We start from the raw sequence: 57,671 nt of genomic DNA on the forward strand, positions 1-57,671 counted from the left end.
GGCCGGGCACGGACGCTGCACCGTTTGGCGTCCGGGGCGGTGTCCGGCAGGATGTGATCCATGACGCATGTTTCCATCACGCCCGTCCGGGTTCCGGCCGCACTTGCCGGACCCGATGCCGCGGACTTCCTGGCCGTAGCGGAACTGCTCAATGCCCAGCAGCAGGAGTTTTGGGGAAATGATGACTTCCATGCCCCCGCCCAGGCGCAGTTGGCCGGCAGGGGCAGCACGGCTACCCGGCGGCGTGAGCTGCTGGCAGCCCGGATGGGCGCGGGCCCGGACGCGGCTATTGTGGGCGTTGCCCAGTTGAACCTTCCACTGACAGATAATCTTCATACGGGAACCGTCAATGTTGTGGTGGCCCCCGGAGCCCGCCGGCAGGGCGTGGGAACCGAGTTGTTCCGTGCAGCGGCGAACCTGGCTGCCGATGCCGGCCGGAGCAAGCTGATGGCCGAAACCGACCATCTGGGCAGCGGACCCGCCGGTTCTGAAAACACGGCGTCCTTCATCCCGCATGACGCCGCAGCGGCCTTCGCTGAGGGGCTCGGCTTCCGGCTCGAACTGGTGGACCGCGTCAGCGTCCTGGACCTGACAGGGAACGACGACGGCGGGACGGCGCTGCTGGAAGAGGCGGCGGCGGCGTCGGGGCCCGGCTACGAACTGGTGTTCTGGCGCGGCGCCTGCCCGGATGACCTGGTGGATGCCTATGCGCTTCTACGGCAGAAGATGAGCACGGACGCCCCGCTGGGCGGCTTGGAGCTCGCGGAGGAGGCCTGGGATGCGGCGCGTGTCCGGGAGGCGGAGGGTAAGGCCCGGGGGATGGATGCCGAGGTGCTGGTCACGGCAGTACGGCACGAGGCCACCGGCGAACTTGTTGGCCATACGGTCCTTGAGGTCTTCCGCAACAACCCGGCCGTGGTTTTCCAGGATGACACCCTGGTGCTGGATGCCCACCGGGGCAACCGGCTGGGCATGCTGCTCAAGGCAGCCAATCTGGCGAAGCTGCGGAGCATCATTCCCGAGGCCCGCCGGGTCTACACCTGGAACGCCGAGGAAAACCGTTACATGCTCGCCATCAATGAGCAGCTGGGGTTTGCCGCTGTGGGGTACTCGGGGGAGTGGCAGGCAGATCTTTCCGTCGGATAGGCGGCGGCCTGTGCGGGCGATTTGGCCTTCACATGTTTCTCCCGTACTCTGGAACTACCAAAGACCGTCGGTCGATGTGCATTCAATCCCACCGTAAGGCTGAACCTTCAGCTCTCCGCGCGTGGAACCCGGTTGGAGAAACATCCGAAAGTCCCTTGCCTAAAGGGCGGCCTGCGCAGGTGAACGAACTGCACTCCGGACTAGCGTCCGTTGAGTGAAGCCCCGTGCATCTGCCCGGGGCGTTTTTTATGTTCGGGACCCGATCCACCGGCACTATTTCCCCGGAAGGAGGGTTATGGCAACGCCAACAAAGGTGTCAGCAGTCGAGGAAATCACCAGTGATTTCAAGGAGTCGACCGCTGCTGTCCTAACCGAATACCGCGGGCTCACCGTTGCACAGCTCAAGGAGCTGCGTCGTTCGCTCGGCCAGGACACCAAGTACTCGGTCGTCAAGAACACCCTGACTGGCATTGCAGCCAAGGAAGCCGGCATCGACGCGTTCGATGGCCAGCTTTCCGGACCTACTGCAATTGCCTTCATCAAGGGTGACGCAGTTGCAGCTGCAAAGAGCCTGACGGATTTTGCCAAGACCAACCCGCAGCTCGTCATCAAGACCGGTGTTTTCGAGGGCAACGCCCTGGATGCATCCGGTGTTGCAGCCCTGGCTGCTCTTGAATCCCGTGAGTTCCAGCTTGCACGCGTCGCCGGTGTCCTCAAGGCACCGATGTCCATGCTGGCCCGCACGGCAGATGCACTGCGCATGAAGCTCGAAGAGGAAAGCGGCGCTCCCGCTGCCCCCGCTGCGGAAGAGGCTCCGGCCGCCGCAGAAGAAGCTCCGGCCGCAGAAGCAGCCACCGAAGAGTAGAACCTCTTCTCATCCAATCTCCGGTGCCTGCGTGCACCAACTATAGGAAGGACGCCACACCATGGCGAAGCTCACCAACGAAGAGCTCATTGAAGCTTTCAAGGAACTGTCCATCATCGAGCTCTCCGACTTCGTGAAGCTCTTCGAAGAGACCTTCGACGTCACCGCTGCTGCTGTTGCAGTTGCAGGCCCCGCCGCCGGCGGCGCTGCTGACGCTGCTGAAGAGAAGACCGAATTCGACGTCATCCTCGAAGCTGCCGGCGACAAGAAGATCGCAGTGATCAAGGAAGTCCGTGCCCTGACTTCCCTGGGTCTGAAGGAAGCCAAGGACCTGGTTGACAGCGCTCCGAAGGCCGTCCTCGAAGGCGCCAACAAGGAAGCCGCTGACAAGGCCAAGGAAGCTCTCGAAGCTGCCGGCGCCACCGTCACCGTCAAGTAGTTTTCCTTTTGCAGCTCCGGCTGTAGAACACAAAAAGACCCCGTCCTTTGGGCGGGGTCTTTTTGTGTTCCCGGTCAGGGGCGCAGTGCAGTTGCGGTGACGGCCGCCGTCGTCGGGAACGACGGCGGCCGGGCCCGGCGCGCTAGGACTCTTCGCGGAAGAGCAGCAGGGCTTCACCCTGCCCGCCGCCGCCGCAGAGGGCAACCCCGGCACGCCCCGAGCCCCGCCGGAGCAGCTCGTGCGCAGCGGTCAGGGCGAGCCGGGCACCGGAAGCGCCGATCGGGTGGCCCAGGGCAATGGCCCCGCCATGCAGGTTGCACTGCTCCAGGTCCATTCCCAGTTCGTTCAGGGACTGGACGGCAACGGCTCCGAAGGCCTCGTTGATCTCGATGAAGTCCAGATCCGGGACATTCCAGCCGGCGCGCTCCAGTGCCGCGAACAGGGCGTTGGAAGGCTGGGAATGCAAGGTGTTGTCCGGCCCGGCCACCTGGCCCGGCATACCGACGGACGCGAGGACTTCCAAGCCGTGCTCGGTGGCGTAGGCACGCGTGGTGAGGACCAGGGCCGCGGCTCCGTCCGACAGCGGGGAGGAGTTGCCGGCCGTGATGGTGCCCTCCGGATCGAAGGCCGGCCGCAGCCCGGCCAGGGTCTCCGTGGTGGTCGCGGGCCGCACGCCTTCGTCGCTGGTGAGTACCAGCGGCTCGCCCTTGCGCTGCGGCACGGTCACCGGAACGATCTCGGCGTCGAAGATGCCGGCAGCCATGGCGGCCGCTGCCCGCTGGTGGGAGGCTGCAGCCACTTCGTCCTGTTCCAGCCGCTTGATGGCCAGCTTGGTGTTGCCGCGCTCGGTGGAGATTCCCATCGAATCGTTGTCGAAGGCGTCCGTGAGGCCGTCATGTGCCACTGAGTCCACCGCGGAAATGTTCCCGTAGTTCCAGCCCTGGCGGGAGCCGGGCAGCAGGTGCGGCCCGCGGGTCATGGATTCCTGGCCGCCGGCCACCACCACGGTGGCCTCGCCGCCGCGGATCAGGCGGGCTGCATCAATGACTGCGGCCAGGCCGGAGAGGCAGACCTTGTTGATGGTGACCGTGGGGACATCCCATCCGATGCCCGCCTTAATGGAGGACTGGCGGGCCGGGTTCTGCCCGCACCCGGCCTGGACCACATGGCCCATGATGACGGTGTCGACATCGGCCGCCGGAACCCCGGACTTCTCCAGGGCGCCGCTGATGGCGAACGCTCCGAGGTCAACGGCGGTAAAGGGGGCCAGCTGCCCGTTGAGCCGGCCCTGGGGAGTGCGTGCGCCGCCGACAATTACCACTTCGGTAGGGACTGCTGCCGCGGGGGCTGCGGAGTTGCTCATAGCGGATGAGTTCACTTTCGTTGCTGTGTTCGTCATTGAAGACTGTTTCGTCCTTAAAGGCTGTTTCGTCCTTAAAGACATGGCAGGGATGGATCCAACGCTGGGATAAGGCTACGCCACCTCACAGCCGGCAGGGAGATCGCAGTCACATGCCTGCGCGGTCTCCGACACCCTCCACACCCACATTCCGCCGATCTTGCGGTAAGGTATCTGTATCCGATGCTCCGGAAGGGGTCTCGGGTAAGGGTTACTACCGGGTTAGTACCAGGTCCAGTACCGGGTTACTATCCGGTGTTGCACCAGCCGCTTACCGGCTGTTTATCAGCCGTTGCATGTTGCCTGCTGCTCCCTCGTAAGCCGGATCCTTGTGGGATTCTGAGGGGTTGAGCGACGCAGGGTTATGAAATCGGGTAGACTTGTGTGCCCATAATGCCCTATAGTGGATATTTGCTTCCTCCTGTTAACCTTCAGCCTTCATATAGCGGTGGGCTATGTTCCGTGCCGGGCGGTATCCGTAGTATGCGGGTGCACCTGTTGCCGGACGTCGGGACGCACACGGACTCGGTCCGTGCAGTGCAGGGGAGGAAGCGCGAAACACGCCTGAAGGTCTGTGGAAGGATCCCTCTTGGTCGCCTCGAGCACCTCTAATAACGAAACCGCTACTAATCCGGAGAACGCAGCTTCCCGGATTTCATTCGCAAAGATTCACGAACCGCTTGACGTTCCCAATCTTCTTGCCCTGCAGACGGACAGCTTTGACTGGCTCGTCGGCAACGAGCGCTGGAAGGCCCGGGTCGAAAAGGCGCGGGAAACCGGCGAGCAGGGTATTGCAACCACGTCCGGCCTGGCCGACATCTTCGAGGAAATCTCCCCGATCGAAGACTTCCAGGGCACCATGTCCCTGAGCTTCTCGGAGCCGGAGTTTGCCGACCCGAAGTACACCATGGCTGAGTGCAAGGACCGGGACGCAACGTACTCGGCTCCGCTGTACGTTAAGGCCGAGTTCATGAACAACAACACGGGCGAAATCAAGCAGCAGACCGTGTTCATGGGCGACTTCCCCCTGATGACAGACAAGGGAACGTTCGTCATCAACGGCACCGAGCGTGTTGTTGTTTCCCAGCTGGTCCGTTCCCCGGGCGCCTACTTCGAGCGCACCGCGGACAAGACCAGTGACAAGGACATCTACACCGCGAAGATCATTCCTTCCCGCGGTGCCTGGTTCGAACTGGAAATCGACAAGCGCGATCAGGTCGGCGTCCGCCTTGACCGCAAGCGCAAGCAGTCGGTTACCGTCCTGCTGAAGGCACTGGGCTGGACTGAAGGCCAGATCCTCGAGACCTTCGGCGAATACGACTCCATCCGTGCCACCCTGGAAAAGGACCCCACGGAAACGCAGGAAGATGCCCTGCTGGACATCTACCGCAAGCTGCGACCGGGCGAGCCGCCCACGGTGGAAGCCGCCAAGACCCTGCTGGAGAACCTGTACTTCAACCCGAAGCGCTACGATCTCGCCAAGGTTGGCCGTTACAAGATCAACCGCAAGCTGGGCATCGACAAGCCGCTGACGGATTCCGATGCTTCGGTACTGAACAATGACGACATTGTCGCCATGATCAAGTTCCTGGTGGCACTGCACGCCGGTGAGAAGACGGTTCCGGGCAAGCGCGACGGCGAAGACGTCGAGATCCGCGTTGAGGTCGATGACATCGACCACTTCGGCAACCGCCGTATCCGCGCCGTCGGCGAACTGATCGAAAACCAGATCCGCACGGGCCTGTCCCGCATGGAGCGTGTGGTCCGCGAACGGATGACCACCCAGGACGTCGAGGCCATCACGCCGCAGACCCTGATCAACATCCGTCCCGTTGTGGCTGCCATCAAGGAGTTCTTCGGAACGTCCCAGCTCTCGCAGTTCATGGACCAGAACAACCCGCTGGCCGGCCTGACGCACAAGCGCCGCCTGTCCGCACTGGGCCCGGGCGGTCTGTCCCGTGACCGTGCAGGCATGGAAGTCCGAGACGTTCACCCGTCCCACTACGGCCGCATGTGCCCCATCGAAACCCCTGAAGGCCCGAACATCGGCCTGATCGGTTCGCTGGCTTCCTACGGCCGCATCAACGCCTTCGGCTTCATCGAAACCCCGTACCGCAAGGTTGAAAACGGCGTCGTCACCGACAAGGTCGATTACCTGACCGCCGATGACGAAGTAGAGCGCACCATTGCCCAGGCAAACGCTCCGCTGCGCGCCGACCAGCACTTCGAAGAGGACCTGGTCCTCGTTCGTGCCCGCGGCGGTTCCGGCGAGCCCGTTCTCGTCGAGCCGGACGAGGTCGAGTACATGGACGTCTCCCCGCGCCAGATGGTGTCGGTGGCTACCGCCCTGATTCCGTTCCTCGAGCACGACGACGCCAACCGCGCCCTCATGGGTGCGAACATGCAGCGCCAGGCTGTGCCGCTGCTCCGTTCCGAGCGCCCCGTAGTGGGCACCGGCATGGAGAAGTACACCGCAGTTGACGCCGGCGACTCCGTGACCGCGAAGAAGCCCGGTGTAGTCACCGAGGTTTCCGCTGACCTCGTCACCGTTATGAACGACGACGGCACCGAGACCAGCTACCCGATCATGAAGTTCGAGCGCTCCAACCAGGGCAACGCCTACAACCAGCGCGTGCTGGTCTCCGAAGGTGCCCGCGTTGAGGTCAACAGCATCATCGCCGACGGTCCCGCAACGGACCAGGGTGAACTGGCCCTTGGTAAGAACCTGCTCGTGGCATTCATGTCATGGGAAGGCCACAACTACGAAGATGCCATCATCCTGTCCCAGCGCATGGTCTCCGACGATGTCCTGACCTCGATCCACATCGAGGAGCACGAGGTTGACGCCCGCGACACCAAGCTTGGTGCCGAGGAAATCACCCGCGACATCCCGAACGTCTCCGAGGAAGTGCTGTCGCAGCTCGACGAGCGCGGCATCATCCACATCGGTGCCGAGGTTGAAGCCGGCGACATCCTGGTTGGCCGTGTCACCCCGAAGGGCGAAACGGAACTGACCCCCGAGGAGCGCCTGCTGCGCGCCATCTTCGGCGAGAAGAGCCGCGAAGTCCGCGACACCTCCCTGAAGGTTCCCCACGGCGAGTCCGGAACCGTCATCGGCGTGCGCATCTTCGACCGCGACAATGACGACGAGCTGCCCCCGGGCGTGAACCAGCTGGTCCGCGTGTACGTGGCACACAAGCGCAAGATCACGGACGGCGACAAGCTGGCCGGCCGCCACGGCAACAAGGGCGTCATCTCCAAGATCCTCCCGATCGAAGATATGCCGTTCATGGAAGACGGAACCCCCGTCGACATCATCCTGAACCCGCTGGGTGTTCCGGGCCGTATGAACGTCGGCCAGGTTCTGGAAATCCACCTGGGCTGGGCTGCCAAGCAGGGGTGGAAGATCGAGGGCGAGCCGGACTGGGTCAAGGACCTGCCGAACCTGCCGCGCGAGACCGGCCCCACCACGGTTGCCACCCCGGTGTTCGACGGTGCCAGTGAGGACGAAATCACCGGCCTGCTCGATTCCACCAACGTGACCCGTGACGGCAACCGCCTGATCGGTGCCTCGGGCAAGGCCCGGATGTTCGACGGCCGCTCCGGCCAGCCGTTCCCGGACCCGATCTCCGTGGGCTACATGTACATCCTGAAGCTCCACCACCTGGTGGATGACAAGATCCACGCCCGTTCCACCGGACCGTACTCCATGATCACGCAGCAGCCGCTGGGTGGTAAGGCACAGTTCGGCGGACAGCGCTTCGGTGAAATGGAAGTCTGGGCCCTGGAAGCGTACGGCGCCGCCTACACGCTGCAGGAACTGCTCACGATCAAGTCCGATGACATCCACGGCCGCGTGAAGGTCTACGAAGCCATCGTCAAGGGCGAGAACATCCCGGAGCCCGGTGTTCCGGAATCGTTCAAGGTCCTGATCAAGGAAATGCAGTCGCTCTGCCTGAATGTGGAAGTCCTCTCCACCGAGGGCAACACGATTGAAATGCGTGACTCGGATGAAGAAGTCTTCCGGGCCGCGGAAGAACTGGGTATCGATCTGTCCCGCGCAGAGCCGAGCTCAGTAGAAGAGGTTTAGCAGCAGTTGCACCGTCCCGGCTGGCGCCGGGACGGTCCGGAACGGCGGCAACGAAATTCCGCGGCTCGCAGAGCTCGCAACGGAATATTAAAGCCGCCTAACCAGGACCGCCTGGCGCCAGTGGGATGGTCACCTAGAGCTCTTTCCGTACCCCGAGACATTCAGATTTAGAGAACAAGAGAGAACAGGGACCCATGTCCAACGATTCCACGTTCGGCCTTATGCGAATCGGCCTTGCCACCGCGGATGAAATCCGTGGCTGGTCTTACGGCGAGGTCAAGAAGCCGGAAACCATCAACTACCGAACCCTGAAGCCGGAGAAGGACGGTCTTTTCTGCGAAAAGATCTTCGGTCCTTCCCGTGACTGGGAGTGCTACTGCGGCAAGTACAAGCGCGTGCGCTTCAAGGGCATCATCTGTGAGCGCTGCGGCGTTGAGGTGACCCGTGCCAAGGTTCGCCGCGAACGGATGGGCCACATTGAGCTCGCCGCTCCCGTGACGCATATCTGGTACTTCAAGGGTGTCCCCTCCCGCCTGGGCTACCTGCTGGACCTTGCACCGAAGGACCTTGAGAAGGTCATTTACTTCGCTGCCTACATGATCACCTCGGTTGACGAAGAGAACCGCCACGCCGAGCTGCCGAACCTGCAGGCCGAGCACGACCTGGAGCGCAAGCACCTGGTCGACCAGCGCGACTCCGACATCGCTGCGATCGCCAAGGATCTCGAAGGCGAGCTTGCCCGCCTCGAAGGCGAAGGCGCCAAGGCTGCCGACAAGAAGAAGGCCCGCGACTCCGCCGACCGCCAGATGGCCAAGGTACGCCGCGACGCCGACCACAACATCGAGCGCCTCGAGCAGGTCTGGGACCGGTTCAAGAACCTCAAGGTCGGCGACCTGGAAGGCGACGAAGGCCTCTACCGCGAACTGCGTGACCGCTACGGTCTGTACTTCGAAGGCTCCATGGGTGCCGAAGCCATCAAGAAGCGTCTTGAAGACTTCGACATGCAGGCCGAGTCCGAGTCGCTGCGCGACATCATCCAGAACGGCAAGGGCCAGCGCAAGACGCGTGCCCTGAAGCGCCTGAAGGTTGTCAACGCGTTCCTGACCACCTCGAACAGCCCGCTGGGCATGGTTCTGGACGCCGTCCCGGTCATCCCGCCGGAACTGCGCCCGATGGTCCAGCTCGACGGCGGACGTTTCGCGACGTCCGACCTCAACGACCTGTACCGCCGCGTGATCAACCGAAACAACCGCCTGAAGCGCCTGCTGGATCTCGGTGCCCCCGAGATCATCGTGAACAACGAAAAGCGCATGCTGCAGGAAGCTGTTGACTCCCTGTTCGACAACGGCCGCCGCGGCCGTCCGGTCACCGGACCGGGCAACCGTCCGCTGAAGTCGCTGTCCGACATGCTCAAGGGCAAGCAGGGCCGCTTCCGCCAGAACCTGCTGGGTAAGCGTGTTGACTACTCCGGCCGTTCCGTCATCGTTGTCGGCCCGCAGCTGAAGCTGCACCAGTGCGGTCTGCCCAAGCAGATGGCCCTGGAGCTCTTCAAGCCGTTCGTGATGAAGCGTCTGGTTGACCTCAACCACGCCCAGAACATCAAGAGCGCCAAGCGTATGGTCGAGCGTTTCCGCCCGCAGGTCTGGGACGTGCTGGAAGAGATCATCACCGAACACCCGGTGCTGCTCAACCGTGCACCCACCCTGCACCGCCTCGGCATCCAGGCCTTCGAGCCGCAGCTTGTTGAAGGCAAGGCCCTTCAGCTGCACCCGCTGGTCTGTGGCGCCTTCAACGCAGACTTCGACGGTGACCAGATGGCAGTACACCTGCCGCTGAGCCCCGAAGCGCAGGCTGAAGCACGCATCCTGATGCTGTCCTCGAACAACATCCTGAAGCCGTCCGACGGCCGCCCGGTCACCCTGCCTTCGCAGGATATGATCATCGGCCTGCACCACCTCACCACCAAGCGCCCCGGTGCTGCCGGTGAAGGCCGCGTGTTCGGATCCCTGGCCGAAGCCATCATGGCCTCGGACATGGGCGAGCTGCACCTGAACGCCCTGGTCAAGATCCGCGTTGACGGCTTCGTCCCCAGCGCAGACCAGCCCGCACCGGAAGGTTGGGAAGAAGGCACCCCCGCCCTCATCGAAACCTCCCTCGGCCAGGTTCTGTTCAACCAGACCCTGCCGGCGGACTACCCCTGGGTTGCGAAGGTTGCAGACAAGGGACAGCTTTCGGCGATCGTCAACGATCTCGCTGAGCGGTACCCGAAGGTTGTCACGGCTGCCACGCTGGATAACCTGAAGGACTCCGGTTTCTACTGGGCCACCCGCTCGGGCGTTACCGTCGCCATCTCCGATATCGCGGCTCCGATCGACAAGCCGGCCATTATGGAGGGCTACGAAGCTCAGGCTGCCAAGGTTGAAAGCCAGTACGGCAAGGGCCTGATCGCTGAAGACGAGCGCCGCCAGGAACTGATCGATATCTGGAACAAGGCCACCAACGAGGTTGCTGCTGCAATGCGGGCAAACATGCCCGAATTCAACAACATCAACCGCATGGTCTCCTCCGGCGCCCGTGGTAACTGGCTGCAGGTCCGGCAGATTGCCGGTATCCGTGGTCTGGTGGCCAACCCTAAGGGCGAGATCATCCCGCGTCCGATTAAGTCCTCCTACCGTGAGGGCCTGTCGGTGCTGGAATACTTCATCGCCACGCACGGTGCCCGTAAGGGTCTCGCCGATACCGCTCTGCGTACCGCCAACTCGGGTTACCTGACCCGTCGTCTGGTGGACGTTTCGCAGGACGTTATTGTCCGCGAGGAAGACTGCGGCACCGAGCGCGGCCTGAACGTGACCATCGCGGTTCCGGATGCCAACGGTGAGCTGCAGCTGCACGAAGAGGTCGAGAACTCGGCCTACGCCCGTACGCTGGCCACCGACGTCACCGATCCGCAGGGCAACGTCCTGGCCAAGGGCGGCGACGATGTGGGCGACGTGCTCATCGCGAAGCTGTTCGAAGCCGGTGTTACCGACATCAAGGTCCGCTCCGTACTCACCTGTGAGTCCGCCGTCGGTACCTGTGCACTTTGCTACGGCCGCTCCCTGGCCACGGGTAAGACCGTGGACATCGGCGAGGCCGTGGGCATCATCGCTGCACAGTCCATTGGTGAGCCGGGTACCCAGCTGACCATGCGTACCTTCCACACCGGTGGTGTTGCTTCTGCTGAGGACATCACCCAGGGTCTGCCCCGTATCCAGGAGCTCTTCGAAGCACGTACGCCTAAGGGTGTTGCTCCGATCTCCGAGACCGCGGGCCGGGTCACCATCGAAGAGACCGACCGCCAGATGCGTCTGGTTGTCACTCCCGATGACGGCTCCGAGGAAATCGCGTACCCGGTCCTGCGCCGTGCACGCCTCCTGGTTGCCGACGGCGACCACGTCGAGGTTGGCCAGCAGCTGGTCTTCGGTGCGGTGGATCCCAAGCAGATCCTCCGTATCCTCGGCCCGCGCAAGGCACAGGAGTTCCTGGTGGACGAAGTCCAGCGCGTGTACCGCAGCCAGGGTGTGGGCATCCACGACAAGCACGTCGAGGTTATTGTCCGCCAGATGCTGCGCCGCGTGACCGTGATTGAGTCCGGCGATTCCGATCTGCTCCCGGGTGAGCTGACCGAACGACGCCGGTTCGAGAGCGAGAACCGCCGCGTGGTTTCGGAAGGCAAGAAGCCTGCTTCGGGCCGTCCGGAACTGATGGGTATCACCAAGGCCTCCCTGGCCACCGAGTCCTGGCTGTCCGCAGCTTCCTTCCAGGAGACCACCCGCGTCCTGACGCAGGCGGCCATGGAAGGCAAGAGCGATCCGCTGCTCGGCCTCAAGGAGAACGTCATCATCGGTAAGCTGATCCCGGCCGGAACGGGCCTGCCCCGTTACACCGAGGTCACTGTCGAGCCGACCGAGGAAGCAAAGGCCAACCTGTTCACCGGCCCGAGCGCCTTCAGCGACTTCGACTACGCCGGAGTTGACGGCGGCCTCAGCCCCGAGTTCCACGCCATCCCGCTGGATGACTACGACATGGGCAGCGACTTCCGCTAAGGAAAGCGCAAGCAGAGGAAGGTCCCGTACCCACCAGGGTGCGGGACCTTCCGCGTTTAACCGCTCCCCGGCGGCCGGCAGCGTTGTGCCAGACTGAATGTCATGGCGAATTCTCCAACGGGTGAGTCCATGACGGACCGGATTGTGCGGATTATCGGTGCCTTCGACGGAACCCGCCCGAGCATGTCCGTGGCCACGCTGGCACGCCGCACCGGGCTGCCGCTGTCCACCACTCACCGGATTGTCAATGACCTGATGGGTCACGGTTTCCTGCAGAAGGAATCCGGCGGCAGTGTCCGCCTGGGCCTGCGGCTGTGGGAACTGGTCAACCGCAGTTCCGCCGCCCTTGGCCTCAAACAGATAGCCATGCCCTTTATGGAGGACATTCAGGCCGTGGTCCGGCAGCACACCCAGCTGTCCATCCTCAGCCAGGACGAGGTGCTGTTCATCGAGCGGCTGTCCAGCCACGGTTCCGTGCTCAACCACGCGCAGGTAGCGGGACGCCTGCCGGTGCATGTCTCCTCCTCCGGGATGGTCATGATGGCCCACGCTCCCAGGCACCAGCAGGAGGCATATCTGTCGAAGCGAAACCTGGAACCGGACGAGGTGCGGGGCCTGCGGGCGGCGTGGGCCCAGATGCGGCTGCAGGGCAGCGCCAGCCTGCCCGGCGCCGTCGTGCCCGAGACCACCGGGATAGCCGTGCCCGTGTTCGGAGCCGGAGGAACGGCGGTGGCTGCAATCGGCGTGGTGGTGCCGACGGGGGAGGAGAACATCTCAGCCACCGTGCCCGCACTGATGACCGCGGCGCGGGGTATCTCGCGCGGGCTGGGGGTGCGGGCGGACGCCGCCGGGCCGCATTACGGCCGATAACCCGCGGCAGCCGGTCGATGAAGGTGGGAACCGGACCGGGATTCCCATTGAATGGGAACCCTCTGGGTAACACGTTGTGCGCGCAGTCACACTGGAGACCAGGAACCGCAACAGATTTTCCAAGGGGAGTACCAGATGGGCGCACAGCGCACGGTTATCAAGACGCAGGTCGGCATTGTAGGAGGCGGCCCGGCAGGCCTGATGCTCTCCCATCTGCTCTCGAAATCCGGGATCGAGAACATCGTGGTGGAAAAGCGGGACCACGAAACCATCCGCACCACCCATCGCGCAGGCATCCTGGAGCACGGCAGCGTGCGCATGCTCACCGAGACCGGAGTCAGCGACCGGGTGCTTACGGACGGATACCGGCATGACGGAATCGATCTTCGCTTTGGCGGCGTAAGCCACCGGATCGACTTCCAGGACCTGGTCGGGGAATCGGTCTGGCTGTACCCGCAGAATGAAGTGTTCACCGACCTGGCCGCGGCCCGGGAGCGCGACGGCGGTGACGTACGCTACGGCGTCAGCGACACCTCCGTTACCGACCTCACCACTGACACCCCGAAGATTCTCTTCACGGACGCTGAGGGTACGGAGTTCGAGATCCACTGCGAGCTGCTGGTAGGCTCCGACGGCTCCGCCGGCATCTGCAAGCGCTCCATCCCCAAGGACGCCCGCACGGATAACTTCATCGAATACCCCTTTGCCTGGTTCGGAATCCTCACCGAGGCCGCCCCCAGCGCGCCGGAACTCATCTATGCCAATTCCGACCGCGGGTTTGCGCTGATCAGCCAGCGGAACGAGCATGTCCAGCGCATGTACTTCCAGTCGGATCCAAACGAGGATCCGGAGGCCTGGAGCGAAGAGCGGATCTGGGACGAGCTGCAGGCGCGTGTGGAAGGTCCGGACGGATTCGAACTCAAGCGAGGGCCGATCTTCGAAAAAACTGTGCTGAAGTTCCGCAGCTATGTCTGCGAGCCGCTGCGCTACGGCAACCTCTTCCTTGCCGGCGACGCCGGACATACGGTTCCGCCCACCGGAGCCAAGGGGCTGAACCTGGCCCTGGCCGACGTGCAGGTACTGTTCGAAGCCATTGACTCCTTCTATGCCACCAAGTCGCCCGAACTGCTGGAAGGCTACAGCGACAAGGCACTAAAGCGGGTCTGGCGGGCGCAGAACTTCTCCTACTGGATGACGTCCATGCTGCACACCCGCGAAGATGCCAGCCCCTTTGAACGCAAGCGTGCGCTGGGCGAGCTCAGCGGCGTCGTTGCCTCCCGGCATGGCAGCGCATACCTGGCCGAGGCTTACACCGGGTGGCCCAACTCCTAATTTCGTTCGTATGACGAACACCTGTACACAAGATGAACAAGCGGTGTAGTGTGGTCTCGACCACGCGGACGCTGTTGGATAGCCGGAGTGCAAGGATGCGCTCGAAGTCGAAAGGAAAAACCATGGAAATGGAAAAGGATCTTTTCCAGAACAGCCATGTCGTCGAGAAACTGGATGCGGCGCAGGCGTCGCAGGACCAGATTTCGGCGGAGATTGCCTCGGTCCACGCGGCGTATGACAAGTCCGTACATGACGGCGCCGCCCCGGAAAGCCAGCCCCGCATCGACTTCCCTCCTTACCGCAGCTCCATCCTGCGCCACCCCACCAAGGATCCGCACCACGTTGACCCCGAGACAATCGAACTGTGGTCACCGGCGTTCGGACACCAGGACGTGCACGCCCTGGAGAGCGATCTGACCATCCAGCACAACGGCGAGCCCCTGGGGGAGCGCATCATTGTCCGCGGCCGGATCCTCGACGGCGACGGACGGCCCGTGCGCAACCAGCTGGTGGAAATCTGGCAGGCCAACTCGGCCGGCCGCTACATCCACAAGCGGGACCAGCATCCGGCTCCGCTGGACCCGAACTTCACCGGCGTCGGCCGCTGCATCACCACCGACGACGGCTACTACGAGTTCACCACCATCAAGCCCGGGCCCTACCCCTGGAAGAACCACTTCAACGCCTGGCGCCCGGCCCACATCCATTTCTCCCTGTTCGGCACCGACTTCACCCAGCGCATGATCACCCAGATGTATTTCCCCGGCGATCCGCTGTTCGCGCTGGACCCGATCTACCAGTCGATTACCGATCAGAAGGCACGCGACCGCCTCGTGGCCACGTATGACCACAACCTGACATCGCATGAGTGGGCCACCGGCTACAACTGGGACATTGTGCTCACCGGCAGCAACCGCACCTGGATGGAAGACGAGGACGCAGAGTAAATGAGCGAGCAGAAACTTACCGCCACACCCGGGCAGACCATCGGCCCGTTCTACGGATACGCGCTTCCCTTCGAGAAGGACAACCAGCTCCTTGCACCGGGCCTGCCCGGCAGCATCCGGCTGCAGGGAACGGTCACGGACGGCGCCGGGGAAACCATCCCCGATGCCCTGCTCGAAATCTGGCAGGCCGACGCTGAGGGCAACATCCCGCAGCAGACCGGCTCGCTGGTCCGGGACGGCTACACCTTCACCGGCTGGGGCCGCACAGCCGTGGACAACACGGGAAACTACACGTTCACCACGGTAAACCCCGGCCCCACCGAAGCAGGTTCAGCGCCCTTCATTTCCTTCGTGATCTTCGCCCGCGGCCTGCTGAATAAGCTGCATACCCGCATGTACCTGCCCGATGACGAGGAAGCGCTGGCACGCGACGCCCTGCTTTCCTCGCTCCCCGAGGAGCGGCGGCGCACCCTCATTGCCACGCGCGAGGCCGACGGCGGACTGCGCTGGAACATCTCGCTGCAGGGGGAGAACGAAACAGTTTTCCTCACCTACCCGGGAGCCTAGGCGTGGGTGCAGCGGAGAGCGCCGACTACGGCCTGCTCGCACCGGCATGGGCCGGTACCCGGGTGGCCGCGCTGACGGGGGACACGGCGCTGCTCCAGGCCCTGCTGGACGTGGAGCTGGCCTGGGTGCGGGTGCTGGCGGACGCCGGGCTGGCCGACCCTGAAGCGCCCGCTGCCGTGGCGGCCGTCAGCGACGCCTCCCTGTATGACGCCGCGTCCCTGGCGGAACGGGCACAGGGCGGCGGTAACCCGGTCATCCCCCTGCTCGCGGACCTGCGGAAGCTGGCACAGGCCCAATCCCCGGCGGCTGCCGGCGCGATCCACCGCGGCGCCACCAGCCAGGACATCATGGACACCGCCCTGATGCTCCTGGCCAGCCGGGCGCTGGAGGCCATCCTCGCGGACGCAGACCGGGCCGTCACGGCACTGGGAGACCTTGCCCGGCGCCATGCCCGGACCCTGTGTGTTGCCCGGACCCTGACCCAGCACTCCCTGCCCTCCACCTTCGGGCTCCGCGCCGCGCAGTGGCTGCACGGTGTCGGTCAGGCCGCCGAAGGGCTGCGCACCGCCGCCCTCGGGCTGCCCCTGCAGTGGGGCGGGGCATCCGGAACCATGGCCGCGCTGACCACCGCGACCGCGGCGCACAGCGGCACTGACGGACCCTTTGACCTGACCTCACGCCTTGCCGTTGCCCTGGGACTGGCGGAGCCGGTAGCACCGTGGCAGACCAACCGGCTGCCCGTCACCGGCCTCGGAGCTGCCCTGCAGGATTTCACCGCAGCGGCAGGCAAAATGGCCAACGACGTGCTGCTGCTGAGCCGGCCGGAGATCGGCGAGGTGTCCGAACCGCGGGCCGCCGGCCGCGGCGGTTCCTCCGCCATGCCGCAGAAGCAGAACCCGGTGCTGTCCGTACTGATCCGCAGCGCAGCCCTTGCTGCTCCCGGCCACGGCGTGCAGCTGCAGGCTGCCGCCGCAGCGGCGGACGACGAGCGTCCCAGCGGATCCTGGCACGTTGAATGGCAGGCCCTGCGCTCCCTGCTCCGCCTGGCCGGGGGAGCAGCCGCCAAACTCGCCGAGCTGGCCGCGGGCCTGCAGGTTCACGCCCAGGCGCTGGAACGGAATCTGGCAGCAGCCGGCCCGCTGGTGGTCAGCGAGAAGATCATGGCCGTCGTCGCCCCGCTGCTCGACGACGGTGTGGCCGGCCGCGGAAAGAAGCTGGTATCCGAGGCCGTCGCCCGCTCGCTCTCCACCGGCGAGCCGTTCGCAACCGTGCTGCGCAGCACCGTTCCGGAGGACATCCTCTCCGACGACCGGCTCGCGGACATCCTTGACCCCGTCAACTACGTAGGGGAGGCCGCCGCACTCATAGAGCGCATCACGGCTGCCTACCCCGGAAAGCCCTCAGCATGAGTGTTCCCGCCATCAAAGCCTCCCGCCTCTCCGCCGCCGGTCCCGCAGCGCCCGTCCTGATTGCCGGCCCGTCGCTCGGAACAGCAGTGACACCGCTGTGGAGCCGGACGGCAGCTGCCCTGGACACCTTCACCGTCATCGGCTGGGACCTGCCCGGCCACGGTGCCAGCCCCGCCGCCGCCGGTGCCTTCAGCCTGGAAGACCTGGCCGCCGGCGTCGCCAATCTGGTCAACGGGGCCCGGAACGCAGGCGATATTGCCCCTGAAGCGCCGGTCTATTACGCCGGTGTCTCGCTGGGCGGTGCCGTTGGGCTGCAGCTGGCGCTGGACCACGGCGAACTCTTCCAGGCCGTGGCAGTGCTGTGCTCCGGAGCCAAAATCGGCGACGCCGACGGCTGGGCAGAGCGCGGTGAAACCGTCAGGGTCCAGGGTACCCCCACCCAGGTGGTCGGCTCCGGCCAACGCTGGTTCGCCCCCGGATTTATGGAACGCGAACCCGCTGCGGCGTCCGCACTGCTGCACTCCCTGCAGAACGCGGACCGCTTCTCCTACGCCTTCTGCTGTTCCGCGCTGGCCGGCTTCGACGTCCGCGGCCGGCTCGCTGATATCACCGTCCCCGTGCTTGCCGTGGCCGGTGCGCAGGACGTTGTCACCCCGCCGTCGTTCGCGGAGCTCATCGCGGACCGGGTTACCAACGGAACGGCCGCCGTCGTTGAGGACGCCGCCCACCTGGTCCCGGTCGAGCAGCCGGGACGGACCGCCGACCTGCTGAAGGATTTCTTTGGCACCCAGTATCCGGAAGGGAAATAACACCGTGATTGCAGACGGACACAAGAGCCGGCAGGACGTGTACAACGAGGGTATGGCCGTACGCCGGGAGGTCCTGGGCTCCGAGCATGTGGACCGTGCCAACGCCGGCAAGGACGAGTTCACCACCGACTTCCAGGACATGATCACCCAGTACGCCTGGGGAACCATCTGGACCCGCCCCGGCCTGCCCCGCACCATGCGGAGCGCCGTGACGCTCACGGCACTGATTGCGCACGGGCACATGGAGGAATTCGCCATGCATGTGCGGGCGGCGCTGCGCAACGGCCTGAGCCGGGACGAGATCAAGGAAATTGTCCTGCAGTCTGCCATCTACTGCGGGGTTCCCGCCGCGAACTCCGCCTTCAAGGTGGCGCAGGGCGTCTTCCGCGAGATTGACTCCGCGGCCTAGCGGCCCCCGAACCTTCCCAGCCATTCGACTTTTCTTTTTGAGTTTCAAGGAGTACCGGTGAACCAGGCCTATATCTACGACGCAGTCCGTACGCCCTTCGGGAAGTTCGGCGGAGCCCTCGCCGGGGTCCGCCCGGATGACCTCGCCGCCCAGGTCATCAAGGCGTCCGTCTCACGCGCGCCCGGCCTGGACCCGGCACGCATCGACGAGGTGATTTTCGGCAATGCCAACGGAGCCGGCGAGGAAAACCGCAACGTGGCCAGGATGGCCACCCTGCTGGCCGGACTGCCCACCTCGATTCCGGGCACCACGGTGAACCGGCTCTGCGGGTCCTCGCTGGACGCGGCACTCATCGCCTCCCGCCAGATCAACACCGGCGAAGCCGACCTGATGCTGATCGGCGGCGCCGAGTCAATGAGCCGCGCCCCCTGGGTACTGCCGAAAAATGAGAAGCCCTACCCGGCAGGGGACCAGACCCTGGCCTCCACCACCCTGGGCTGGCGCCTGGTCAATCCGGCCATGCCCAAGGAATGGACCGTCTCCCTCGGTGAAGCCACCGAGCAGCTGCGCGAGAAGCACGGTATCAGCCGTGAGCGCCAGGACGAGTTCGCCGCTGCCTCCCACGCCCTGGCTGCCAAGGCCTGGGACGAGGGTAAATATGCGGATCTCACCGTTGCCGTGGACGGCGTAGAGCTGGACCGCGACGAAAGCATCCGCGCAGGCTCCACCGTGGAAAAGCTGGCCACCCTTCGCACCGTCTTCCGGCCCGCCTCCGACGATGCCTCCGGCGGCACCGTGACCGCAGGCAACGCCTCACCGCTGAACGACGGCGCTTCGGCAGCCTGGCTGGGCAACGAGAACGCCGCCGGCATCCTGGGCATGGCTCCGCTGGCACGGATTGCCGGACGCGGCGCCGCCGCCAATGAGCCGCAGTTCTTCGGCTATGCCCCCGTGGAAGCGGCCAACCTTGCCCTGAAGCGTGCCGGCATCAGCTGGAGCGAGGTTGGAGCAGTGGAACTGAACGAAGCCTTCGCCGCCCAGTCGCTGGCCTGCCTGGACGCCTGGGACGTGGACCCGGCCATCGTCAACGCGTGGGGCGGGGCCGTGGCAATCGGCCACCCGCTGGGTGCCTCCGGTACCCGCATCCTGGGCACGCTGGCCCGCCGCCTGCAGGATTCCGGAGAGCGCTGGGGCGTGGCAGCCATCTGCATCGGCGTCGGGCAGGGCCTCGCCGTCGTCCTCGAAAACGCCAACTGATACCCAGACACCGCACACGTTAGGAAAAACCGTGCTCAACATAGTGCAGGACGCAGATGAGGCCGTAGCGCCCATCCACGACGGGGCCACCGTAATGATTGGCGGATTCGGCCGCGCCGGCCAGCCCGTGGAACTGATCGAGGCGCTGCTGCGGCAGGGCGCCACGGACCTGACCGTGGTCAACAACAACGCAGGCAACGGGGAACAGGGCCTGGCAGCCCTGATCGGTGCCGGCCGCGTGAAGAAAATCATCTGCTCCTTCCCGCGGCAGTCCGACTCGCAGATCTTCGACGCGAAGTACCGTGCGGGGGAGATCGAACTCGAACTGGTGCCCCAGGGCAACCTGGCCGAACGGATCCGGGCCGCCGGCGCCGGCATTGGCGGCTTCTTCACTCCCACCGCGTACGGAACCCCGCTGGCCGAAGGCAAGGAAACCCGGGTCATAGATGGCCGCGGCTACGTCTTCGAAACACCACTGCACGCGGACTTTGCCCTGGTGAAGGCGCTGCGGGCTGACACAGCCGGCAACCTGGTCTACCGCAAGACGGCCCGGAACTTCGGACCCATCATGGCTGCCGCAGCCGGGCATGCCATCGTGCAGGTACGCGAAATTGTGGACGTTGGGGAACTGGACCCCGAAAACGTTGTTACTCCCGGGATCTACGTCAACAGCCTGGTCCGCGTGGACCGGGAGAAAGCACCGGCCGCAGCATGAGCACCGACAAGAAGCTGGACAAGAACGAACTCGCGGCCCTGGTCGCCTCCGACATTGCCCCCGGGTCCTTCGTGAACCTGGGCATCGGGCAGCCCACCCTGGTCTCGAACTATCTGGTGCCCGAGCAGAAAGTCACCCTGCACACCGAGAACGGCATGCTGGGCATGGGGCCGGAAGCACACGGCGACGAGGTGGATCCGGACCTGATCAACGCCGGAAAAATCCCGGTAACGGAGCTGCCGGGCGCAGCTTACTTCCACCATGCCGACTCCTTCGCCATCATGCGGGGCGGACACCTGGACGTCTGCGTACTGGGCGCCTTCCAGGTGTCCGCCACCGGCGACCTGGCAAACTGGCACACCGGCGCGCCCGATGCCATTCCCGCCGTCGGCGGCGCGATGGATCTGGCCACCGGAGCCAAGGACGTCTACGTCATGATGTCGCTGTTCACGCGCGACGGCGTGAGCAAGCTGGTCAAGGAGTGCAGCTATCCGCTGACAGGGGTGGGTTGCGTGACCCGCGTCTACACTAATGAAGCAGTCTTTTTGCTGAAGGAGGACGGCGTACACGTACGCGAGACCTTTGGCACCACCTTCGAAGAGCTGGCGTCGAAGATGGATATCCCGCTGATCCGCGCCGCGGACGGAAGCTAGCAGGACACCAATCATGGGGGACAGATGAGCGAGACCGTGCCGGCCAGCGACCAGTATGTACAGTCGCTGGCCCGGGGCCTGCTGGTGATTCGCGCGTTCGACGCCGACCACGTGCAGATGACGCTCAGCGAGGTCTCCCGGCGCACCGGCCTGACCCGGGCCACGGCCCGGCGCTTCCTGCTCACCCTGGTGGAACTGGGCTACATCCGCACGGACGGACGGACCTTCGAGCTCACCGCTTTGGTGCTGCAGCTGGGGTATTCCTACCTGTCCGGCCAGTCGCTGCCCCAGCTGGCCCAGCCCGTACTGGAGGACCTGTCCCGGCAGATCTCCGAGTCCACGTCCGCATCCGTGCTCGACGGCAGCGAGATTGTCTATATAGCCCGCATCCATACCCGCCGGCTGATGACCGTGGGCATTGCCGTGGGCACGCGCTTCCCGGCCTACGCAACGTCCATGGGGCGGGTCCTGCTGGCCGGGCTGCCCGAAGACCGGTTCGAGGATTACCTCACCACGGTGGACCTGCAACCGCTCACCGACCGCACCGTCACCGACCCTGTCCGGCTCCGCGAACTGGTTGCCGGCGTCCGGGAACAGGGCTGGGCAGTGGTGGACCAGGAACTCGAACAGGGCCTGCGCTCTGTCGCCGTCCCCGTGTACGACCCCCAGGGCAGGGTCTGCGCAGCCCTGAATACCTCCATGCAGGCAACGATGGGACTGGGCGGGCCTACACTGGAAGATGCCGCGGCCCGCGTGCTGCCGCATCTGCAGCAGGCATCGGCCACCATCACTGATGCCCTGGCGGCCCGCAGTTAGTGATCCTGGCCTCACGTCACCGCGGAAGGCGTTAAGTCTGCTAGACTGAAAACCAATTGTTTGTGTGGCAGTGGATGAAGGCCGCTCGCGTGCCCTCCGTGGTGAGATACTCGGGGGAATGCATTCCGAAAGGAATGGGCGGGCCTGTTTCCGGGTTGCGGGCTTCTTGCGCAACGAATGCCACACTTTTGCACGCCTACGGTCGCTTTCGGCGAGAACACGGAACTTCTCGGGGCATTGCGGCAACGACTTTAAGCGCACCGCCCCTGAGCCGGCTTCCAGCCGTCAGCGGGGCGGGGCAACCAGAGAATTATCTCGAGAAAAAACGGAGAACACGAAAGTGCCTACGATTCAGCAGCTGGTCCGCAAGGGCCGCTCACCCAAGGTCTCCAAGACCAAGGCTCCTGCCCTTCAGGGCAGCCCGATGCGCCGTGGTGTCTGCACCCGCGTTTACACGACCACCCCGAAGAAGCCGAACTCGGCTCTGCGTAAGGTTGCACGTGTCCGCCTCAACGGCGGCATCGAAGTAACCGCCTACATCCCCGGTGTGGGTCACAACCTTCAGGAACACTCCATCGTGCTGGTGCGCGGCGGTCGTGTGAAGGACCTTCCCGGTGTTCGCTACAAGATCGTCCGCGGTGCCCTCGATACCCAGGGTGTCAAGAACCGCAAGCAGGCTCGCAGCCGCTACGGCGCGAAGATGGAGAAGAAGTAATATGCCCCGCAAGGGTCCGGCCCCCAAGCGGCCGCTAGTACTGGATCCCGTCTACGGTTCCCCGCTGGTCACGCAGCTGATCAACAAGGTCCTGATCGACGGCAAGAAGTCCACCGCAGAGCGCATCGTTTACGGTGCACTTGCAGGCGCCCAGGAGAAGACCGGACAGGATCCGGTTGCAGCCCTGAAGAAGGCCATGGACAACATCAAGCCCAGCCTTGAGGTCAAGTCCCGCCGCGTTGGCGGCGCCACCTACCAGGTCCCCGTTGAGGTCAAGCCGGGCCGTGCAACTGCACTGGCACTGCGCTGGCTGGTTGGCTACTCCAAGGCCCGCCGCGAGAAGACCATGACCGAGCGCCTGCGCAACGAAATCCTGGACGCTTCCAACGGTCTCGGTGCAGCTGTGAAGCGCCGCGAGGACACCCACAAGATGGCCGAGTCCAACAAGGCCTTCGCCCACTACCGCTGGTAATAAGCCCGGCCGACGGCGGCCCCTCCTTCAAGGCCCTGCATTCCGCTACGGCGGGGTGCAGGGCCCGAAGCAGATAAACGCAGTCGAAACGGCAAACACCAAATATAGGGAGAAACCGTGGCACTTGACGTGCTTACCGACCTGAACAAGGTCCGCAACATCGGCATCATGGCCCACATCGATGCCGGCAAGACGACGACTACCGAGCGCATCCTGTTCTACACGGGTGTCAACCACAAGATCGGCGAGACCCACGACGGTGCGTCCACGATGGACTGGATGGCACAGGAGCAGGAGCGGGGTATCACCATTACCTCCGCAGCTACCACGTGTTACTGGGACAACAACCAGATCAACATCATCGACACCCCGGGTCACGTTGACTTCACCGTCGAGGTTGAGCGGTCCCTGCGCGTGCTCGACGGCGCCGTAGCCGTGTTCGACGGCAAGGAAGGCGTGGAGCCGCAGTCCGAGACTGTCTGGCGCCAGGCTGACAAGTACAACGTCCCGCGCATCTGCTTCGTCAACAAGATGGACAAGCTCGGCGCTGATTTCTACTTCACCGTCGACACCATCATCAACCGCCTGGGTGCCAAGCCGCTGGTTCTGCAGCTGCCGATCGGTGCCGAGAGCGAATTCGAGGGCGTCGTTGACCTTCTCGAAATGCGTGCCCTCACCTGGCGCGGCGACGCCAAGGGTGATGTCACCATGGGCGCCAAGTACGAAATCGAACCGATCCCCGCAGAACTGCAGGAAAAGGCCGAAGAGTACCGCGCACAGCTGATCGAGACCGTTGCCGAGGCAAGCGACGAGCTGATGAACAAGTACCTCGAAGGTGAAGAACTCACCATCGAGGAAATCAAGGCCGGCATCCGCCACCTGACCATCAACTCGCTGGTCTACCCGGTTCTCTGCGGCTCCGCGTTCAAGAACCGTGGCGTTCAGCCCATGCTTGACGCCGTCGTCGACTACCTGCCCAGCCCGCTTGACGTGCCGAACATCAAGGGTCACGACATCCGCGACGAAGAGGTCATCCTCGAACGCGCCGCCGATGCCAACGCTCCGTTCTCCGCGCTGGCGTTCAAGGTTGTGACGCACCCGTTCTTCGGCCGTCTGACCTACATCCGCGTGTACTCCGGTCACGCTGCTTCCGGCGCCCAGGTCATGAATGCGACCAAGCAGAAGAAGGAGCGCATCGGAAAGCTCTTCCAGATGCACGCCAACAAGGAAAACCCGGTCGAGGAAATCACGACTGGCCACATTTACGCCGCCATCGGCCTGAAGGACACGACCACGGGCGACACCCTGTGCGATCTTCAGAACCCGATCGTGCTGGAATCCATGAGCTTCCCGGAGCCCGTGATTTCCGTGGCCATCGAGCCGAAGACCAAGGGTGACCAGGAGAAGCTCTCCACCGCCATCCAGAAGCTCTCCGAAGAGGATCCGACCTTCCAGGTCTCCCTCGACGAAGACACAGGCCAGACCATCATCGCCGGTATGGGCGAGCTGCACCTGGACATTCTGGTTGACCGTATGCGCCGCGAGTTCCGCGTCGAAGCCAACGTGGGCAAGCCCCAGGTTGCTTACCGCGAAACCATCCGCCGTGCAGTCGCCAAGCACGACTACACGCACAAGAAGCAGACCGGTGGTTCGGGTCAGTTCGCAAAGATCCAGATCGCGATCGAGCCGCTGGATACTTCCGACGGCACGTTCTACGAATTCGAGAACAAGGTCACCGGTGGTCGTGTTCCGCGCGAATACATCCCCAGCGTTGACCAGGGTATCCAGAGCGCCCTCACCGACGGTGTGCTCGCCGGTTACCCGGTTGTCGGCATCAAGGCGACGCTGCTTGACGGCGCTTACCACGACGTCGACTCCTCGGAAATGGCGTTCAAGATTGCCGGACGCCAGGCCTTCAAGGAAGCTGCACGGATGGCCAGCCCGGTTCTGCTGGAGCCGATGATGGATGTTGAAGTCCGCACCCCTGAGGAATACATGGGTGAAGTTATCGGTGACATCAACTCCCGTCGCGGACAGATGCAGTCCATGGAAGATGCAGCCGGCGTAAAGGTCATCCGGGCACACGTCCCGCTGTCCGGCATGTTCGGCTACATCGGCGACCTGCGGTCCAAGACCCAGGGCCGTGCCGTGTACTCCATGTCCTTCAACAGCTACGCAGAGGTCCCGAAGGCAGTAGCCGACGAGATCATCCAGAAGACGCGCGGCGAATAAAACCCTGGTCGGTGTTCCGGGGAACCTCGGAACACCGGCCGTGTGCAGCGGGCCAGGGCTTCGGCCGGAAGCCCGCTGCATAGCCAGACTGAGCGGCCTCGCCAGGCTGCTGCGGAAATCGGCAATTTCATCAAATAAACAGCCCCCAGTAGACTTACATCAGTTTCAGTTGCGAAAAGCGCGGCTGAAGATTGAGTCTTCTAACTCTCTAGGAGGAACCCGTGGCGAAGGCAAAGTTCGAGCGGACTAAGCCGCACGTCAACATCGGCACCATTGGTCACGTTGACCATGGCAAGACCACGTTGACCGCTGCCATTTCGAAGGTGCTTGCTGACAAGTACCCTGATCTGAACGAAAAGCGCGATTTCGCTGCTATCGACTCTGCACCTGAAGAGCGCCAGCGCGGTATCACCATCAACATCTCGCACATCGAGTACCAGACCGAGAAGCGTCACTACGCACACGTTGACGCCCCCGGCCACGCTGACTACATCAAGAACATGATCACTGGTGCAGCTCAGATGGACGGCGCAATCCTCGTGGTTGCCGCTACCGACGGTCCGATGGCCCAGACCCGCGAGCACGTTCTGCTCGCCCGCCAGGTTGGCGTTCCCTACCTGCTGGTCGCACTGAACAAGTCCGACATGGTTGACGACGAAGAACTGCTCGACCTCGTGGAAATGGAAGTTCGCGAACTGCTGAGCTCCCAGGACTTCGACGGCGACAACGCTCCCGTCGTCCGCGTTTCCGGCCTGAAGGCTCTGGAAGGCGATCCCAAGTGGGTTGCTTCCGTCGAAGAGCTGATGGAAGCCGTTGACGAAAACGTGCCGGACCCCGTTCGCGACAAGGACAAGCCGTTCCTGATGCCGATCGAGGACGTCTTCACGATCACCGGTCGTGGAACCGTTGTCACGGGCCGCGCCGAGCGCGGTACCCTCGCCATCAACTCCGAGGTCGAGATCGTCGGCATCCGTCCGGTCCAGAAGACCACGGTTACCGGTATCGAGATGTTCCACAAGCAGCTTGACGAAGCATGGGCCGGCGAGAACTGTGGCCTGCTGCTCCGCGGCATCAAGCGCGAAGACGTAGAGCGTGGCCAGGTTGTCGTGAAGCCGGGTTCCATTACCCCGCACACCGACTTCGAAGCCAACGTCTACATCCTGTCCAAGGATGAAGGCGGACGCCACAACCCGTTCTACTCGAACTACCGCCCGCAGTTCTACTTCCGTACCACGGACGTAACCGGCGTCATCACCCTCCCCGAGGGCACTGAAATGGTTATGCCCGGCGATAACACTGAGATGACCGTTGAGCTCATCCAGCCCATCGCTATGGAAGAGGGCCTCGGCTTCGCTATCCGCGAAGGCGGCCGCACCGTTGGATCAGGCCGCGTCACCAAGATCATCAAGTAATTTGATGTTCTAGCCTGAACCTCTTCGGTTCTTAGCAGGACCCCGTTGCTACGGCAGCGGGGTCCTGCTGCGTTTAACCCCGGAAGGCTGCTGCAGCTCCCTGGCCAGCAGTGAGCCCGTTTCCAGTCCCTGGTCAAAGGCGCGCACGGCGTTCAGGCCGGAGGCGTCCAGTGCTCCGCCAATGACGGTGCAGGGAATCGTTTGGTGCAGCAGTGCGGAGTGGAGGGGATTGTGCGGTACCTGCCCGGCTGCCAGCACCACGGTGTCCGCCGGCAGCAGCACGGTTTCTTGCGCGGTGGCCGCGAGCAGTCCCTCAGGAGTGACTTCCAGGGGCGTTGTTCCGGGAAGGGTACGCACCCCGGCAGCGGCGAGCTCCTGCAGTACGGCCCAGCGCGTGGACGGTCCGATTCCCTCTCCGATCCGGTGTCCGCGACGGAGGAGGGTCACGTCGGCCGGCCCTCCGGGGGTCCCCGTGAGCAGGCGGGCCAGGTCCACGGCTATCCCTCCGGCTCCGATGACCACCACCCGGCGGCCCAGGTCTGCGGGCGCGGCAAATGCCTCGCGGTAGTCCCGGACGGGCAGCCGGCCGGTGCGGGGCAACGGCACCGGCCGGGGACGGACACCCGTAGCAAGGATTACGTGGGCATAACCGGATAACGCCTCCGCCCCGGGGGATTCGCAGGGCCGGATCCGGACGCCCAACCGCGGAAGCTCGTTGCGGAAGTACCTGATGGTTTGCAGGAAATCTTCCTTTCCCGGCACGGTTCCGGCCAGACGGAACTGGCCCCCGATTCCGTCGCTCTGCTCATAAAGGTCCACGGGCACCCCGGCCTGGGCCAGCGTGGCTGCCGCCTGCAGACCCGCCGGTCCTGCGCCTACGACGGCGACGCGCAGGTCGGGTGCGGAAACGGAACGGACCAGCGGGAACGCGAGCTCACGGCCGGCCCGCGGATTCACCAGGCAGGAGACCGGTTCCGTGCCGAGCGAGCGGTCTATGCAGGCCTCGTTACAGGCGATGCAGGTGTTCACCAGTTCCGCCTGCCCGCGCCGGGTCTTGGCCACAATCTCCGGATCCGCGAGGAAGGGACGGGCCATGGAGACCACATCGGCCTGGCCGGCGGCAAGGGCCTGTTCGGCCAGATGCAGCGAGTTGATCCGGTTGCTGCCGATCACCGGTACCTGCACGCCGGCCCCGGCAAGGGCGGCACGGATGCTGCCGGCAATACCCATCCAGTGCCCGTGCGGGACAAGCGCCTGGACGGAGGGCACGCGTGACTCGTGCCAGCCGATCCCGATGTTCAGGGCGTCAGCGCCGGCCGCTGCCAGGGCAACCGCGAGGGCACGGGATTCCTCCAGGGTGCTGGACCCGGCCACGAAATCAGCCCCGGACGTGCGGTAAATGACCGGATATGCGGGACCGACGGCGCCGCGTACCGCTGCAAGAACCGCCAACGGGAATGACTGCCGACGCTGCGGGTCACCGCCCCACCCGTCCGTGCGAAGGTTGGTGAGCGGTGAGGCGAACTGATTGATCAGGTAACCCTCCGAGCCCATGATTTCCACGGCATCGAAGCCCAGCGACTGCGCTTGGGCTGCTCCCGCAGCGAAGTCGGCGAGAACGGCCTCAATCTGCTGCTGGGTCATGGCGGCCGGCACGGCGCGGGAGAAGCCTGAGTAGACCTCCGACGGGGCGGCAGGGCGGAGTCCGTAGCTGGACTCGAAGGCGTACCGGCCTGCGTGGAAGAGCTGGAGGGCGATCTTCCCGCCGGCACCGTGCACGGCCTCCAGAGTGGGGGAGAGCACGGCAGCGGCTTCCGGTTCGTTTATCAGCAGGTAGTTAGGGCCGCCTGCTCCGGTACGGCTGACCGCCGCCCCGCCGGTGACTATCAGCGCTGCGCCTCCGGCAGCCCGTTCCCGGTAGAAGGCGGCCAGCGCCTGCGGATCGTCCTCCCGGTTCAGGTGCATGGAGCCCATCATGATCCGGTGGGTCAGCCGCAGCGGGCCCAGGGAAACGGGTGTGAAGACCCTGTCCGGCATTGGTGGGCGCCTGACCGTCAGCCGAGTGATTCCGGTGCCGCTGCCGGGTCCGGGACATCCGCTGCGGCGGCAGCTTCAGCTGCACCAGCCGACGCCCGGCGGAAAAGATCGCGGGCTATGACCGTCTTTTGGATCTCGTTGGTGCCCTCTTCGAAGCGCTGGGCACGCGCGTCCCGGTACACCCGTTCAATGGGCATGCTTTTCCAGTAGCCAATGCCGCCGTGGACCTGCAACGCCTTGTCGGTGACACGGGTGAGCATGTCCACTGCGGTCAGCTTGGCCATGGAAGAGAGCGCCGGGGCGGCGTCCGAGCCCTTCTGCCAGTCTTCCGCTGCCTGCAGAGTCAGAGCGCGGGCGGCAGCAATATCGGCTTCATTCTCGGCCAGCGAAAAGGCGATGGCCTGCCGCGAAACCAGCGGCTTGCCGAACGTGGTGCGCTCCAAGGCGTACGCCACGGCCAGTTGCTGCGCCCGCCCGGCCAGGCCAACGCAGCTCATGGCCACCGAAATCCGGCTCGGGGTCAGGAAGCCGCCCAACGCGACCGCCAGCCCGTCCCCTTCGGCGCCCAGCCGGTGCGACACCGGAACAGGTGTGTCCGTGAAGGTCAGTGAGGCATGGTCCGTTCCGTGCACCCCGAGCGTCTCGGAGGTGTTCTCAACAACCACACCGGGGGCATGCCTGTCCACCAGCAGCGCCACCGTGCCGTCGCTGCCGGAGCTGCCCTCAATCCGGGCGAACAACAGCCAGTAGTCGCAGCGTACGCCGAAGGTAATCAGGTGTTTGCGTCCGGTCAGGTAGTAGGTGTCCCCGTCCCGCCGGACGCTGGAGGTGATGTCGGCGCCGGTGCCGTTGCCCGGTTCCGTCAGTGTGAAGGCAACGATCAGCTCGCCCGCAACAGAGGGCCGGACAAACTTTTCCCGCTGCTGTTCATCCGCGTGCGGGTTCATGGCACGCCAGGTGCCGTTGACCACGTGCACGATCATGCGCACGGAGGCGTGGGAATGGGAGAAAACCTCCATCAGCCCCATCCACTGCACAAAGCTCAGCCCTTGTCCGCCCAGTTCCACGGGCGCTGCGAGGGAGAGGAAACCTGCCTCGCGCAGCTCCTTCCACAGCGAGTCAGGAACCTGCCCGGTGGCCTCAATGCGTCCGGCCCACTCCTCGCCGGGCCCCTCCACCCAGGACGTGACGGCTGAAAGCAGCTCACGGTACCGGGTGTCGGGAACGCTGCTGCCCCTGCCGTCTGCGGTGATGCCGGTGACGCTCACAAGCTGCTCCGATCCGGGGAGGGTAAAGCGGAAGAGACACTGTCACCGCCGGTGAAACTGCGTGCCATTTCGCGCAGCAGAAACTTCTGCACCTTGCCCACCGCGTTGCGCGGAATATCTTCCAGCAGGTGAAGGTGCTCGGGCCAATAGTGCTTGGACACCTGGTGTCCGTCCAGAAACGCGGTGAGGTCCGTCAGCCGGGGCCGGTTTCCCGGCGCCGGAACCACAAAGGCGCAGGCCCGCTCACCCAGCCGGTCATCCGGCATGGCCGCGAGTGCCACGTCAGCTACGGCGGGATGCCGGTACAGCAACTGCTCAATCTCAGCCACCGGGATTTTCTCCCCTCCGCGGTTGATGATGTCCCGGACCCTGCCGGTGATGTGCAGAAATCCGTCCGCATCGATGACGCCGGTGTCGCCGGTGCGGTACCAGCCGTCTTCGGTAAAGACTTCCTTGGTCAGGTCGGGGCGGTCAAGGTAGCCCTCGAAGACAGTCGGGCTGTCCAGCTCGAAGTTGCCTTCGACCCCGTCAGGAAGGAGCCTCCCGTCGTCGTCGACAATCCGTGTCTGCACCCCCGCCAGTGCGCGTCCGTCGGTGCCCCACACCTTTACCGGTTCGTCCCGCGGGGAAGCCAGGGTGCCAAGGCAGGTTTCCGTGGTGCCGAAGGCGCCGCAAATCCGGGCACCGAGGACGCGGGTGGCACGCTCAGCCAGATGCCGGGGAACGGTAGCGCCCGTGTTCACGAAGATCCGCAGACTGGAGGGTACCGGCGCACCCGCGTCCACCGCCCGGACCAGATCCGAGAGGAACGGGGTGGCAGCCTGGACAAACGTGGCCCGCCAGCCGCTCATCAGCGCCAGGGCGCGCTCTGCATCCCAGACGGGTTGCAGGACCTGCGGGCAGCCCAGGACAAAGGAAAGCCACATGCCGTACAGGAAGCCGGTCTGGTGGGCTAGGGGGGAGGGGATGAAGACGGCATCATCACTGGTCAGGCCCAGATGGGTCACTTCCATGGCGGCGGCCCGGCTGAGCGTGGAATGGCGGTGCACAACACCCTTAGGCTCACCGGACGTGCCGGAGGTGAACAGAAGCTGCGCGGCGTCCCTGGCCGCCGGTGCATATTGCGCCAGCACCCGGTGGTCCGGCCGTGCACGTTCCAGAGTGTCCGTCCAGTCAGCGAACTCCGGGCCGCCGGTCACCCGGGGTAGGGGCCGGGGGGAGGGTGTATCCCGCACTACCAGGACCCGTTCAACGGTGGTTGCTGTTCCCGGGTCAGTCCCGCCCGCACGCTGCAGCAGCCCGGCGAGTTCTTCGGCGGGGCGGCGGCCGCGGAACTCCTCTACCGTCACGAACAGGCGGGCACGGGCGCGGTGCAGGGCCAGGGCCACCTCGCGTTCGCGGAAAATCGGCATAATGGGGGCAGCGACGGCGCCGATGCGCAGGGCAGCGACAGCGAGGATGACAAATTCGCTGCGGTTGGGGAGCTGGAAGGCCACGCGGTCGCCCGGCCGGATCCCCAGGTCCAGCAAGGCTGCTGCAACCCTGTCAGCCCGGGCGTCCAGTTCCGCCCAGGTCAGGTGGCCGGCGGTGCCGGCGCCGCCGTCGATCACTGCGCTTTCATTGGGCCGTTCTGCGGACCACCGCCGGACCCATTCGGGCCCGGTGACCGACGCGGCGGCTTCCACCCCGGCCTGACCGGTGATGGTGCGCGGCCGGCTGCCCCTGGCAGTGCGGACGGGGCGGGTGATGCGGGGCCGACGGATAACCCCCTCCTCCACCTGCATCCGCAGCCCGAACGTGGTCATGGCGGCAAGATACTCGGGGTAGGAGATGCGGTAGGCGTGGGGGTAGCTCAGGGTGCTGCGGCCCTCGGCAGCGGTGGCAGCCAGCGCCAGGGACATCAGGACCCGGTGATCGTTGAACGAGGAGAGATCCGCCCCGTTGAGCCCGGAGACGCCGTGGATCATCAGCGTGGAGCCCTCCACGGTAAGGTTGGCCCCCATCGAATTCAACTGCAGCATGGCAGCGACCCGGTCCGATTCCTTCATCCGCACGTGGTCAATGTTCCGGAACGTGCTGCGGCCCCGGGCCAGGCATGCCATCACGGAGAGGACCGGGAGCATGTCAGGCACCCGCCGGCAGTCGACGTCGATGGGCGCCAGCTGCAGTCCGCTGTGGCGGATGCTGACGGAGCCGGCTGTCGCGTCGGCCACCATGGGCACCCCCATCTCCGCTGCCAGGTCCAGGAAGTCCGCTTCGGGATGGTCCGATCCGGCCGAAGAGACGGCGGGGAGCCCCTCAAGCGTCACATCCGCCGGGTGAAGGGCCGCCGCAGCGATACCGAAGGCGGCGGATCCGATATCCGGCGGCATCCGCAGATCTGTGGGGGCAGCCTGCTGGTCCGGAGCTATCCGGAAACGGCGAAAGTCTTCGGAGACGTCCACCTGCAGGCCGAAACGCTGCATCATGGCTACCGTCAGTTCTATGTAGCTGCTCTCATTCTGCTCGCCGTCAACTACCACCGTGGTGTGGCTGCGGGCAAAAGGCGCCAGCAGCAGAAGCCCGGATATCCACTGCGACAGGGTGCCGGGGATATGCACTTCTCCGCCGTGCGGCCGGCCGGCCGTGACGTGCAGCGGCGGGCAGTCATTGGGTGCCCAGATGTCCACCCCCATTTGGCGCAGCGCGGCCAGCAGGGCGCCGACGGGACGGCGCTGGAAGTACTTCTGGCCGGTCACGACGACGTCGCGGGAGGCCAGCGACGCAAGTCCGGCCATGAAGTAAAGAGTGGTGCCGGAACTGCCCGCGGACACGGCGGCACTGCGCGGCTGGTAGGGGCCGCCGTGGACGACGAAGGTATCGTCCTGCACGTCGATCCCGGTGCCCAGCTGGCGGAGCATGGCCACGGTGTATTGCACGTGGCGTGCGTCGGTGAGGCCGGAAATCCGGCTGGTGCCCGGTGCCAGGGACGCCAGGATCAATGCTCGGTGGGCGTGGTATTTGGAGTTGGGAACCTGCACCGTCCCGGTGATGCTGCCGGTGTCCATGCCGCTGTGGGTTCCGAGGACCGAAAGATACATGGCCGTGAGGGCCTTTCTGTCGTCTGCGTGGTTACCGCTACCCTCGTGCGCCGATGACGCTACCAGTTGGGTCTGCGGGCCGGAACAGGTCTGCCCGAGACGCATCGCAGCCGGTGCGAATCAGTTGTTGCACGGTGGTGCTGCTGTTCTCCTCCACAGGAGTCCCCGGCGGCGCATAGCGGCGGCGTTTTGCACAACCGCGGGCGCGGGTGCCACTGCGTGCGGCGTGCCGCACCTTAGGATGGGCAGCAATTACGCCAACCGGAAGGAAGCAGTGACATGGGGGTCTTCCTGCTATTCCTGGCTGCCATAACAGCCAGTTTCTTCGTGGGACGGGTCGTCGGTGTGAAGGCGGGCCGGGGCACGGACCTGCTGGGCCGCCGGGTGCCGCCGCCGGCGCAGATCTATGACGAGGGCTACCGTGCGGGGCTGGCCGCCGCCGCAGCGCGTTACGGGCAGGCAGGCGCCGGGGTGGCGGCAGGGCAGGGACAGCCGGCGACAGGAAATCCAGTGACGGGTCCTGCAGCAGCCGGGCCGGCCGCTCCCCGGGACGCGGTACAGGCCGGGCAGGGGATTGCCGGCCCGCCCGCGGGTCCGGGGCATGCCGACCGCCGCGCAGGGCAGCCCGGACAGCCGGTTCCCCCGGTATGGGCATCCCCCTCGGCACCCGCGCCGTCACGGCCGGTACCCCCGCCCTCCGTCCCGGCTGCCTCTCCCGTTACCCCGGCGGGGCAGACCGGTACGGCCTCCACCCCGGTGTCCTCAGCACCACAATCCCCTTATGTTCCGGCCCCGGGCAGCACGGGTGCTCCGGTACACCCAATAGGAACAGGCGGACGCCGTGGTCTCCCGCCCGCGACTCCCTCAACTCCCGTGCCGCCCAGGCCCGCCAGGCCCGCCAGGCCGGCTCCTCCGGTCAAAACCGAGGCACAGCTGCAGGCCGAGAAACGGCGGAGGGACCTGCGGAACATCAACATCACGCTGTACTCCGCGAGTCTGCTGCTCGTTGCGGCCGCGGCCCTGTTTATTGGGTTGGCCATCCCGGCCGGGGCACGCTTCCTCGGCGTTGTGGGGGTCACCGCACTGTTCTATGTATCCGGGCTCGTTGTGCATGCCCGCAGCCGCCGCCTTCGTCCGGCTGCCGTGGCCTTCACCGGTACGGGACTGGCGCTGATACCGGTGGTCGGGCTGGCATTGCACACAGTGGTCCTGCAGGACGGTCCGGCCGCTTGGCTTATCACGTCGCTGGCGGGCACGGTGGCGTTTGCCTTTGCCGCCGCGAGGATTGACAGCCGGGTAGTTACCTACCTGGCACTGACGTTCCTGCTGTCATCCGGACTGGCCTCGGGCGCTGTCCTCCGGTCGGGGATCATCTGGTATTTCCTGTTTACCGTAGTGCTCGCAACCCTGATCAGCCTTGCAGCGATCCGGCGGCCGAAGTGGCTGAACAATCTGTATCTCGACGCCTTCGTGAGGTCGCACCGGTACCTGGTTCCCGCCGCGGCCATTGCCGCGGTCCAGATATCGAGGGACCTGACGGCGGGGCAGCTGTCCATCCTGTTCCTGGCCTTCGCTCTCCACTACGCAGTCATGATGTGGCAGGGCCCGGCGAGGAACCAGCTGGCCAACAGCTACGGTCTGCGCGCCGCTGGAACCGTGGGCCTCACCGCCCTCTGCTACTCCTTCACCGGCAGTACGCAGGCGACGCTGCTGGCGTTCGCCATACAGATCGCAGCGCAGCTGTCCGGCATCCTGCTGCGGAAACCGGTGTATGGAGCAGCGGCTCTGCTGCAGATCGCCTCACGGACTGCAGGACTGCCCCTGGACGAGGGATTGGACGCAGAAGCAGCAGCTGGTCGGCGCGGCGCAGGAACAACGGGCGTACCTTCGGGCGGGCAGGCTGCCGGCGGAGCAGTGCCGCGCCGCGGAACGCCGGACCCGGCTCCCGCCGCGGGCGGGGTCAGCCTGGCGAAGAAACCGGCCGTGGAGCCGGAAATCCGGGCGCGCAGGTTCTTCCGCACAGACGTGGCCGCCCTGCTGGTGATGCAGGCTGCCACGGGTCTTGCCGCCGGGCTGTTCCAGGCCCTTGGCACATCGGAATCGTCGGGAAGCACAATGATCTTCTCGGCCACCATCCTGGTGGTCCTGGGCACCTATCTTGCAGCGGCAAGGACAGTGGGCGGGCTGCTGGAATTCGCCGCCATTGTTCCGCTTGGCCTGTCTTTTGTCCCTCATGCTTTGCTGGCGAAGGAACCATTGTGGCCATCCGTCCTGGTCACGGCGGCGCTTACTGCGTACCTGATGGTGCGTGCCAGGGGAGAAGCAACACGCATGCAGTTTGTGCTTGGAGCCAGGGCCGCTGGTGTTCTGCTGCTCCCGTTGACCGTGCTGGCGTCGGTGTCGGGCGCGGGGGGAGCGGACGGCTGGTCCTGGGCGCTGTTAACCGCCGTAGTGGCCATGGCCGCCAATCAGACGGCGTCAGTTATCCGGGTATCCGCAGGGAAACCGGAGTACGTCCCGGGGTGGGTGATCCTCGCTTCGGCAACGGGAACCGCCGCTGGTGTCCTGGTGCTGTGCTTCGAACCGCGGTTGGAGCCAACCCATGCCGTGGCTGCGCTCTGGGTACTGGTTGCCGTCAATATCCTGACCACGCTTCGTCTTGCCCGCAGCCGGTTCCTGACGGCCGGCCCGCTGGGCTTCATAGCCGCTGCCCTGATGGGTGCCGGGCTGTTGGGCGTGCGCGGCTACGAGCTTCTGGTTGCGGCGGCACTGGTGTACTGCGTGCTCATGGTCCGGAAGTTTGGGCCGCGCGGACACCGTACCTTCTACATAGCCGTGGGACAGGTTTTGATAACCGTCCTGACGGGGCTGGCGGCAGCGGACCTGGGCATGGATGTGCACGGCATCTTCACGGCGTTGGCGGCATCACTCGCCGTCCAGCATCTCGCCCGGATCGTCCTGCATAGACGCCTGCGGCCCTTGGGACTGGCCCGGACCTTTATGTGGGCAACGCTGACGGCGCTGTCAATGACGGCACCGGCCTATTACATCCTGACCGATACGGCGGCCCGGCCCGAAACCGGGCTGGCACTGCTGGTCATTGCCGTCACCTCTGCACTGATCACGCAGGGCGTAGCCGCCTTCACAGCGGCAGGTCGGTCCCGGGTCAGTCCGGACACCGGGGCGGCAGCCGTCGTCCCCGTTTCCGGTCCCGTCGTCCCCGTTTCCGGTCCCGTCGTCCCCGCGGCCGGCCCCTTCACCACACCTGCCCCCGCCGTACGCCCCCGCGCTGCGGCTGCCGGTCCGGACCGGGGAGCCGGCCACGCCGCGCTCGCAGCCACCACCGCCGCTTCGGCGCTGGCGCTGCTGCTCAGCGTAAGCGTCCGCACCGTGGACGCGACTGACGGGACCGTCGCCCTTGCTGTCCTCGCAGGAGCCTTGGCCCTGAATATTCTCACTGCACTGCTGCTGCGGCATTCCTGGCCGGTTCTGCTGGCTCCTGCCGGTTTTGTGGCTACCGCTGCCACAGGGGCAGGGCTGTTGGGGGTGCGCGGCTATCAGGTACTGGTTTCCGCCGCACTGATCTACTGCGTCTATTTTGTCCTCGGACGCACCAACCCGTTCCGTGGTGCCTATCTGCTGGCGGCGCAGGTTCTCCTGATTGTTCTTGCCGCCCTGGTGACGGCAGACCTGACCGGGGAAATTCACAGTGTCTTTGCCGCGGCTGCGGTGGGCATCGCCGTCTGCGAAGTGCTGCGGGTACTTTTCGCCCACCAATTGGAACCGCTGGGCCTGGCCGGTCCTGCCCAGTGGGGAAGCCTGTGTGCCGCCGGAACCGTAGCGCTGGCCTATGTGGTCCTGATGGGTTCCGGGCGACAGGACGGAACCCTTATGTTCCTCCTGACCACCGCCGCTGCGGTGGCTGTCCTGATCCAGTTGTCCACCGCGATGCGGGTGCGGCGGGGTACAGCCCTGCCGTTCGCGGCTGCACTGATGCTGTCGGCCGGACTGATTGTTGTGATTGCCGCCGCTGCGTCCCGAGGCATTGATGCGCCGGTGGTGTGGAGCCTGGCATTGATCTGGGGAGGGCTGGCAGCGAACATCGCCATTTCGCTGGTACTGCTGCGATTCGCCTCGTACGAGGTGGCAGCACCGGCGGGGTTCACCGCGGCAGCGATGCTCGGCGGTGGAGTCTTCGGGATACACGGCTATGAGGTGCTGGCCCTGGCAGCCCTCGCCTACTGTGCCTCGCTGGCACTGAACCGGGAGCTCACCACGCGTGGCCTCTACCTTCTGGGTATCCAGGCACTCGTGGTGCTCCTGTCCGTTCTCGCGGCTGTGGACCTGGGTGCGGGACGGCATGGGACATTCGTTGCCGGAACCGCCGTCCTCGCTGCCCAGCACATCATCCGGACGCTTCTGGACCGGCATTTCGGCAATCTGGGATACGCCGAAGTCTCGGGGTGGGTCAGCCTGTGCCTCCTGCTGCTGGCGCCTCTGGGATATGCAATTAACGCAGGACCCGGCGTCAGACGGGGCGTCGTGACCGTCCAACTGATCCTGCTGCTGCTCAGTGCCACAGTTGCCTTTATCCGGTGGAATGCAGACCGTCAGCCGCGCTCGCAGTGGGTCATCTATATCGCCGGCCTGGCACTCGGCACACTGCCCGTAGTACTGACCCGCCTGCCGGACTTTGACAAAGCAGGGCTGCTCCCGGAACCGGTCCTCAGCCCGGTGGCAGCCGGAGCAACCCTGCTGGCACTGGCCGCTGCCGGGCTATGGGGCGAGTTCCGGCACACCCTGGAGATACCCCTGCGCACGGCACTGCTCTCAATCTCGGCAGCGTATACGGCGGCGGCCCTGTTTCTGGCGGCAGCATCGGGCAGCGCCCTGCTGGCAGCGGCAGTCTTCGGCTTTGCCGGTGCCCTCTTTCTGGCATTGTCCTTCTCCAGACAGCGTCCCTGGCTGGCGGTCGGGCTGCCACCCCTGGTGGCGGCAGGCATGCTTTTCCTGAGCTGGTCCACGGCAGGCTCGGCGCTGGGCGGGCTGCTGGAGACGGGGTATGCCGCGCTGGTCCCTGCGTGGGCTGCCGCAGCGGTGCTGCTGGCAATCCGGTTGCTGATCCCGGGGCACGCTGCGGAAGCGGGAGCGAAGCACCGGGACGGTGTCCTGCGGAGACACATCATCGGCGCCGGTGCCTCCCTTATCCTGACCTTGGCAGCGGTCCCGGCCATGGCACCCGATGCTTCGGCGGCGGCCGGTTCCCTGACCCTGGCCGCGGCGCTGGGCGTTGGGCTGATCGAGATGCCGGCAAGGTTCCGGGAACCGGCGGTACAGGCTGCGGCGCTCCTCACGGCGCTGGCGGTCCAGCGCATTGCATGGCTTCTCCTCGGAGACGTCAACGGCTTCTGGTCCCTGCAGTACTGGGCATGCGTCCTGGCCGGCCTGGCCGCCTACGAGTACCTCCGGAAACGAGAAAACCGGGGCACCATTGTCCTGGCGGCCGCGGCGGCAATCCTTTCGCTGAGCGGGCTCTCCACCATCATCAGCGGCGGTGCGGGCAAACAGTTGTGGGCACTGGTGGCCCACGCCGGTCTGCTGGCTTTCGGCCTGCTTGCCAGCAGGAGACTCTTTACGCTCTGGGGCGCAGCCGGCGTTGTGCTGGCGGTGCTGTGGTACCTGCGGGGCTACACCTTCCTGTGGCTGGCACTTCTGGGTATCGGCCTGATCGCGCTGGCCGTCTGGCGGCTCACACGGGTGCGCTCCGATGAGCCGGAGCGGAAGGACAGTCGCGGCGAGGGGGAGCCCGGCCCGGAGAACGCCCAGGCAGGCCCGGCGGAGGGATCCCGGGCTCCGCTGTCCGGGGCAGGGGAGGAGCGGGGCTACTGACGCGCACCTGGGCCCTCGGTTAGGCTCGGAGGATGGAATTTCTTATCTTCCTGGCCATTGCCGCAGCTGCGGCGGCGGGGATTGGCTGGGCCCGCCGCCGGTTCCGTCCGGAACTTGACCGGGCACGGCGGATCCGGCGTGCCAACCGGGAGGGCCGGCCCTGACTTTCCGGACAGGCGTGGCAGCCGGCACGGATTTTCCGCAAACCGTGACGGCCGGCACGAACTTTCCGGCCCGCCGCCCACTGCGTTAGACTGATCAGGTCAAGCTCTCCGATGCGGCTGCGCCGCAGGGGAAAAGCCGGATTGGCCATCTGCGCCGAGGTCTGGCAGACTAGAGAAGTTGTTCAAGCGCTTTTGTGCCCACACACGCCCACGTTCCGGCTGTACAGCAGGAACAGGGAAGTGTTGAGATTCAGTCCCGGCCAGGATAATGCCTGGTGCAGGGTCGGATCCTTCAGGGGAAGAGCCCATATATAACCCGCCCCCATTCTTGCTGGGCGTCGTTGGTTTCATCACCACGACACGCCCGAGCGCGGGGGTCGGAGCCTCGACAGGGTGAGGAACCCGGATTCATCCGGATTCAGTCTGTTGGAGGGGCGCCTGGCCGTAAGGCAGTTCGGCGCAAAAACTGTACAGAGAGCATTACTCGAAGAAAGAGGCACGACGCCATGGCGGGACAAAAAATCCGCATCCGGCTGAAGTCGTACGACCACGAGGTCATCGACGTATCAGCACGGAAGATCGTTGAGACGGTCACGCGTGCAGGCGCAACGGTAGTAGGCCCCGTGCCGCTGCCCACGGAAAAGAACGTTTACGTTGTTATCCGTTCGCCGCACAAGTACAAGGACAGCCGCGAGCACTTTGAAATGCGCACGCACAAGCGCCTGATCGACATCATTGACCCCACGCCTAAGGCCGTTGACTCGCTGATGCGTCTTGACCTGCCTGCAGACGTGAACATCGAAATCAAGCTGTAGGGGGGGGAGCGGATAATATGTCTACTTCACTTACACGCCAGGTAAAGGGACTGCTGGGCACCAAGCTCGGCATGACCCAGGTTTGGGACGAGAACAACAAGCTCATCCCCGTAACCGTCGTCCAGGCTGACTCCAACGTCATCACGCAGCTGCGCAACGCGGAAAAGGACGGCTACACCGCCGTTCAGATCGGCTACGGCCAGATCGACCCGCGCAAGGTGACCAAGCCGCTGGCCGGCCACTTTGAAAAGGCCGGCGTTACGCCGCGCCGCCACGTAGTTGAACTGCGTACCGCAGACGCCGACACCTACGAGCTGGGCCAGGAACTCTCTGTTGAGATTTTCGAAGCCGGCCAGAAGGTCGACGTCGTCGGAACCTCCAAGGGCAAGGGCTTTGCCGGTGTCATGAAGCGTCACGGCTTCCACGGCGTCGGTGCCTCCCACGGTGCACACAAGAACCACCGTAAGCCGGGTTCCATCGGTGGCGCATCCACCCCGGGCCGCGTCTTCAAGGGCGTTCGGATGGCTGGCCGTATGGGCGCCGTCCGTCACACCACGATGAACCTCACGGTTCACGGTGTGGACGCCGAGAAGTCGCTCCTGCTGATCAAGGGTGCCGTTCCCGGCGCCCGCGGCCAGGTCGTCCTCGTACGCACCGCCGTGAAGGGAGCTTAGTCTCATGGCTAACGAAACCACTGTTGAATTCCCCGCAGAGATCTTCGACGTTCAGACGAACGTACCGCTGCTCCACCAGGTGGTAGTTGCTCAGCTTGCAGCCGCCCGCCAGGGTACGCACAAGACGAAGACCCGCGCCGAGGTGAGCGGTGCAGGCCGCAAGCCGTTCAAGCAGAAGGGCACCGGCCGGGCTCGTCAGGGCTCCATCCGTGCGCCTCACATGACCGGCGGCGGCGTGGTCCACGGACCGACGCCTCGCGATTACAGCCAGCGCACCCCCAAGAAGATGAAGGCTGCTGCACTGCGCGGCGCCCTGTCCGACCGGGCACGCAACGGCCGTATCCACGTCCTCGAGACCCTGGTTGCCGGCACCACGCCGTCCACCAAGGATGCACTGAGCGCCCTGCGTTCGGTCTCCGACCGCAAGAACCTGCTCGTTGTTATCGAGCGCGCCAACGATGTTGCTGCACTGTCCGTGCGCAACGTCCCGGAAGTTCACGTGATCTACGTAGATCAGCTGAACACCTACGACGTGCTGGTATCCGACGACGTGGTCTTCACCAAGGCTGCCTACGACGAGTTCGTCGGCAAGAACACTGTCAAGGAGGACGCCAAGTGAGCGCGACCACCGCTAAGGACCCGCGCGACGTAGTGCTTGCACCCGTCGTCTCGGAAAAGAGCTACGGCCTGATCGACGAAGGTAAGTACACCTTCCTGGTCGACCCCCGCTCGAACAAGACCGAGATCAAGCTGGCCGTGGAGAAGATTTTCTCCGTCAAGGTCGACTCGATCAACACCATCAACCGTGCCGGTAAGCGTAAGCGCACCAAGTTCGGATGGGGACAGCGCAAGAGCACCAAGCGCGCCATTGTCACCCTCAAGGACGGCACAATCGACATCTTCGGCGGTCCGCTCAGCTAGGGCGGAGACCACTTTAACGAGGAATAAATAATGGGAATCCGTAAATACAAGCCGACTACCCCGGGCCGTCGCGGCTCGAGCGTAGCCGACTTCACCGAAATCACGCGGTCGACGCCGGAAAAGTCGTTGGTACGTCCGCTGCCCAAGAAGGGCGGCCGTAACAACACCGGTAAGATCACGACCAGGCACAAGGGTGGTGGACACAAGCGTCAGTACCGTCTGATCGACTTCCGTCGCCATGACAAGGACGGCGTCAACGCTCGCGTTGCCGAGATCGAATACGATCCGAACCGTACCGCCCGCATTGCGCTGCTGCACTACGTTGATGGCACCAAGCGTTACATCATTGCTCCGAACAAGCTCAAGCAGGGCGACTTCGTAGAGGCCGGCGCCGGGGCTGACATCAAGCCCGGCAACAACCTGCCGCTGCGCAACATCCCCGTAGGTACCACCATCCACGCAGTTGAACTGCGTCCGGGTGGCGGCGCCAAGATGGCCCGCTCCGCCGGTGCATCTGTTCAGCTCGTTGCCAAGGAAGGCCGTTTCGCCCAGCTGCGTCTGCCCTCCGGAGAAATCCGCAACGTTGACGTTCGCTGCCGCGCCACCATTGGCGAGGTCGGCAACGCCGAGCAGTCCAACATCAACTGGGGCAAGGCCGGCCGTATGCGCTGGAAGGGCGTACGCCCGACCGTCCGCGGTGTCGCCATGAACCCGGTTGACCACCCGCACGGTGGTGGTGAAGGTAAGACCTCCGGTGGACGCCACCCGGTCAACCCGAACGGTAAGCGCGAAGGCCGCACCCGCCGCCCCAATAAAGAGAGCGACAACCTCATTGTGCGTCGCCGTCGTTCCGGCAAGAACAAGCGATAGGAGCCTGGAAACATGCCACGCAGCCTGAAGAAAGGCCCCTTCGTCGACCAGCACCTGTTTCTCAAGGTAGCGGCCGAAAACGAAAAGGGCACCAAGAACGTCATCAAGACGTGGTCCCGCCGTTCGATGATCATCCCCGACATGCTCGGGCACACGATCGCCGTACACGACGGACGTAAGCACATTCCGGTGTTTGTCACCGAGTCGATGGTCGGGCACAAGCTCGGCGAATTCGCTCTGACGCGGACATTCCGCGGCCATGTGAAGGACGACCGCAAGGGCAAGCGCCGCTAGGCGCTGCTCTTTCGGCAGAAGACGAGAGAAGGAAAGCAATGGAAGCCAAGGCAATTGCGCGTCATATCCGCGTAACGCCTATGAAGGCCCGGCGCGTCGTCAACCTTGTTCGTGGCAAGCAAGCGAATGAGGCTCTGGCAATTCTGAAGTTTGCCCCCCAGGCAGCTTCGGAGCCGGTACTTAAGGTAGTTCAGTCGGCTATGGCCAATGCACGTGTCCTCGCGGACCGTGACGGCGTGGCCTTCGACGAAGGTGACCTCTTCATCAGCGAAGCATTCGTTGACGAAGGACCCACCATGAAGCGGTTCCAGCCGCGGGCCCAGGGCCGCGCCTACCGCATCAACAAGCGGACCAGCCACGTCACCGTGGTAGTCGCAACCCCTACGATCGAGGAGGAACGCTAAGTGGGACAGAAGGTAAACCCGCACGGGTTCCGACTCGGCATCACCACTGACCACGTATCGCACTGGTTTGCTGACAGCAACAAGCCGGGCCAGCGTTACAAGGACTTTGTCCGCGAGGACATCAAGATCCGTCAGCTGATGTCCACCGGCATGGATCGCGCCGGCATCGCCAAGGTTGAGATCGAGCGCACCCGTGACCGTGTTCGTGTGGATATCCACACCGCACGTCCGGGCATCGTGATCGGTCGCCGCGGCGCCGAAGCTGACCGCATCCGCGGCGAGCTCGAAAAGCTCACCGGCAAGCAGGTTCAGCTGAACATCCTCGAGGTCAAGAACCCCGAGATGGAAGCACAGCTTGTTGCCCAGGGTGTTGCTGAGCAGCTCTCTTCCCGCGTGGCTTTCCGCCGTGCGATGAAGAAGGCCATCCAGTCCGCACAGCGTGCAGGTGCAAAGGGTATCCGTATCCAGTGCTCCGGCCGTCTGGGCGGCGCTGAAATGAGCCGTTCGGAGTTCTACCGCGAAGGCCGTGTGCCCCTGCACACCCTCCGCGCGCAGATCGACTACGGTTTCTTCGAAGCCAAGACCACCTTCGGCCGCATCGGCGTGAAGGTCTGGATCTACAAGGGCGACGTCACCGCTAAGGAACTGGCTGCACAGCAGGCTGCTGCACCGTCCCGCGGACGCTCCAACGACCGTCCGGGCCGCGGCCCCGCCGACCGTGGCGACCGTGGCGGCGACCGCCGTCGTCGTAACGACCGCGGCGACAAGGCCGCCGCGCCTGCTGCAGAGGCTCCGGCCGCTGAGGCAGCTGCCCCCGCAGCAGAAGGAGGACAGGCTTAAATGCTTATCCCACGTCGAGTCAAGTTCCGTAAGCAGCACCACCCGGGTCGCTCCGGCGCTGCAACCGGCGGCACTGCCGTCAGCTTCGGCGAGTGGGGTATCCAGGCTCTGACGCCTGCATACGTCACCAACCGCCAGATTGAAGCTGCACGTATTGCCATGACACGCCACATCAAGCGTGGCGGCAAGGTCTGGATCAACATCTACCCGGACCGTCCGCTGACGAAGAAGCCTGCTGAAACCCGTATGGGTTCCGGTAAGGGTTCTCCGGAGTGGTGGGTTGCAAACGTCAAGCCGGGCCGGGTTCTCTTCGAACTCTCCGGTGTTTCCGAAGAGGTAGCTCGTGAGGCCCTGCGCCTGGCGATCCATAAGCTGCCGTTGAAGGCACGCATTGTGCGTCGCGAGGGTGGTGAATAGAAATGGCAGTTGGATCAAAAGAGCTGACAACTGAGCAGCTGGACGGCTTCGATAAGGACCGTCTCGTCGAGGAACTGCGCAAGTCCAAGGAGGAGCTGTTCAACCTCCGCTTCCAGTCGGCCACCGGCCAGCTGGAAAACCACGGTCGTCTGCGTGCAGTCAAGCGCGATATCGCCCGCATCTACACGGTGCTGCGTGAGCGCGAGCTGGGCATTCGTCCCGAGGTAGTTGCTCCCGTTGAGGAAGCAGCACCCGAGGCACCGAAGAAGTCCAAGAAGAAGGCTACTGAGTCTGAAGCTGAAGCCAAGGTCGCTGAGGATGATGCCAAGTGAGCGAAAACAAGAATGAGGCAGCAGTGACAACTGACGCAAACGGCGCCGATGCCCGCGGGTACCGGAAGACCGCACGCGGCTACGTGGTCTCGGACAAGATGGACAAGACCATCGTTGTCCAGGTTGAAGACCGCGTGAAGCACGCCCTTTACGGCAAGGTTATTCGCCGGACCGAGAAGCGCAAGGCCCATGACGAGCAGAACGCTGCCGGCATTGGTGACCTCGTGCTGATCGCCGAGACCCGGCCGCTGTCCGCTACCAAGCGGTGGCGCCTGGTCGAGATCCTCGAAAAGGCCAAGTAACCTAGTAGTAAGCAATACCGGCCGGACCGCCGGTGTGTTCGCCAGGCTCCCCGGAGCGTGAAGAACATGCCGGCCCCGTCCACAGCGTAAGGGCCCCGGCCGCGTTATCATCTACGATTTCGCATCCGGGGCCTTTTCGCGATAAACTTGAAATCTTGTCTGTGTGGTGCGGAAGTGTGCCCGGAGAACGGCCGTGTTCGAGCCGGAATTCCGAGCCGGTTTCCTCACCGCCGAATGAGACAAAAGCCCGATAATCTTGTTCGACGCCTTGAAGGCGGCCCGCACTGGCGTGCGGCCGGCGGGCAGGCGTTGAGTACCAGTATTACGGGGTCCACCCATATCCGTTCCGCAAGGCTCATATTTGAGAACCGGCGCGACGACAGGAGTAATAAGTGATTCAGCAGGAGTCGCGACTGAAGGTCGCCGACAACACGGGTGCCAAGGAAATCTTGACCATCCGCGTTCTCGGTGGATCCGGCCGTCGCTACGCAGGCATTGGCGACACCATCGTTGCCACCGTCAAGGATGCAATTCCCGGCGGCAACGTCAAAAAGGGCGACGTGGTCAAGGCCGTCATCGTCCGTACCAAGAAGGAACGCCGCCGCCAGGACGGTTCCTACATCAAGTTCGATGAGAACGCTGCAGTGATCTTGAAGAACGACGGCGACCCCCGTGGTACCCGTATCTTCGGGCCGGTCGGCCGCGAACTTCGCGACAAGAAGTTCATGAAGATCATTTCGCTGGCTCCGGAGGTGCTGTAGTCCATGGCAAAGATCAAGAAGGGTGACCTCGTTCAGGTCATCACCGGTGCAAAGGCTGAGCGCGGCGGAGACCGCGGCAAGCAGGGCAAGGTTCTGAAGGTTTTCCCCGAGAGCAACCGCGTTCTCGTTGAAGGCATCAACCGCGTCACCAAGCACACCAAGGTTGGCCAGTCCTCCCGTGGTTCCAAGACCGGCGGCATCGAGGTTGTTGAAGCCCCGATCCACGTTTCCAACGTCGCCGTTGTCGACCCGGAAACCAAGAAGCCGACCCGTGTTGGCTTCCGCACTGAAACCGTCGAAAAAGATGGCCGTGAGCGCACAGTGCGTATCCGCGTGGCCAAGGGCTCTGGGAAGGACCTCTAATGACTGAGACTGTCACCAAGATCGTTCCCCGTCTGAAGACCCGCTACGCAGCGGAGATCAAGCAGACCCTGCAGGACGAATTCAACTACGCAAACGTCAACCAGGTTCCCCGCCTCGTCAAGGTGGTCGTGAACATGGGTGTTGGAGATGCCGCCAAGGACTCCAAGCTCATTGACGGTGCTGTCCGGGACCTCACCCAGATCACGGGCCAGAAGCCCCAGGTCACCAAGGCACGCAAGTCCATCGCGCAGTTCAAGCTGCGTGAAGGCATGCCGATCGGCGCGCACGTTACCCTGCGCGGCGACCGCATGTGGGAGTTCGTGGACCGCCTGGTTACCCTGGCTCTGCCCCGTATCCGTGACTTCCGCGGCCTGAACGGCAAGCAGTTCGACGGCAACGGCAACTACACGTTCGGTCTGACCGAACAGTCGATGTTCCACGAAATCGATCAGGACAAGATCGACCGCGTACGCGGCATGGACGTCACCGTGGTTACCACTGCAAAGACCGATGACGAGGGACGCGCGCTGCTGAAGGCGCTCGGCTTCCCGTTCAAATCCGAAGATTAATTACTACGTAACAGGTCCGACGGACATCCGTGAGGCGACGCCGCACGGGAATCCTGCAGGAAACCGTTACGAGGGAGGGCAAGAGCCCAAATGACAATGACAGATCCTGTCGCAGATATGCTCACGCGTCTGCGCAATGCAAACTCGGCATACCACGACTCCGTGTCTATGCCCTACAGCAAGCTCAAGGCGCGCGTTGCTGACATCCTGAAGGCCGAAGGCTACATCGCCGGCTGGAAGGAAGAAGAAGCCGAGGTCGGCAAGAAGCTGACCCTGGACCTCAAGTTCGGTCCGAACCGCGAGCGTTCCATCGCCGGCGTTCGCCGCATCTCCAAGCCCGGTCTGCGCGTTTACGCAAAGTCCACCAACCTGCCGCGCGTGCTCGGTGGTCTGGGTATCGCAATCCTGTCGACGTCGTCAGGTCTCCTGACCGACCGCCAGGCCGCCAAGAAGGGTGTAGGTGGGGAAGTCCTCGCCTACGTCTGGTAGCAGGGAAGGGAAAGAAAAATGTCACGTATTGGACGTCTGCCCATCCCGGTTCCTGCCGGAGTAGATATCGCCATCAACGGAAACGTTGTGTCCGTCAAGGGCGCCAAGGGCGAGCTGAGCCACACTGTGCCCAGCCCGATCACGGCTTCCCTGGAAGACGGCATCATTACCGTTACCCGCCCGAACGACGAGCGTGAATCCCGCTCCCTCCACGGCCTGACCCGCACCCTGATCAGCAACATGATCACCGGTGTGACCGAAGGCTACAAGAAGGATCTGGAAATCGTTGGTACCGGTTACCGCGTTGTCGCCAAGGGAGCGGACCTCGAGTTCGCCCTGGGCTACAGCCACCCGGTCCCCGTCACCGCCCCGGAAGGCATCACGCTTACCGTGGTCGGCCCGACGAAGGTCACCGTGTCCGGTATCGACAAGCAGCAGGTGGGCGAGGTTTCCGCCAACATCCGCAAGCTGCGTAAGCCCGACCCCTACAAGGGCAAGGGTATTCGTTACGCCGGCGAGATTGTCCGCCGCAAGGTCGGAAAGGCTGGTAAGTAACCATGGCCATCAGCATCAATAAGAAGCGAAACAGCAAGAGCAAGGCTGCCCTCCGCAGCCGTCGCCAGCTGCGTATCCGCAAGCGGATTTCCGGGACCACGGCTCGTCCGCGCCTCGTGGTCAACCGCTCCTCCCGCCACGTATTCGTCCAGGTTGTCGATGACACCCGCGGCGTAACCGTGGCATCCGCCTCCACCATGGAAGCGGATCTGCGTGCACTGGACGGCGACAAGACTGCCAAGGCCAAGCGCGTCGGCGAACTCGTCGCTGAGCGGTCCAAGGCCGCCGGCGTCGAAGCCGTTGTCTTTGACCGCGGCGGCAACCGCTACCACGGCCGTATTGCTGCAGTTGCAGACGGCGCACGTGAAGGTGGGCTGGCACTGTGACCGAGGTAAACAAGGAAAAGGAAAATCAGGTGACTGAAGCTACAGCTGCTGAGGCAACTGAGACCAAGGAAGCCGCAGCCACCGGTACCGACGACCGCCGCGGCGGACGTCGCGGCGAGCAGCGCTCCGACCGTGGAGGCCGCGGCGAACGCGGTGGCCGCGGTGGCCGCGATGGCGGACGCAACGATGATAAGGACAAGTTCATTGAACGCGTCGTTACCATCAACCGTGTTGCCAAGGTGGTCAAGGGTGGCCGTCGCTTCAGCTTCACCGCCCTCGTAGTTGTCGGTGACGGCAACGGCATGGTCGGCGTTGGCTACGGCAAGGCAAAGGAAGTTCCCTCCGCTATCGCGAAGGCCGTTGAAGAAGCCAAGAAGTCCTTCTTCCGCGTTCCCCGCATCGGTGGAACCGTTCCGCACCTCGTCCAGGGTGAAGCAGCTGCAGGCGTTGTCCTGCTGCGTCCGGCTTCCCCCGGTACCGGCGTTATCGCCGGCGGTCCGGTTCGTGCCATCCTCGAATGCGCCGGTATCCACGACGTGCTGTCCAAGTCGCTCGGGTCCTCCAACGCCATCAACATCGTGCACGCCACGGTGGATGCGCTGAAGCGTCTCGAAGAGCCCCAGGCTGTGGCTGCACGCCGCGGTCTTCCGCTCGACGAGGTCGTTCCCGCCGCGATGCTCCGCAACATGCAGAAGGCAGGTGCCTGATGTCGACTCCGAAGAACGTTGCCGTTAGCTCGGCACGGCTGGAAATCACTCAGATTAAGTCCACCATCGGTGGTAAGCAGAATCAGCGCGACACGCTGCGTTCACTGGGCCTGAAGCACATCGGCGACTCCGTCGTCCGTACTGCCGATGCAGTGACCGTTGGCATGATCAACACGGTTCCGCACCTCGTGAAGGTTGAGGAGGCGAAGTAACATGCCCGAAGATAACAAAGCTCTGAAGGTTCATCACCTGCGTCCGGCACCCGGTGCCAAGACGGCCAAGACCCGCGTAGGCCGCGGTGAAGGTTCCAAGGGTAAGACGGCAGGCCGCGGTACCAAGGGTACGGCTGCCCGCTACCAGGTCAAGGCCGGTTTCGCAGGCGGGCAGCTTCCGCTGCACATGCGCCTGCCGAAGCTGCGCGGCTTCAAGAACCCGTTCCGGGTCGAGTTCCAGGTTGTAAACCTGGACAAGATCTCGGAGCTGTTCCCCGAAGGCGGCGCCGTGACCATCGAAGCACTGGTTGCCAAGGGTGCGGTTCGCAAGAACCAGCCCGTGAAGGTTCTTGGATCCGGCGACATCACCGTCAAGGTTGATGTGCAGGCCAACGCCTTCTCCGCCAGCGCAGCTGAGAAGATCGCCGCAGCGGGCGGATCCACCACCGAGGTCTAGAACCTTGTGGCGGATCAGCCTCCTTTCCCCGCCGGACGCTCTGAGCGGACGGCGGGGGAGGGGCGTGCGACTCCCCGTGTGAAGTGACTGAACTCCTGGCGGACCGATAGAACGGTCTGGCAGGAGTTCAGTTTCGTTTAACGCAACTACCGCCGCCCGTACGCCGTTAACGCAGTACGGGGTCCGAGCGGCTAGACTCTGTTTCTGTCACAAGTCCGCATGGGACTTTCAAACTTCAGGAGGACGCTTGCTTAGCGCTATTGGCCGGGCTTTCCGGACGCCAGACCTGCGACGCAAGCTGTTGTTTACGCTGGGTATCATCACTATCTTCCGCATGGGTGCTTTTATCCCGGCCCCGGGTGTTGACTACGGCAATGTGCAGCAGTGCTTGGCTCTGGGTGCCACTTCGGGTGGCATATACGAATTCGTCAATCTTTTTAGCGGCGGCGCCCTGCTGCAGGTTTCCATCTTTGCCCTGGGCATCATGCCGTACATTACGGCCAGCATCATCGTCCAGCTGCTGCGCGTGGTGATCCCGCACTTCCAGGCACTCCATGAAGAAGGAGCGCAGGGCCAGTCCAAGCTCACGCAGTACACGCGCTACCTCACCATTGCGCTTGGCCTGCTCAACGCCACCACAGTGGTCTCCCTGGCCCGCTCCGGGGCACTGTTCAACAACCAGTGCGCGCTGCCCGTCATCCCCGATGACAGCCTGGTCACCATCCTCCTGCTCATCATCACCCTGACCGCCGGCACCGGCGTGATCATGTGGATGGGCGAACTGGTCACGGAGAAGGGCGTGGGCAACGGCATGTCGCTGCTCATCTTCACCTCCATCGCCGCTTCCTTCCCCAGCGCCCTCGGCGCCATCCTCACCGCACAGGGCTGGACCATCTTCCTGGCCGTCCTTGCCGTGGGTGTCCTCACCGTGACACTGGTGATCTTCGTGGAACAGTCGCAGCGGCGCGTGCCCGTGCAGTATGCCAAGCGCATGGTCGGCCGGCGCACCGTCGGCGGGACGAACACCTACATCCCGATCAAGGTGAACATGGCAGGCGTGATTCCCGTGATCTTCGCTTCCTCCATGCTGTACCTGCCCAGCCTGCTGGCCCAGTTCAATACCCCCGCCACCGGCACGCCGCCGGAATGGGTGGTCTGGATCAACAACTACCTGGTCAGCGGAGACCACCCGCTGTACATGCTGGTGTACTTCCTCCTGATCGTCTTCTTCACCTACTTCTACGTCTCCATCACGTTCAACCCGGACGAGGTCTCGGAGAACATGAAGAAGTACGGCGGCTTCATTCCCGGCATCCGGGCCGGCCGCCCCACCGCCGAATACCTGCAGTATGTGCTCTCACGGATCACGCTGCCCGGCGCCCTGTACCTGGGCTTCGTCGCCCTGATCCCGCTGATTGCTCTGGTGTTGGTTGGAGCTAACCAGAACTTCCCGTTCGGCGGAACGTCAATCCTCATCATGGTTGGTGTGGGACTGGAAACGGTCAAACAGATTGACGCACAGCTCCAGCAACGTCACTACGAAGGGTTATTGCGATGACAAGAATGCTCATTATCGGGCCTCCCGGTGCCGGTAAAGGAACTCAGGCCGCCCGCATTTCGGAGCGCCTCGGCGTCACGGCAATATCGACCGGCGACATCTTCCGCTCCAACGTCAAGGAACTCACGCCCCTGGGCGTGGAGGCCAAGAAGTACATCGATGCCGGCAACTTTGTTCCGGACAGCGTTACCAACAGCATGGTCCGCAGCCGGCTGCAGGACAACGACGTCGAGCCCGGCTTCCTGCTGGACGGCTACCCGCGCACCGTGGCACAGGTCGATGAACTCGACGACATCCTGGCCGGCAAGGGCCAGAAGCTCGACGCCGTGCTGCTGCTCACCGCCGACGACGACGAACTGGTTGCCCGCCTGCTCAAGCGCGCCGAGCTCGAGGGCCGCAGCGACGACACCGAAGACGTTATCCGGCACCGGCTGGACCTCTACAAGCAGCAGACGGCCGACGTCGTCTCCCGCTATGAGGACCGCGGCATCGTGACCCGTGTCGACGGACTGGGCGGCATCGACGAAGTCACCGAGCGCGTGATGGAAGCACTGAAGGACCTGCGCTAAAAGTTATCCGCCAGAAAGTTAGAAGACACATGTTCGGCCAGCCTCGAATCCAATACAAAACCAACGAGCAGATGCGCATCATGCGCGAAGCCGGCCTGGTGCTGATCTCCGCACTCGACGCGGCCGTGAAATCCGCAGAGGTAGGAGTCAGCACGCGGGAAATCGACGCGGTTTTCGCCGGGGTGCTGAAGGAAGCCGGAGCCACCTCCAATTTCCTTGGCTATTACGACTACCCCGCAACGGTCTGCACTTCAGTGAATGAGGAAGTTGTCCACGGCATCCCGGGGGACCGGGTGCTGCAGGAGGGCGACATCATTTCCATTGACGGGGGCGCAGTAGTCCGCGGCTGGCATTCGGACTCGGCACGCACGGTGATCGTGGGCACGCCCGACCCCGAGGACCAGCGTCTCTCGGATGTCACCGAAAACGCCATGTGGCACGGTATTGCCGCCGCAGCCAAGGGTAAATTCGTGGGCGATATCGGTGCGGCGGTTGATGACTATGTCAGCTCCGTGCCGGGCAAGCGGCTGGGCATCCTCGAGGACTATGTCGGACACGGCATCGGAACCGAAATGCACCAGGCGCCGGACGTCCTGAACTACCGCACCAGCCATCGCGGACCGAAGCTGCGGCCCGGGCTGTGCCTGGCCATTGAGCCCATGCTCGTGCGTGGCGGGATCGAAACCAAAACCCTTGAGGATGACTGGACGGTCATCACGGTTGACGGCAGCCGGTCCAGCCAGTGGGAGCACTCGGTGGCCATCCATGAAAAGGGAATCTGGGTGCTGACGGCTCCGGATGGCGGGGCCTCCCGGCTCGAACCGCTCGGTGTCACACCGGTCCCGATTCCCTAGCAGCCGGATACCGGACAAGGACTGCAGGCTCCGTTCCCTTTGGGGAGCGGGGCCTGCAGTCTTTTCCGCCATTGCAGCTGCGGTGCAAAACGGTACCTGGGAAACTGGACAGCGGCAGCGATTTAACTTATGCGGCCTCTTCCCGTAGAGTTATCTGTTGGTTGTCTCTACGTTTGTGCCCTGATTGACCGATCTCGATGGCTTGTGCCCCGGGATCGGCGGGCGGATACGGCAGGGAAAGCCACAATCGAAAACCGTTTCCGGTCTTAGCCGGGGACACAGACGTTAGCGGAGGATATGGCCAAGAAAGACGGCGTCATTGAGATCGAGGGCTCGGTCAACGAAGCCCTGCCCAACGCGATGTTCCGCGTTGAGCTGGCCAACGGCCACATTGTGCTCGCACACATCTCGGGAAAGATGCGTCAACACTACATTCGCATCCTCCCAGGAGACCGCGTTGTAGTGGAACTTAGCCCGTACGACCTCACCCGGGGTCGGATCGTCTACCGCTACAAATAAACCGCTGCAAAGACGGAAAGCCAGCCGGCACTGCCGGTTGGCCGCCCGTTGAAGCTCAACCCTGCAACCACGCAAAGGAAAACCATGAAGGTCCAGCCGAGCGTCAAGCAGATCTGCGATAAGTGCAAGGTGATTCGCCGTAACGGTCGAGTCATGGTGATCTGCGAGAACCCGCGCCACAAGCAGCGCCAGGGCTAATCAGCCGCTCTAACGCCGGGGTCCTTACGGGCACCGGATAGAGGGCCCCTGACACCAGGGAACAGCCCACGCGTAGTTAATTGAATATGGCAGTGCAGCGTCAATACGCGTGACGCACACCCCCGGTACGGAGGCCGGGGACCTGGCAACAGGGACGCACTGCTTCAGACCTCCGGTAATAACCAAAGGAGAACCGCCGATATGGCACGTCTCGCTGGCGTTGACATTCCCCGCGAAAAGCGGGTAGTGATTGCGCTTACCTACATCTACGGCGTGGGCAAGACCCGTGCAGAGCAGACCCTTGTGGAGACCGGCATCAGCCCGGAAACTCGCGTCAAGGACCTCACCGACGCTGAACTCGTTCAGCTGCGTGACTACATCGAGGGCAACTTCAAGGTTGAGGGTGACCTCCGCCGTGAGGTGGCCGCCGACATTCGCCGCAAGGTCGAGATCGGCAGCTACCAGGGCATCCGGCACCGCCGCGGCATGCCCGTCCACGGTCAGCGCACGAAGACCAACGCTCGTACCCGCAAGGGCCCGAAGCGTACCGTTGCCGGTAAGAAGAAGGCCGGCCGCTAAATAAGCGGTCCTACGGCCAAGGCCCGAATCCGGGCCACCTAAACCAAACTCTTTGTAGGAGAAGTAATGCCCCCCAAGACTCGTGGAGCGGTCCGCAAACCGCGTCGCAAGGATAAGAAGAATATCGCGCTCGGCCAGGCGCATATCAAGAGCACCTTCAACAACACCATCGTGTCCATCACGGACCCGTCCGGTGCTGTTATCTCATGGGCTTCCGCCGGTGAGGTTGGCTTCAAGGGCTCCCGCAAGTCCACCCCGTTCGCTGCTCAGATGGCTGCTGAAGCTGCCGCCAAGCGCGCACAGGAGCACGGCGTCCGCAAGGTCGACGTCTTCGTGAAGGGTCCGGGCTCGGGTCGCGAGACCGCTATCCGTTCGCTGCAGGCCACCGGCCTGGAGGTTGGCTCCATTCAGGACGTCACCCCGAGCGCACACAACGGCTGCCGTCCCCCGAAGCGCCGCCGCGTATAAGCAGCACTGCGGTTCCGGATCCCTCCGGCGGGCACTCCACTTCGGTGGCCTGCCCGCCGGAGGGATCCGGTCCCGGGCTGGCTGTTAGCCGTCCAAGACGCCCGCGGAAGACCCGTCGTCGTCGTTTCCACCATTTGTGTTGCGTCATATAGCGGATGCTCGCTGAAAGGAAATGCAAGTGCTCATTGCACAGCGCCCCACCCTCACTGAAGAAGTCGTAGCCGACAACCGCTCACGGTTCATCATTGAACCGCTGGAGCCCGGTTTCGGCTACACCCTTGGTAACTCCCTCCGTCGTACCCTGCTCTCCTCCATTCCCGGTGCTGCTGTAACCAGCATCCGGATTGACGGCGTGCTGCACGAGTTCACGACGGTTCCCGGCGTCAAGGAAGATGTCACTGAGATCATCCTGAACGTCAAGAACCTCTCGGTTTCCTCCGAGCACGACGAGCCCGTTGTGGCGTACCTGCGCAAGCAGGGCCCCGGCGTGGTTACGGCTGCGGACATCGCTCCGCCGGCCGGCGTGGAGTTCCACAACCCCGACCTGCACATCGCCACGCTCAACTCGAAGGGCAAGTTCGAACTCGAACTGACCATCGAGCGCGGCCGCGGCTACGTGTCCGCCAGCCAGAACAAGTCCGGTGACCAGGAGATCGGCCGTATTCCGGTTGACTCCATCTACTCGCCGGTCCTGAAGGTGACCTTCCGCGTGGAGGCCACCCGTGTTGAACAGCGCACCGACTTCGACCGCCTGATCGTCGACGTCGAGACCAAGGATGCCATTGCACCGCGCGACGCCGTCGCGTCTGCCGGCACCACCCTGGTTGAACTGTTCGGCCTGGCACGCGAACTCAACACCGCCGCTGAAGGTATCGAAATCGGTCCGAGCCCCACGGATGCCGCACTGGCAGCCGACATGGCCCTGCCGATCGAAGACCTCGAGCTGACTGTGCGTTCGTACAACTGCCTCAAGCGCGAAGGCATCCACACGGTGGGTGAACTCGTAGCCCGCTCCGAGGCTGACCTGATGGACATCCGTAACTTCGGTGCGAAGTCCATCGACGAGGTGAAGGCAAAGCTGGTTGAACTGGGTCTGTCCCTGAAGGATTCCCCTCCCGGGTTTGATCTGGCCGCCCACGCCGCAGCTATTGAAGAGGACGAGTCCGAATACTCGGACGACGAGCTCTAACTGAAGCAAATTCTTGCCGTCGGGCATTTGATGCACCGCACGGCACCGTTTGAGGAGAAAAAGTAATGCCTACACCCACCAAGGGTAAGCGCCTCGGAGGCAGCCCGGCACACCAGCGCCTGATGCTGGCGAACCTTGCCGCGCAGCTGTTCGAGCACAAGCAGATCACCACCACGGTGACCAAGGCCAAGCGGCTGCGTCCCTACGCAGAGCGCCTGATCACGTTCGCCAAGCGCGGGGACCTGTCCTCCCGCCGCCGCGTCCTCGCCCTGATCTCCGACAAGGGCATCGTTCACGAGCTCTTCACCGACATTGCTCCGGCAGTCGAGAAGCGCGACGGCGGTTACACCCGTATCACCAAGATCGGCAACCGCAAGGGCGACAACGCCCCCATGGCAGTCATCGAACTGGTCCTGGAACCGCTGTCTGCCAAGCAGTCGGTAGTGGCCGAGGCCAACACCGCAGCTGCCGCAGCCGCACCGGCTCCGGTTGCAGAGTCCGCTGACTCCGCCGATTCGGCAGATTCCGCTGACTCCGCAGAGTCGGCCGACTCCGCTGAATCAGCTGATTCCGCTGATGAGGCAGTCGTGGAGACCGAAGAGAAGAAGTAATTCTTCGCTGACGTCCCGGTGCCCTTAATATGGGTGCTATGACTATTGAAAGGCCCGCTGTCCCGGAAATGGACGGCGGGCCTTTCCGCGTCCGGATGGACCTCGCCTACGACGGCGCACCGTTCTCCGGCTGGGCTGCCCAGCCCGGCCTGCTGACTGTGCAGGGGATGGTGGAGGACGCCCTGGCCGTACTGCTGCGCCGCCCGGTCCGCCTCACGGTCGCCGGGCGGACAGACGCCGGCGTCCATGCCCGCGGGCAGGTGGTGCACTTTGACCTCACCCGGGCCGAATGGGACGCACTGGCCCGCGGCCGGGACCTGGACCCGGGGGTTTCACTGCGCCGCCGCCTGCACGGGGTGCTGAACAAGGAACTCACCGCCCCCGGCCGACGCGAAGGACGCCAGCGGCGGGTAGTGGATGCCCTGGGGGGAGCCATTGAGATCCGTTCGGCCGCTCCCGCCCCTGACGGCTTCGATGCACGGTTCTCGGCCCTGTGGCGGCGCTACAGTTACCGCATAGCCGACCTGCCCGAAACCCGCGACCCGCTCTCCCGTCACACCACACTCTGGTACAAGGCACCGCTGGACACGGACCGGATGAACGAGGCGGCGGAGGGTGTGCTGGGCATCCGGGACTTCCTGTCCTACTGCAAGCCACGGACCGGATCCACCACCATCAGGGAGCTGCAGGAGTTCAGCTTTGCCAGAGGCAGCGACGGCATCATCACCACCCACATCCAGGCTGACGCCTTCTGCCATAACATGGTGCGTTCCCTGGTGGGAGGGTCACTGCTGGTGGGTGCGGGGGAGCGCCGGCCCCAGTGGCTGGCCGAGCGGCTCGCGGCCATGATCCGGGACTCCAAATCCATCCTTGCGCCGCCCCATCCTCTGGTGCTGGAAGAGGTCAGGTATCCCGCCGACGCCGGCCTGCGGGACCGTGCCGATCTCACCCGGGCGCACCGCGGATAGCGCGATGGAACGTCGCGGCATAAAATGAAGGCAAATCGAATACCGGTGCCCGCGGCTGTTGAAACGAACAGCTGCTGCGACAGCTTTTGACCTGACCCCGCAAGCAGGCTATTGTTTATAGTCGTTGTGCGTGTCCTACCTCGATAGGCCTATGCCCACGGGAGCGGCTCAGTTGCAGAGCCACCTGGCCCCGGGGAAATAGCCGAGATCTCAGGACCACTGGTTAATTCAGTCCTCACCTGACCATCCGGTAACGCATAGAGAAGCTGCACTGACCATGGCATCCATGGACAGCGCGCCACCTAAGAAGAAGAAACGAAGGCAAAAACCGTGCGTACGTACACCCCGAAGCCCGGCGACATCAACCGCCAGTGGCACGTCATTGACGCCACCGACGTTGTCCTAGGCCGTCTTGCCAGCCAGACCGCAACACTGCTGCGCGGAAAGCACAAGCCGACCTTTGCTCCCCACATGGACATGGGCGATTTCGTCATCATCATCAACGCTGAGAAGGTTGCCCTCACCGGCGCCAAGCTCGAACAGAAGCGTGCCTACCGCCACTCGGGTTACCCGGGCGGCCTGTCCTCCGTCAACTACGCCGAACTGCTGGAGAAGAACCCGGTGCGCGCAGTTGAGAAGGCCATCCGCGGCATGCTGCCCAAGAACTCCCTGGCTGCTGACCAGATCAGCAAGCTGAAGGTGTACCGCGGTGC

General features: G+C 64.1%; 57 protein-coding genes (1 of these 57 only partly in view). 53 read left to right on the forward strand and 4 right to left on the reverse strand.

The window, feature by feature from the left end:
* Positions 1-60 precede the first annotated feature (60 nt).
* The 3 genes from QWJ37_RS04435 to rplL all read left to right on the forward strand — a co-directional run bounded on the left by QWJ37_RS04435 (position 61) and on the right by rplL (position 2,450).
* Positions 61-1,146 (forward strand): GNAT family protein, encoded by a 1,086-nt coding sequence (locus tag QWJ37_RS04435; RefSeq protein ID WP_290244325.1) that lies wholly within the window; start codon positions 61-63, stop codon positions 1,144-1,146.
* Positions 1,147-1,441: 295 nt separating this feature from the next.
* A complete protein-coding gene (rplJ, locus tag QWJ37_RS04440; protein WP_227903895.1) occupies positions 1,442-2,011 on the forward strand; it encodes a 50S ribosomal protein L10 in 570 nt (189 codons plus the stop codon).
* A 61-nt stretch (positions 2,012-2,072) separates the two neighbouring features.
* Positions 2,073-2,450 (forward strand): 50S ribosomal protein L7/L12, encoded by a 378-nt coding sequence (gene rplL, locus QWJ37_RS04445; protein ID WP_227903893.1) that lies wholly within the window; start codon positions 2,073-2,075, stop codon positions 2,448-2,450.
* Positions 2,451-2,592: 142 nt separating this feature from the next.
* On the opposite strand, the gene QWJ37_RS04450 is transcribed toward rplL, so the two are convergent.
* Entirely contained in the window at positions 2,593-3,813 is a 1,221-nt protein-coding gene (locus QWJ37_RS04450) for an acetyl-CoA C-acetyltransferase (protein ID WP_227903891.1), read from the reverse strand.
* Between the two features lie 625 nt (positions 3,814-4,438).
* Between QWJ37_RS04450 and rpoB the strand changes: the two genes are divergently transcribed.
* The 17 genes from rpoB (at position 4,439) to tuf (ending at position 26,639) form a co-directional block, all read left to right on the forward strand.
* Complete coding sequence (gene rpoB, locus QWJ37_RS04455) at positions 4,439-7,939, forward strand: DNA-directed RNA polymerase subunit beta (protein ID WP_227903889.1); 3,501 nt, start codon at positions 4,439-4,441, stop codon at positions 7,937-7,939.
* A gap of 194 nt (positions 7,940-8,133) precedes the next feature.
* Positions 8,134-12,024, forward strand: coding sequence for a DNA-directed RNA polymerase subunit beta' (locus QWJ37_RS04460; RefSeq protein WP_227903888.1), 3,891 nt, complete (start codon positions 8,134-8,136; stop codon positions 12,022-12,024).
* A gap of 102 nt (positions 12,025-12,126) precedes the next feature.
* A complete protein-coding gene (locus QWJ37_RS04465) occupies positions 12,127-12,894 on the forward strand; it encodes an IclR family transcriptional regulator (RefSeq protein ID WP_290244330.1) in 768 nt (255 codons plus the stop codon).
* Positions 12,895-13,029: 135 nt separating this feature from the next.
* Positions 13,030-14,226 (forward strand): 4-hydroxybenzoate 3-monooxygenase, encoded by a 1,197-nt coding sequence (locus QWJ37_RS04470; protein ID WP_290244332.1) that lies wholly within the window; start codon positions 13,030-13,032, stop codon positions 14,224-14,226.
* A gap of 128 nt (positions 14,227-14,354) precedes the next feature.
* Positions 14,355-15,173 (forward strand): protocatechuate 3,4-dioxygenase subunit beta, encoded by an 819-nt coding sequence (gene pcaH, locus QWJ37_RS04475; RefSeq protein WP_227904000.1) that lies wholly within the window; start codon positions 14,355-14,357, stop codon positions 15,171-15,173.
* Positions 15,174-15,740, forward strand: a complete 567-nt coding sequence (gene pcaG, locus QWJ37_RS04480; protein WP_227928776.1) for a protocatechuate 3,4-dioxygenase subunit alpha — start codon at positions 15,174-15,176, stop codon at positions 15,738-15,740. It begins immediately after the preceding gene.
* 2 nt (positions 15,741-15,742) lie between these two features.
* A complete protein-coding gene (locus QWJ37_RS04485; RefSeq protein WP_290244335.1) occupies positions 15,743-17,149 on the forward strand; it encodes a lyase family protein in 1,407 nt (468 codons plus the stop codon).
* Complete coding sequence (locus QWJ37_RS04490) at positions 17,146-17,958, forward strand: alpha/beta fold hydrolase (protein ID WP_290244337.1); 813 nt, start codon at positions 17,146-17,148, stop codon at positions 17,956-17,958. Before QWJ37_RS04485 ends, QWJ37_RS04490 begins: the two co-directional genes overlap by 4 nt.
* Before the next feature lie 4 nt (positions 17,959-17,962).
* Positions 17,963-18,367, forward strand: a complete 405-nt coding sequence (pcaC, locus tag QWJ37_RS04495; protein WP_227928782.1) for a 4-carboxymuconolactone decarboxylase — start codon at positions 17,963-17,965, stop codon at positions 18,365-18,367.
* Between the two features lie 57 nt (positions 18,368-18,424).
* Positions 18,425-19,624, forward strand: coding sequence for a thiolase family protein (locus QWJ37_RS04500; protein WP_290244339.1), 1,200 nt, complete (start codon positions 18,425-18,427; stop codon positions 19,622-19,624).
* Positions 19,625-19,655: 31 nt separating this feature from the next.
* On the forward strand, positions 19,656-20,339 hold the full coding sequence (locus tag QWJ37_RS04505; protein WP_227903875.1) for a 3-oxoacid CoA-transferase subunit A: 684 nt from the start codon (positions 19,656-19,658) through the stop codon (positions 20,337-20,339).
* Complete coding sequence (locus tag QWJ37_RS04510; protein WP_290244341.1) at positions 20,336-20,992, forward strand: 3-oxoacid CoA-transferase subunit B; 657 nt, start codon at positions 20,336-20,338, stop codon at positions 20,990-20,992. The genes QWJ37_RS04505 and QWJ37_RS04510 overlap by 4 nt, the downstream gene beginning before the upstream one ends.
* Positions 20,993-21,016: 24 nt before the next feature.
* Positions 21,017-21,808, forward strand: a complete 792-nt coding sequence (locus tag QWJ37_RS04515) for an IclR family transcriptional regulator C-terminal domain-containing protein (RefSeq protein ID WP_290244343.1) — start codon at positions 21,017-21,019, stop codon at positions 21,806-21,808.
* Positions 21,809-22,148: 340 nt separating this feature from the next.
* Positions 22,149-22,523 carry a 30S ribosomal protein S12 gene (gene rpsL / locus QWJ37_RS04520; protein ID WP_104052742.1) on the forward strand — a complete coding sequence of 125 codons (375 nt, stop codon included), beginning with the start codon at positions 22,149-22,151 and terminating at the stop codon, positions 22,521-22,523.
* A gap of 1 nt (position 22,524) precedes the next feature.
* Positions 22,525-22,995: a 30S ribosomal protein S7 gene (rpsG, locus tag QWJ37_RS04525; protein WP_227903869.1), complete on the forward strand. Its 471-nt coding sequence runs from the start codon at positions 22,525-22,527 to the stop codon at positions 22,993-22,995.
* A 117-nt stretch (positions 22,996-23,112) separates the two neighbouring features.
* Positions 23,113-25,227, forward strand: a complete 2,115-nt coding sequence (gene fusA, locus QWJ37_RS04530; RefSeq protein WP_227903867.1) for an elongation factor G — start codon at positions 23,113-23,115, stop codon at positions 25,225-25,227.
* A gap of 221 nt (positions 25,228-25,448) precedes the next feature.
* Positions 25,449-26,639, forward strand: coding sequence for an elongation factor Tu (gene tuf / locus QWJ37_RS04535; protein WP_227903865.1), 1,191 nt, complete (start codon positions 25,449-25,451; stop codon positions 26,637-26,639).
* A 48-nt stretch (positions 26,640-26,687) separates the two neighbouring features.
* On the opposite strand, the gene QWJ37_RS04540 is transcribed toward tuf, so the two are convergent.
* The 3 genes from QWJ37_RS04540 to aroA are packed head-to-tail and all read right to left on the reverse strand — an operon-like array spanning position 26,688 to position 33,024.
* Positions 26,688-28,676, reverse strand: a complete 1,989-nt coding sequence (locus QWJ37_RS04540; protein ID WP_290244347.1) for an FAD-dependent oxidoreductase — start codon at positions 28,674-28,676, stop codon at positions 26,688-26,690.
* Positions 28,677-28,693: 17 nt separating this feature from the next.
* Positions 28,694-29,944: an acyl-CoA dehydrogenase family protein gene (locus QWJ37_RS04545; RefSeq protein WP_290244349.1), complete on the reverse strand. Its 1,251-nt coding sequence runs from the start codon at positions 29,942-29,944 to the stop codon at positions 28,694-28,696.
* A complete protein-coding gene (gene aroA / locus QWJ37_RS04550; RefSeq protein ID WP_290244351.1) occupies positions 29,941-33,024 on the reverse strand; it encodes a 3-phosphoshikimate 1-carboxyvinyltransferase in 3,084 nt (1,027 codons plus the stop codon). The genes QWJ37_RS04545 and aroA overlap by 4 nt, the downstream gene beginning before the upstream one ends.
* 873 nt (positions 33,025-33,897) lie before the next feature.
* Between aroA and QWJ37_RS04555 the strand changes: the two genes are divergently transcribed.
* The 33 genes from QWJ37_RS04555 to rplM form a co-directional block, all read left to right on the forward strand.
* Complete coding sequence (locus QWJ37_RS04555; RefSeq protein WP_290244352.1) at positions 33,898-38,913, forward strand: hypothetical protein; 5,016 nt, start codon at positions 33,898-33,900, stop codon at positions 38,911-38,913.
* Positions 38,914-38,945: 32 nt separating this feature from the next.
* Positions 38,946-39,077: a hypothetical protein gene (locus QWJ37_RS04560; RefSeq protein ID WP_290244354.1), complete on the forward strand. Its 132-nt coding sequence runs from the start codon at positions 38,946-38,948 to the stop codon at positions 39,075-39,077.
* Between the two features lie 506 nt (positions 39,078-39,583).
* Positions 39,584-39,892, forward strand: a complete 309-nt coding sequence (gene rpsJ / locus QWJ37_RS04565) for a 30S ribosomal protein S10 (protein WP_146361073.1) — start codon at positions 39,584-39,586, stop codon at positions 39,890-39,892.
* Between the two features lie 17 nt (positions 39,893-39,909).
* On the forward strand, positions 39,910-40,566 hold the full coding sequence (gene rplC / locus QWJ37_RS04570; protein ID WP_227903858.1) for a 50S ribosomal protein L3: 657 nt from the start codon (positions 39,910-39,912) through the stop codon (positions 40,564-40,566).
* Between the two features lie 4 nt (positions 40,567-40,570).
* Positions 40,571-41,185, forward strand: a complete 615-nt coding sequence (gene rplD / locus QWJ37_RS04575; RefSeq protein WP_227903856.1) for a 50S ribosomal protein L4 — start codon at positions 40,571-40,573, stop codon at positions 41,183-41,185.
* Entirely contained in the window at positions 41,182-41,487 is a 306-nt protein-coding gene (rplW, locus tag QWJ37_RS04580) for a 50S ribosomal protein L23 (RefSeq protein ID WP_066295939.1), read from the forward strand. Before rplD ends, rplW begins: the two co-directional genes overlap by 4 nt.
* 30 nt (positions 41,488-41,517) lie before the next feature.
* The gene (rplB, locus tag QWJ37_RS04585) at positions 41,518-42,357 is read left to right on the forward strand and encodes a 50S ribosomal protein L2 (protein WP_146361090.1); all 840 of its coding nucleotides are present in this window, start codon (positions 41,518-41,520) and stop codon (positions 42,355-42,357) included.
* A 12-nt stretch (positions 42,358-42,369) separates the two neighbouring features.
* Positions 42,370-42,651 carry a 30S ribosomal protein S19 gene (rpsS, locus tag QWJ37_RS04590; protein ID WP_104052734.1) on the forward strand — a complete coding sequence of 94 codons (282 nt, stop codon included), beginning with the start codon at positions 42,370-42,372 and terminating at the stop codon, positions 42,649-42,651.
* A 38-nt stretch (positions 42,652-42,689) separates the two neighbouring features.
* Positions 42,690-43,055, forward strand: a complete 366-nt coding sequence (gene rplV, locus QWJ37_RS04595) for a 50S ribosomal protein L22 (RefSeq protein WP_227903853.1) — start codon at positions 42,690-42,692, stop codon at positions 43,053-43,055.
* Positions 43,056-43,895 carry a 30S ribosomal protein S3 gene (gene rpsC / locus QWJ37_RS04600; protein WP_227903851.1) on the forward strand — a complete coding sequence of 280 codons (840 nt, stop codon included), beginning with the start codon at positions 43,056-43,058 and terminating at the stop codon, positions 43,893-43,895.
* A complete protein-coding gene (gene rplP, locus QWJ37_RS04605) occupies positions 43,896-44,312 on the forward strand; it encodes a 50S ribosomal protein L16 (RefSeq protein ID WP_146361096.1) in 417 nt (138 codons plus the stop codon). It abuts the gene before it with no gap.
* Positions 44,313-44,314: 2 nt separating this feature from the next.
* Complete coding sequence (gene rpmC, locus QWJ37_RS04610) at positions 44,315-44,644, forward strand: 50S ribosomal protein L29 (RefSeq protein ID WP_269436328.1); 330 nt, start codon at positions 44,315-44,317, stop codon at positions 44,642-44,644.
* On the forward strand, positions 44,641-44,946 hold the full coding sequence (rpsQ, locus tag QWJ37_RS04615; RefSeq protein ID WP_279326965.1) for a 30S ribosomal protein S17: 306 nt from the start codon (positions 44,641-44,643) through the stop codon (positions 44,944-44,946). The genes rpmC and rpsQ overlap by 4 nt, the downstream gene beginning before the upstream one ends.
* 392 nt (positions 44,947-45,338) lie before the next feature.
* Positions 45,339-45,707 (forward strand): 50S ribosomal protein L14, encoded by a 369-nt coding sequence (rplN, locus tag QWJ37_RS04620; RefSeq protein WP_055239356.1) that lies wholly within the window; start codon positions 45,339-45,341, stop codon positions 45,705-45,707.
* Between the two features lie 3 nt (positions 45,708-45,710).
* Positions 45,711-46,070 (forward strand): 50S ribosomal protein L24, encoded by a 360-nt coding sequence (gene rplX / locus QWJ37_RS04625; protein ID WP_227903850.1) that lies wholly within the window; start codon positions 45,711-45,713, stop codon positions 46,068-46,070.
* Positions 46,070-46,639, forward strand: coding sequence for a 50S ribosomal protein L5 (rplE, locus tag QWJ37_RS04630; protein ID WP_227903847.1), 570 nt, complete (start codon positions 46,070-46,072; stop codon positions 46,637-46,639). Before rplX ends, rplE begins: the two co-directional genes overlap by 1 nt.
* Before the next feature lie 90 nt (positions 46,640-46,729).
* On the forward strand, positions 46,730-47,128 hold the full coding sequence (gene rpsH, locus QWJ37_RS04635) for a 30S ribosomal protein S8 (protein ID WP_227903844.1): 399 nt from the start codon (positions 46,730-46,732) through the stop codon (positions 47,126-47,128).
* 18 nt (positions 47,129-47,146) lie between these two features.
* Complete coding sequence (gene rplF / locus QWJ37_RS04640; protein ID WP_227903842.1) at positions 47,147-47,683, forward strand: 50S ribosomal protein L6; 537 nt, start codon at positions 47,147-47,149, stop codon at positions 47,681-47,683.
* Between the two features lie 2 nt (positions 47,684-47,685).
* The gene (gene rplR / locus QWJ37_RS04645) at positions 47,686-48,069 is read left to right on the forward strand and encodes a 50S ribosomal protein L18 (protein ID WP_227903841.1); all 384 of its coding nucleotides are present in this window, start codon (positions 47,686-47,688) and stop codon (positions 48,067-48,069) included.
* A gap of 29 nt (positions 48,070-48,098) precedes the next feature.
* Entirely contained in the window at positions 48,099-48,776 is a 678-nt protein-coding gene (gene rpsE / locus QWJ37_RS04650) for a 30S ribosomal protein S5 (protein ID WP_227903839.1), read from the forward strand.
* Complete coding sequence (gene rpmD, locus QWJ37_RS04655) at positions 48,776-48,988, forward strand: 50S ribosomal protein L30 (protein WP_227903837.1); 213 nt, start codon at positions 48,776-48,778, stop codon at positions 48,986-48,988. Before rpsE ends, rpmD begins: the two co-directional genes overlap by 1 nt.
* Before the next feature lies 1 nt (position 48,989).
* Complete coding sequence (rplO, locus tag QWJ37_RS04660) at positions 48,990-49,445, forward strand: 50S ribosomal protein L15 (RefSeq protein ID WP_227903836.1); 456 nt, start codon at positions 48,990-48,992, stop codon at positions 49,443-49,445.
* 247 nt (positions 49,446-49,692) lie between these two features.
* Entirely contained in the window at positions 49,693-51,003 is a 1,311-nt protein-coding gene (secY, locus tag QWJ37_RS04665; RefSeq protein ID WP_227903834.1) for a preprotein translocase subunit SecY, read from the forward strand.
* The gene (locus QWJ37_RS04670; RefSeq protein WP_227903832.1) at positions 51,000-51,572 is read left to right on the forward strand and encodes an adenylate kinase; all 573 of its coding nucleotides are present in this window, start codon (positions 51,000-51,002) and stop codon (positions 51,570-51,572) included. Before secY ends, QWJ37_RS04670 begins: the two co-directional genes overlap by 4 nt.
* Before the next feature lie 29 nt (positions 51,573-51,601).
* Positions 51,602-52,426: a type I methionyl aminopeptidase gene (gene map / locus QWJ37_RS04675; protein ID WP_227903830.1), complete on the forward strand. Its 825-nt coding sequence runs from the start codon at positions 51,602-51,604 to the stop codon at positions 52,424-52,426.
* Between the two features lie 297 nt (positions 52,427-52,723).
* Entirely contained in the window at positions 52,724-52,945 is a 222-nt protein-coding gene (gene infA / locus QWJ37_RS04680; protein ID WP_055239372.1) for a translation initiation factor IF-1, read from the forward strand.
* Between the two features lie 84 nt (positions 52,946-53,029).
* Positions 53,030-53,143, forward strand: coding sequence for a 50S ribosomal protein L36 (rpmJ, locus tag QWJ37_RS04685; RefSeq protein WP_012397712.1), 114 nt, complete (start codon positions 53,030-53,032; stop codon positions 53,141-53,143).
* Between the two features lie 201 nt (positions 53,144-53,344).
* Positions 53,345-53,722, forward strand: coding sequence for a 30S ribosomal protein S13 (gene rpsM, locus QWJ37_RS04690; protein WP_227903828.1), 378 nt, complete (start codon positions 53,345-53,347; stop codon positions 53,720-53,722).
* A gap of 66 nt (positions 53,723-53,788) precedes the next feature.
* A complete protein-coding gene (gene rpsK / locus QWJ37_RS04695; protein WP_049829160.1) occupies positions 53,789-54,190 on the forward strand; it encodes a 30S ribosomal protein S11 in 402 nt (133 codons plus the stop codon).
* A 178-nt stretch (positions 54,191-54,368) separates the two neighbouring features.
* The gene (locus QWJ37_RS04700) at positions 54,369-55,379 is read left to right on the forward strand and encodes a DNA-directed RNA polymerase subunit alpha (protein ID WP_227903826.1); all 1,011 of its coding nucleotides are present in this window, start codon (positions 54,369-54,371) and stop codon (positions 55,377-55,379) included.
* Between the two features lie 65 nt (positions 55,380-55,444).
* Positions 55,445-55,990, forward strand: coding sequence for a 50S ribosomal protein L17 (gene rplQ / locus QWJ37_RS04705; protein WP_227903824.1), 546 nt, complete (start codon positions 55,445-55,447; stop codon positions 55,988-55,990).
* A gap of 38 nt (positions 55,991-56,028) precedes the next feature.
* A complete protein-coding gene (locus QWJ37_RS04710; RefSeq protein WP_290244357.1) occupies positions 56,029-56,958 on the forward strand; it encodes a tRNA pseudouridine synthase A in 930 nt (309 codons plus the stop codon).
* A gap of 330 nt (positions 56,959-57,288) precedes the next feature.
* A protein-coding gene (gene rplM, locus QWJ37_RS04715; RefSeq protein WP_146361130.1) for a 50S ribosomal protein L13 crosses the window boundary here: on the forward strand, positions 57,289-57,671 show its 5' portion. It continues 61 nt past the right edge of the window; 383 of the gene's 444 nt are visible here — the first part of the coding sequence; the start codon lies at positions 57,289-57,291; its stop codon lies beyond the right edge, outside the window.

It is taken from the genome of Arthrobacter sp. YD2 (assembly GCF_030410475.1).
Classification (GTDB): domain Bacteria; phylum Actinomycetota; class Actinomycetes; order Actinomycetales; family Micrococcaceae; genus Arthrobacter_B; species Arthrobacter_B zhangbolii.

Excerpts from the sequence above, each read along its gene's own strand:
- QWJ37_RS04435 (WP_290244325.1), top strand. The coding sequence starts at position 61 with ATGACGCATGTTTCCATCACGCCCGTCCGGGTTCCGGCCGCACTTGCC.
- rplJ (WP_227903895.1), top strand. The coding sequence starts at position 1,442 with ATGGCAACGCCAACAAAGGTGTCAGCAGTCGAGGAAATCACCAGTGAT.
- rplL (WP_227903893.1), top strand. The coding sequence starts at position 2,073 with ATGGCGAAGCTCACCAACGAAGAGCTCATTGAAGCTTTCAAGGAACTG.
- QWJ37_RS04450 (WP_227903891.1), bottom strand. The coding sequence starts at position 3,813 with ATGAGCAACTCCGCAGCCCCCGCGGCAGCAGTCCCTACCGAAGTGGTA.
- QWJ37_RS04460 (WP_227903888.1), top strand. The coding sequence starts at position 8,134 with ATGTCCAACGATTCCACGTTCGGCCTTATGCGAATCGGCCTTGCCACC.
- QWJ37_RS04465 (WP_290244330.1), top strand. The coding sequence starts at position 12,127 with ATGGCGAATTCTCCAACGGGTGAGTCCATGACGGACCGGATTGTGCGG.
- QWJ37_RS04470 (WP_290244332.1), top strand. The coding sequence starts at position 13,030 with ATGGGCGCACAGCGCACGGTTATCAAGACGCAGGTCGGCATTGTAGGA.
- pcaH (WP_227904000.1), top strand. The coding sequence starts at position 14,355 with ATGGAAAAGGATCTTTTCCAGAACAGCCATGTCGTCGAGAAACTGGAT.
- pcaG (WP_227928776.1), top strand. The coding sequence starts at position 15,174 with ATGAGCGAGCAGAAACTTACCGCCACACCCGGGCAGACCATCGGCCCG.
- QWJ37_RS04490 (WP_290244337.1), top strand. The coding sequence starts at position 17,146 with ATGAGTGTTCCCGCCATCAAAGCCTCCCGCCTCTCCGCCGCCGGTCCC.
- QWJ37_RS04510 (WP_290244341.1), top strand. The coding sequence starts at position 20,336 with ATGAGCACCGACAAGAAGCTGGACAAGAACGAACTCGCGGCCCTGGTC.
- QWJ37_RS04515 (WP_290244343.1), top strand. The coding sequence starts at position 21,017 with ATGAGCGAGACCGTGCCGGCCAGCGACCAGTATGTACAGTCGCTGGCC.
- rpsG (WP_227903869.1), top strand. The coding sequence starts at position 22,525 with ATGCCCCGCAAGGGTCCGGCCCCCAAGCGGCCGCTAGTACTGGATCCC.
- QWJ37_RS04540 (WP_290244347.1), bottom strand. The coding sequence starts at position 28,676 with ATGCCGGACAGGGTCTTCACACCCGTTTCCCTGGGCCCGCTGCGGCTG.
- aroA (WP_290244351.1), bottom strand. The coding sequence starts at position 33,024 with ATGTATCTTTCGGTCCTCGGAACCCACAGCGGCATGGACACCGGCAGC.
- QWJ37_RS04560 (WP_290244354.1), top strand. The coding sequence starts at position 38,946 with ATGGAATTTCTTATCTTCCTGGCCATTGCCGCAGCTGCGGCGGCGGGG.
- rpsJ (WP_146361073.1), top strand. The coding sequence starts at position 39,584 with ATGGCGGGACAAAAAATCCGCATCCGGCTGAAGTCGTACGACCACGAG.
- rplC (WP_227903858.1), top strand. The coding sequence starts at position 39,910 with ATGTCTACTTCACTTACACGCCAGGTAAAGGGACTGCTGGGCACCAAG.
- rplD (WP_227903856.1), top strand. The coding sequence starts at position 40,571 with ATGGCTAACGAAACCACTGTTGAATTCCCCGCAGAGATCTTCGACGTT.
- rplB (WP_146361090.1), top strand. The coding sequence starts at position 41,518 with ATGGGAATCCGTAAATACAAGCCGACTACCCCGGGCCGTCGCGGCTCG.
- rpsS (WP_104052734.1), top strand. The coding sequence starts at position 42,370 with ATGCCACGCAGCCTGAAGAAAGGCCCCTTCGTCGACCAGCACCTGTTT.
- rplV (WP_227903853.1), top strand. The coding sequence starts at position 42,690 with ATGGAAGCCAAGGCAATTGCGCGTCATATCCGCGTAACGCCTATGAAG.
- rplP (WP_146361096.1), top strand. The coding sequence starts at position 43,896 with ATGCTTATCCCACGTCGAGTCAAGTTCCGTAAGCAGCACCACCCGGGT.
- rpmC (WP_269436328.1), top strand. The coding sequence starts at position 44,315 with ATGGCAGTTGGATCAAAAGAGCTGACAACTGAGCAGCTGGACGGCTTC.
- rplX (WP_227903850.1), top strand. The coding sequence starts at position 45,711 with ATGGCAAAGATCAAGAAGGGTGACCTCGTTCAGGTCATCACCGGTGCA.
- rplE (WP_227903847.1), top strand. The coding sequence starts at position 46,070 with ATGACTGAGACTGTCACCAAGATCGTTCCCCGTCTGAAGACCCGCTAC.
- rpsH (WP_227903844.1), top strand. The coding sequence starts at position 46,730 with ATGACAATGACAGATCCTGTCGCAGATATGCTCACGCGTCTGCGCAAT.
- rplF (WP_227903842.1), top strand. The coding sequence starts at position 47,147 with ATGTCACGTATTGGACGTCTGCCCATCCCGGTTCCTGCCGGAGTAGAT.
- rplR (WP_227903841.1), top strand. The coding sequence starts at position 47,686 with ATGGCCATCAGCATCAATAAGAAGCGAAACAGCAAGAGCAAGGCTGCC.
- rpmD (WP_227903837.1), top strand. The coding sequence starts at position 48,776 with ATGTCGACTCCGAAGAACGTTGCCGTTAGCTCGGCACGGCTGGAAATC.
- rplO (WP_227903836.1), top strand. The coding sequence starts at position 48,990 with ATGCCCGAAGATAACAAAGCTCTGAAGGTTCATCACCTGCGTCCGGCA.
- QWJ37_RS04670 (WP_227903832.1), top strand. The coding sequence starts at position 51,000 with ATGACAAGAATGCTCATTATCGGGCCTCCCGGTGCCGGTAAAGGAACT.
- map (WP_227903830.1), top strand. The coding sequence starts at position 51,602 with ATGTTCGGCCAGCCTCGAATCCAATACAAAACCAACGAGCAGATGCGC.
- infA (WP_055239372.1), top strand. The coding sequence starts at position 52,724 with ATGGCCAAGAAAGACGGCGTCATTGAGATCGAGGGCTCGGTCAACGAA.
- rpmJ (WP_012397712.1), top strand. The coding sequence starts at position 53,030 with ATGAAGGTCCAGCCGAGCGTCAAGCAGATCTGCGATAAGTGCAAGGTG.
- rpsM (WP_227903828.1), top strand. The coding sequence starts at position 53,345 with ATGGCACGTCTCGCTGGCGTTGACATTCCCCGCGAAAAGCGGGTAGTG.
- rpsK (WP_049829160.1), top strand. The coding sequence starts at position 53,789 with ATGCCCCCCAAGACTCGTGGAGCGGTCCGCAAACCGCGTCGCAAGGAT.
- rplQ (WP_227903824.1), top strand. The coding sequence starts at position 55,445 with ATGCCTACACCCACCAAGGGTAAGCGCCTCGGAGGCAGCCCGGCACAC.
- QWJ37_RS04710 (WP_290244357.1), top strand. The coding sequence starts at position 56,029 with ATGACTATTGAAAGGCCCGCTGTCCCGGAAATGGACGGCGGGCCTTTC.